The sequence below is a fragment of the Kitasatospora sp. NPDC059673 genome (genome assembly GCF_042734215.1).
Lineage (GTDB): Bacteria > Actinomycetota > Actinomycetes > Streptomycetales > Streptomycetaceae > Kitasatospora.
Genome location: NZ_JBHWEN010000028.1, coordinates 1 through 55,846 on the forward strand (window position 1 = coordinate 1; position 55,846 = coordinate 55,846).

General features: G+C 72.4%; 51 protein-coding genes (1 of these 51 cut by a window edge). 26 read left to right on the forward strand and 25 right to left on the reverse strand.

Annotation, left to right across the window (positions count from 1 at the left end; genetic code table 11):
• Positions 1-139: 139 nt before the first annotated feature.
• The 3 genes from ACFV18_RS27000 to ACFV18_RS27010 form a co-directional block, all read right to left on the reverse strand.
• Entirely contained in the window at positions 140-1,699 is a 1,560-nt protein-coding gene (locus tag ACFV18_RS27000; RefSeq protein WP_380487481.1) for an RICIN domain-containing protein, read from the reverse strand.
• A gap of 237 nt (positions 1,700-1,936) precedes the next feature.
• A complete protein-coding gene (locus tag ACFV18_RS27005; protein ID WP_380487484.1) occupies positions 1,937-2,059 on the reverse strand; it encodes a hypothetical protein in 123 nt (40 codons plus the stop codon).
• A gap of 55 nt (positions 2,060-2,114) precedes the next feature.
• Complete coding sequence (locus ACFV18_RS27010) at positions 2,115-2,699, reverse strand: TetR/AcrR family transcriptional regulator (RefSeq protein ID WP_380487487.1); 585 nt, start codon at positions 2,697-2,699, stop codon at positions 2,115-2,117.
• A gap of 104 nt (positions 2,700-2,803) precedes the next feature.
• On the opposite strand from ACFV18_RS27010, the gene ACFV18_RS27015 reads away from it, so the two are divergent.
• Positions 2,804-4,984, forward strand: a complete 2,181-nt coding sequence (locus tag ACFV18_RS27015) for an MMPL family transporter (protein ID WP_380487489.1) — start codon at positions 2,804-2,806, stop codon at positions 4,982-4,984.
• A gap of 63 nt (positions 4,985-5,047) precedes the next feature.
• On the opposite strand, the gene ACFV18_RS27020 is transcribed toward ACFV18_RS27015, so the two are convergent.
• The 3 genes from ACFV18_RS27020 to ACFV18_RS27030 form a co-directional block, all read right to left on the reverse strand.
• Positions 5,048-5,512, reverse strand: a complete 465-nt coding sequence (locus tag ACFV18_RS27020) for a hypothetical protein (protein ID WP_380487492.1) — start codon at positions 5,510-5,512, stop codon at positions 5,048-5,050.
• A gap of 314 nt (positions 5,513-5,826) precedes the next feature.
• The gene (locus ACFV18_RS27025) at positions 5,827-6,387 is read right to left on the reverse strand and encodes a dihydrofolate reductase family protein (RefSeq protein WP_380487493.1); all 561 of its coding nucleotides are present in this window, start codon (positions 6,385-6,387) and stop codon (positions 5,827-5,829) included.
• A 45-nt stretch (positions 6,388-6,432) separates the two neighbouring features.
• Positions 6,433-6,993, reverse strand: a complete 561-nt coding sequence (locus ACFV18_RS27030) for a dihydrofolate reductase family protein (RefSeq protein WP_380487494.1) — start codon at positions 6,991-6,993, stop codon at positions 6,433-6,435.
• A 170-nt stretch (positions 6,994-7,163) separates the two neighbouring features.
• Between ACFV18_RS27030 and ACFV18_RS27035 the strand changes: the two genes are divergently transcribed.
• Positions 7,164-7,451, forward strand: a complete 288-nt coding sequence (locus ACFV18_RS27035) for a hypothetical protein (protein WP_380487497.1) — start codon at positions 7,164-7,166, stop codon at positions 7,449-7,451.
• Positions 7,452-7,458: 7 nt separating this feature from the next.
• Here ACFV18_RS27035 and ACFV18_RS27040 read toward each other — a convergent pair whose 3' ends face one another.
• A complete protein-coding gene (locus tag ACFV18_RS27040; protein WP_380487671.1) occupies positions 7,459-8,439 on the reverse strand; it encodes a sigma-70 family RNA polymerase sigma factor in 981 nt (326 codons plus the stop codon).
• A 384-nt stretch (positions 8,440-8,823) separates the two neighbouring features.
• On the opposite strand from ACFV18_RS27040, the gene ACFV18_RS27045 reads away from it, so the two are divergent.
• Positions 8,824-9,369: a cytochrome P450 gene (locus tag ACFV18_RS27045; protein ID WP_380487499.1), complete on the forward strand. Its 546-nt coding sequence runs from the start codon at positions 8,824-8,826 to the stop codon at positions 9,367-9,369.
• Positions 9,370-9,987: 618 nt separating this feature from the next.
• On the opposite strand, the gene ACFV18_RS27050 is transcribed toward ACFV18_RS27045, so the two are convergent.
• Complete coding sequence (locus ACFV18_RS27050; protein WP_380487501.1) at positions 9,988-10,776, reverse strand: TetR/AcrR family transcriptional regulator C-terminal domain-containing protein; 789 nt, start codon at positions 10,774-10,776, stop codon at positions 9,988-9,990.
• Between the two features lie 56 nt (positions 10,777-10,832).
• Here ACFV18_RS27050 and ACFV18_RS27055 point away from each other — a divergent pair, with 56 nt between their 5' ends.
• Complete coding sequence (locus tag ACFV18_RS27055; RefSeq protein WP_380487503.1) at positions 10,833-12,074, forward strand: FAD-dependent oxidoreductase; 1,242 nt, start codon at positions 10,833-10,835, stop codon at positions 12,072-12,074.
• Between the two features lie 275 nt (positions 12,075-12,349).
• Complete coding sequence (locus ACFV18_RS27060) at positions 12,350-12,541, forward strand: DUF1737 domain-containing protein (protein WP_380487505.1); 192 nt, start codon at positions 12,350-12,352, stop codon at positions 12,539-12,541.
• A 7-nt stretch (positions 12,542-12,548) separates the two neighbouring features.
• On the opposite strand, the gene ACFV18_RS27065 is transcribed toward ACFV18_RS27060, so the two are convergent.
• Both ACFV18_RS27065 and ACFV18_RS27070 read right to left on the reverse strand, forming a co-directional pair.
• Positions 12,549-13,901, reverse strand: coding sequence for a serine hydrolase domain-containing protein (locus ACFV18_RS27065; RefSeq protein WP_380487507.1), 1,353 nt, complete (start codon positions 13,899-13,901; stop codon positions 12,549-12,551).
• Between the two features lie 232 nt (positions 13,902-14,133).
• On the reverse strand, positions 14,134-15,279 hold the full coding sequence (locus ACFV18_RS27070; RefSeq protein WP_380487510.1) for a PucR family transcriptional regulator: 1,146 nt from the start codon (positions 15,277-15,279) through the stop codon (positions 14,134-14,136).
• Positions 15,280-16,271: 992 nt separating this feature from the next.
• Between ACFV18_RS27070 and ACFV18_RS27075 the strand changes: the two genes are divergently transcribed.
• From ACFV18_RS27075 to ACFV18_RS27100, 6 genes are all read left to right on the forward strand, one after another.
• Positions 16,272-17,678 carry a family 2B encapsulin nanocompartment shell protein gene (locus tag ACFV18_RS27075; protein ID WP_380487512.1) on the forward strand — a complete coding sequence of 469 codons (1,407 nt, stop codon included), beginning with the start codon at positions 16,272-16,274 and terminating at the stop codon, positions 17,676-17,678.
• A gap of 1,077 nt (positions 17,679-18,755) precedes the next feature.
• Positions 18,756-19,022, forward strand: coding sequence for a hypothetical protein (locus ACFV18_RS27080; protein WP_380487514.1), 267 nt, complete (start codon positions 18,756-18,758; stop codon positions 19,020-19,022).
• Between the two features lie 64 nt (positions 19,023-19,086).
• Positions 19,087-19,851, forward strand: a complete 765-nt coding sequence (locus tag ACFV18_RS27085; RefSeq protein ID WP_380487516.1) for a hypothetical protein — start codon at positions 19,087-19,089, stop codon at positions 19,849-19,851.
• 359 nt (positions 19,852-20,210) lie between these two features.
• Positions 20,211-20,723, forward strand: a complete 513-nt coding sequence (locus tag ACFV18_RS27090; RefSeq protein ID WP_380487519.1) for a hypothetical protein — start codon at positions 20,211-20,213, stop codon at positions 20,721-20,723.
• Between the two features lie 123 nt (positions 20,724-20,846).
• Positions 20,847-22,298: an amidase gene (locus ACFV18_RS27095; protein WP_380487521.1), complete on the forward strand. Its 1,452-nt coding sequence runs from the start codon at positions 20,847-20,849 to the stop codon at positions 22,296-22,298.
• Between the two features lie 169 nt (positions 22,299-22,467).
• A complete protein-coding gene (locus tag ACFV18_RS27100) occupies positions 22,468-22,920 on the forward strand; it encodes a MarR family winged helix-turn-helix transcriptional regulator (protein WP_380487522.1) in 453 nt (150 codons plus the stop codon).
• A gap of 23 nt (positions 22,921-22,943) precedes the next feature.
• Here the strand turns inward: ACFV18_RS27100 and ACFV18_RS27105 are convergent, their stop codons facing one another.
• From ACFV18_RS27105 to ACFV18_RS27115, 3 genes are all read right to left on the reverse strand, one after another.
• Positions 22,944-24,338 carry a hypothetical protein gene (locus ACFV18_RS27105; RefSeq protein ID WP_380487525.1) on the reverse strand — a complete coding sequence of 465 codons (1,395 nt, stop codon included), beginning with the start codon at positions 24,336-24,338 and terminating at the stop codon, positions 22,944-22,946.
• 11 nt (positions 24,339-24,349) lie between these two features.
• Positions 24,350-25,717 carry a hypothetical protein gene (locus tag ACFV18_RS27110; protein ID WP_380487527.1) on the reverse strand — a complete coding sequence of 456 codons (1,368 nt, stop codon included), beginning with the start codon at positions 25,715-25,717 and terminating at the stop codon, positions 24,350-24,352.
• Positions 25,718-26,331: 614 nt separating this feature from the next.
• Entirely contained in the window at positions 26,332-27,561 is a 1,230-nt protein-coding gene (locus ACFV18_RS27115) for an MFS transporter (protein ID WP_380487530.1), read from the reverse strand.
• A 149-nt stretch (positions 27,562-27,710) separates the two neighbouring features.
• On the opposite strand from ACFV18_RS27115, the gene ACFV18_RS27120 reads away from it, so the two are divergent.
• The 5 genes from ACFV18_RS27120 to ACFV18_RS27140 all read left to right on the forward strand — a co-directional run bounded on the left by ACFV18_RS27120 (position 27,711) and on the right by ACFV18_RS27140 (position 32,101).
• Positions 27,711-28,250 (forward strand): GNAT family N-acetyltransferase, encoded by a 540-nt coding sequence (locus ACFV18_RS27120; protein WP_380487532.1) that lies wholly within the window; start codon positions 27,711-27,713, stop codon positions 28,248-28,250.
• 334 nt (positions 28,251-28,584) lie between these two features.
• On the forward strand, positions 28,585-29,862 hold the full coding sequence (locus ACFV18_RS27125) for a PP2C family protein-serine/threonine phosphatase (RefSeq protein ID WP_380487534.1): 1,278 nt from the start codon (positions 28,585-28,587) through the stop codon (positions 29,860-29,862).
• 108 nt (positions 29,863-29,970) lie between these two features.
• Positions 29,971-30,648, forward strand: a complete 678-nt coding sequence (locus tag ACFV18_RS27130) for a maleylpyruvate isomerase N-terminal domain-containing protein (RefSeq protein ID WP_380487537.1) — start codon at positions 29,971-29,973, stop codon at positions 30,646-30,648.
• 156 nt (positions 30,649-30,804) lie between these two features.
• Positions 30,805-31,125, forward strand: a complete 321-nt coding sequence (locus ACFV18_RS27135; protein ID WP_380487539.1) for a hypothetical protein — start codon at positions 30,805-30,807, stop codon at positions 31,123-31,125.
• 52 nt (positions 31,126-31,177) lie between these two features.
• Complete coding sequence (locus ACFV18_RS27140; RefSeq protein WP_380487540.1) at positions 31,178-32,101, forward strand: GNAT family N-acetyltransferase; 924 nt, start codon at positions 31,178-31,180, stop codon at positions 32,099-32,101.
• Here the strand turns inward: ACFV18_RS27140 and ACFV18_RS27145 are convergent.
• On the reverse strand, positions 32,098-32,670 hold the full coding sequence (locus tag ACFV18_RS27145; protein WP_380487672.1) for a phosphotransferase: 573 nt from the start codon (positions 32,668-32,670) through the stop codon (positions 32,098-32,100). The genes ACFV18_RS27140 and ACFV18_RS27145 overlap by 4 nt on opposite strands.
• A gap of 348 nt (positions 32,671-33,018) precedes the next feature.
• Between ACFV18_RS27145 and ACFV18_RS27150 the strand changes: the two genes are divergently transcribed.
• Entirely contained in the window at positions 33,019-33,465 is a 447-nt protein-coding gene (locus ACFV18_RS27150; protein ID WP_380487541.1) for a hypothetical protein, read from the forward strand.
• A gap of 81 nt (positions 33,466-33,546) precedes the next feature.
• On the opposite strand, the gene ACFV18_RS27155 is transcribed toward ACFV18_RS27150, so the two are convergent.
• Both ACFV18_RS27155 and ACFV18_RS27160 read right to left on the reverse strand, forming a co-directional pair.
• Positions 33,547-34,848: a 2-dehydropantoate 2-reductase N-terminal domain-containing protein gene (locus ACFV18_RS27155; RefSeq protein ID WP_380487543.1), complete on the reverse strand. Its 1,302-nt coding sequence runs from the start codon at positions 34,846-34,848 to the stop codon at positions 33,547-33,549.
• Positions 34,849-34,905: 57 nt separating this feature from the next.
• Positions 34,906-36,033: a PP2C family protein-serine/threonine phosphatase gene (locus ACFV18_RS27160; protein ID WP_380487545.1), complete on the reverse strand. Its 1,128-nt coding sequence runs from the start codon at positions 36,031-36,033 to the stop codon at positions 34,906-34,908.
• Positions 36,034-36,411: 378 nt separating this feature from the next.
• Between ACFV18_RS27160 and ACFV18_RS27165 the strand changes: the two genes are divergently transcribed.
• From ACFV18_RS27165 to ACFV18_RS27180, 4 genes are all read left to right on the forward strand, one after another.
• Positions 36,412-37,797, forward strand: coding sequence for a PHB depolymerase family esterase (locus ACFV18_RS27165; RefSeq protein WP_380487674.1), 1,386 nt, complete (start codon positions 36,412-36,414; stop codon positions 37,795-37,797).
• Between the two features lie 236 nt (positions 37,798-38,033).
• On the forward strand, positions 38,034-39,530 hold the full coding sequence (locus tag ACFV18_RS27170) for an APC family permease (protein ID WP_380487547.1): 1,497 nt from the start codon (positions 38,034-38,036) through the stop codon (positions 39,528-39,530).
• On the forward strand, positions 39,527-39,901 hold the full coding sequence (locus tag ACFV18_RS27175; protein ID WP_380487549.1) for a cupin domain-containing protein: 375 nt from the start codon (positions 39,527-39,529) through the stop codon (positions 39,899-39,901). The genes ACFV18_RS27170 and ACFV18_RS27175 overlap by 4 nt, the downstream gene beginning before the upstream one ends.
• A gap of 80 nt (positions 39,902-39,981) precedes the next feature.
• A complete protein-coding gene (locus tag ACFV18_RS27180; protein ID WP_380487551.1) occupies positions 39,982-41,373 on the forward strand; it encodes an NAD(P)/FAD-dependent oxidoreductase in 1,392 nt (463 codons plus the stop codon).
• Between the two features lie 55 nt (positions 41,374-41,428).
• Here the strand turns inward: ACFV18_RS27180 and ACFV18_RS27185 are convergent, their stop codons facing one another.
• On the reverse strand, positions 41,429-42,067 hold the full coding sequence (locus tag ACFV18_RS27185; RefSeq protein ID WP_380487553.1) for a DinB family protein: 639 nt from the start codon (positions 42,065-42,067) through the stop codon (positions 41,429-41,431).
• A gap of 67 nt (positions 42,068-42,134) precedes the next feature.
• Between ACFV18_RS27185 and ACFV18_RS27190 the strand changes: the two genes are divergently transcribed.
• Positions 42,135-42,566 (forward strand): cytidine deaminase, encoded by a 432-nt coding sequence (locus ACFV18_RS27190; protein ID WP_380487555.1) that lies wholly within the window; start codon positions 42,135-42,137, stop codon positions 42,564-42,566.
• Positions 42,567-42,601: 35 nt separating this feature from the next.
• Here the strand turns inward: ACFV18_RS27190 and ACFV18_RS27195 are convergent, their stop codons facing one another.
• The 3 genes from ACFV18_RS27195 to ACFV18_RS27205 form a co-directional block, all read right to left on the reverse strand.
• On the reverse strand, positions 42,602-42,871 hold the full coding sequence (locus ACFV18_RS27195; RefSeq protein ID WP_380487557.1) for an acylphosphatase: 270 nt from the start codon (positions 42,869-42,871) through the stop codon (positions 42,602-42,604).
• A gap of 95 nt (positions 42,872-42,966) precedes the next feature.
• Positions 42,967-44,223, reverse strand: coding sequence for an MFS transporter (locus tag ACFV18_RS27200; RefSeq protein ID WP_380487559.1), 1,257 nt, complete (start codon positions 44,221-44,223; stop codon positions 42,967-42,969).
• 94 nt (positions 44,224-44,317) lie between these two features.
• Positions 44,318-44,881 carry a DUF664 domain-containing protein gene (locus ACFV18_RS27205; RefSeq protein WP_380487561.1) on the reverse strand — a complete coding sequence of 188 codons (564 nt, stop codon included), beginning with the start codon at positions 44,879-44,881 and terminating at the stop codon, positions 44,318-44,320.
• 187 nt (positions 44,882-45,068) lie between these two features.
• Between ACFV18_RS27205 and ACFV18_RS27210 the strand changes: the two genes are divergently transcribed.
• Positions 45,069-46,268: an MFS transporter gene (locus ACFV18_RS27210; RefSeq protein WP_380487563.1), complete on the forward strand. Its 1,200-nt coding sequence runs from the start codon at positions 45,069-45,071 to the stop codon at positions 46,266-46,268.
• A gap of 93 nt (positions 46,269-46,361) precedes the next feature.
• Positions 46,362-47,330: an LLM class flavin-dependent oxidoreductase gene (locus ACFV18_RS27215; protein ID WP_380487565.1), complete on the forward strand. Its 969-nt coding sequence runs from the start codon at positions 46,362-46,364 to the stop codon at positions 47,328-47,330.
• A gap of 137 nt (positions 47,331-47,467) precedes the next feature.
• Here the strand turns inward: ACFV18_RS27215 and ACFV18_RS27220 are convergent, their stop codons facing one another.
• The 4 genes from ACFV18_RS27220 to ACFV18_RS27235 all read right to left on the reverse strand — a co-directional run bounded on the left by ACFV18_RS27220 (position 47,468) and on the right by ACFV18_RS27235 (position 52,977).
• Complete coding sequence (locus tag ACFV18_RS27220; protein WP_380487567.1) at positions 47,468-48,718, reverse strand: MFS transporter; 1,251 nt, start codon at positions 48,716-48,718, stop codon at positions 47,468-47,470.
• Entirely contained in the window at positions 48,715-50,421 is a 1,707-nt protein-coding gene (locus tag ACFV18_RS27225; protein WP_380487569.1) for a condensation domain-containing protein, read from the reverse strand. The genes ACFV18_RS27220 and ACFV18_RS27225 overlap by 4 nt, the downstream gene beginning before the upstream one ends.
• Before the next feature lie 229 nt (positions 50,422-50,650).
• A complete protein-coding gene (locus ACFV18_RS27230) occupies positions 50,651-51,928 on the reverse strand; it encodes a DUF6271 family protein (RefSeq protein WP_380487571.1) in 1,278 nt (425 codons plus the stop codon).
• The gene (locus ACFV18_RS27235; RefSeq protein WP_380487573.1) at positions 51,910-52,977 is read right to left on the reverse strand and encodes a phytanoyl-CoA dioxygenase family protein; all 1,068 of its coding nucleotides are present in this window, start codon (positions 52,975-52,977) and stop codon (positions 51,910-51,912) included. Before ACFV18_RS27235 ends, ACFV18_RS27230 begins: the two co-directional genes overlap by 19 nt.
• 468 nt (positions 52,978-53,445) lie before the next feature.
• Here ACFV18_RS27235 and ACFV18_RS27240 point away from each other — a divergent pair, with 468 nt between their 5' ends.
• Together ACFV18_RS27240 and ACFV18_RS27245 are read left to right on the forward strand one after the other, a co-directional pair.
• Positions 53,446-54,372: a hypothetical protein gene (locus ACFV18_RS27240; RefSeq protein ID WP_380487575.1), complete on the forward strand. Its 927-nt coding sequence runs from the start codon at positions 53,446-53,448 to the stop codon at positions 54,370-54,372.
• A gap of 24 nt (positions 54,373-54,396) precedes the next feature.
• Positions 54,397-54,627 carry an acyl carrier protein gene (locus ACFV18_RS27245; protein WP_380487577.1) on the forward strand — a complete coding sequence of 77 codons (231 nt, stop codon included), beginning with the start codon at positions 54,397-54,399 and terminating at the stop codon, positions 54,625-54,627.
• Here the strand turns inward: ACFV18_RS27245 and ACFV18_RS27250 are convergent.
• Positions 54,611-55,846: the 3' portion of an ATP-binding protein gene (locus tag ACFV18_RS27250; RefSeq protein ID WP_380487579.1), read on the reverse strand. Its footprint extends 1,068 nt past the window's final position; the window shows 1,236 of its 2,304 coding nt (coding positions 1,069-2,304); its start codon lies off the right edge, out of view; it ends in the stop codon at positions 54,611-54,613. The genes ACFV18_RS27245 and ACFV18_RS27250 overlap by 17 nt on opposite strands.

The following is a 55,846-nucleotide window of genomic DNA, read 5'->3' on the forward strand; positions in this document are numbered from 1 at the left end:
CCCACCCCGCCGGCTCGCCGCGAACCCCCGCCGCTGCGGTGTTGGGCCCGCCGGCCTGCGGGGGGCTCGCCCACCCGACCCCCCGGCCGGGTGCCCGCCTTTTCGGCGCCCCCCGGGCGGTTCGGCGTTGCGGTGGGTGTCAGTAGATGGAGAAGACGGACGCCCAGTTCTGGCCGGCCGAGTTGGCGTTGGCGGTGTTGGCGGTGACCGCCTGGCCGGCGGTGGCGTTGCCGTCCAGGACGAAGCCGGTGGCCGGGTTGGTCAGCGTGTAGGTGCCGACGGCGTTCTGGGTCACCGTCCAGCGCTGGTTGGCGCCGCCGAGGTTGATGGCCGTCAGGGAGATCTGGCCGCCGGCGGTGGTCGGCGCGGTCAGGTAGAGCGGGATCGAGCAGCTGTCGTAGATCCGGACGGTGCCGTCGCCGTTGGAGGCGAACTTCCAGCGCTGCGAGGCCATGGTGGTGTTCAGCGTGGCGAACACGGCCACCGACGGGATGCTGCTGGTGCAGGTGCCGCCTCGCTGGAGGGCGACGCCGCCGCCGTTGCTGAGCGCGTGGTAGCCGTTGTCACCGACCACCGTGGGGCCGTAGTTGATGGCGCTGGTGTCCAGCGCGGTCAGCGCGGCGCCGGTGGTGGACAGCGGCGGCGTGGCCGTCGGACGGACGTTCCTGAACCAGTCGGCGAAGGTCGCCGGGGTGTGCGAGGTCAGGGTGGCGATGGTGCGGTCCCAGCTGCCGTCCACCTGGTTCCACAGCTGGAGCAGCGCGCCGTCCACGTTGCCCTGCACCTGGTCGCCGGTCTGCCAGCCCGAGGCGGCGGTGAACGGGTAGGACGAGCCGTCCGGCCACACGTAGCGCTGGTCGCCCTCCAGGTAGGCGGCGACCGAGTCGGCGAAGCCCTCGGTCCAGGCGCAGGTGGCGGAGGACGTGTACTGGATGTAGTGCGGGTTGCAGTTGGTGACGGCCGGGAAGGTGCCGTTGTACAGCCGCTGCTGGAAGAAGTGCCCCGACTCGTGCAGCACGGTGTGCTCGGAGTCCGGGTCGCCGTCGGCCAGGTGCAGGGTGTTCGACAGGTCGTACCACGCGCCGTCGGTGGAGCCCGCGTACCACTGCTCCGTCAGCATGGTGCAGGTGGCGGCGTTCGTCTCGGTGGTCGTCCAGCACGGGGTGGTGGAGTTGGCCCGCCGCGACCAGAGCAGGTTGACGGTGTCGAAGGCGTGCCAGGCGCGCTGCGCGGTGGTCGGCTTGACGGTGCCGAGGGCGACGCTGGTCGATATGTTCGACTGGGTCGGCGTGTTGAAGGCGTAGACCGTGCCGGTGTTGTCGGCGGTCCGCCACACGTGGTTGTTCTGGGTGGCGAAGCGCACGTACAGGTGGTCCATCGCGGTCGTGGTGACCGGCGTGTAGCAGAGGTTGAACGAGCCGTCGGCGGCGCCGGTCAGCTGGGTGTCGGTGTTCAGCTTGTGGTCGGTGTCGGTCGGCCTCTCCCGGCCCCACAGCTCGACCGAGGCGTTGCGGGCGGCCTTGGTCAGGGTCGGCTTGGAGGCGCCCGCCTCGGCGGACTGGTAGTCGTACTGGAGGTTGCCGCTCATGCAGATCGGCGACGTGGCGGAGGCGACGCCCGCCGTCAGCGGGACTATGCCTCCCGCGGCGAGCAGCGCCGGCACCAGGAGGCGCAGCAGGGTGGTGGAGCGGTGCGACATCGACGTCCTTCCAGACGATTGCCCGGGCCGCGGCTGGGCGGGACCGGGGCGCGAAGGCCGGGCGAGGGACCCGGCTCCGGTCCGTGACGATTCGTCGGCGGGCCGTGAGTAATCGTCGTGTCCGCGCCATGGCGGGCACCAGGGGCGCGCGGAATCACATGTTCCGCTTGTGTGATTGGCCTGTGCGCCCGGCGCGGGATGGGGAGTTCGTGCGCCCCTCGGGGTGCTGACGGGACGTCAGGCAGTGGGCCAGGTGGCGAGGGTGAACTCGACGATGCGGTGCAGCTGTTCGGCCGGGGTGCCGTCGGTGGCGCGGACCGCGAGGCCGTGGGTGAGGACGGTCGGGTGGTCGGTGAGCACGGCCGGATCGGTGCCGGGTGCGAACTCGCCTGCCTCGGGGGCCAGTTCTAGACGGTCAGGGGAGTTGGCCGGGCGGGAGGGTGTTGATGCCGGCGGCCAGGAAGGCCATGGCGGCGTCCAGGTGGGCCTCGGTGGGGCGCAGGTAGAGCTCGCAGACGACGGCGGCGGCCGTGGCGGCGACCATTCGGGGGCCGAAGTCGTCGGGGGCGTCGCCGCGTTCGGCGGCGAAGATCCGGGCGCCCTCCTGGATCGCCTCGGTCAGGCGGCTGTTGGCGACGGCGCGCAGCTGGGGGTTGCGGTCGAGCATCGCCTCCCAGAGCGCGTCGAGCTCCTCGGCGCCGGGGTTCTCGGCGAGGTCGGTGCGCAGCCAGTGCTCCAGCGCCTCCAGCGTGGTGGTGCCGGGCTCGCGGTGGTTGAGGGCGTGGCCGAGACGGTCGGTGAACTCGGCGATGTGGGAGGTCGCCAGGTCGAGCTTGGTCGGGAAGTAGAGGGTGACGGTCCGTGCCGACACCTCGGCCCGGTCGGCGATGTCGGCGATCGTGGTCGCCTCGAAGCCGCGCTCCGCGAACAGCTGGTAGGCCGCTCGCAGGATCGCCTCCCGGCGGCGGGCCTTGCCGCGTGCCCTCGCTCCCTCGGTCATGGGGTCGATGCTAGCAGTTTTTACCAGTGGAGGTAATTTTGCAGTCCGCTGCAAAGTTACCTTAGAGTGCAAAAATCCACTGGTTCTGAGCACGAGGGGGCGCGATGGCGTCGGTCCTGTACGCATGGGGACGATGGGCGGTACGCCGCCGAGGCCGGGTGATCGGCCTGTGGCTGCTGCTGCTCGCGACGATCGGCGCCCTCGGCACCACCTTCGCCGGGCCCGTCAGCAACGAGTTCACCGTCCCCGGCATCGAGTCCCAGCAGGCCCAGGACCTGCTGGAACGTCAACTCCCGGAGTCCGCCGGCGGCACCGCCCGGCTGGTCGTCGCCGCGCCCGCCGGGCAGAGCCTGGACATGCCCGCGGCCAAGGCCGCCGTGGGGGAGAGCCTGCACCGGGCCGCCGGGATACCCGGGGTGGTGCATGTCGCCGACCCGTTCGAGAGCCGCACCGTCTCGCCGGACCTGCGGATCGCGTTCGCCGACGTGCAGTTCGCGCAGGCCGCGAGCGAGGTCCCGCAGAGCGCCAAGGACGCGCTGAACGACGCCGCCGCGCCGCTGCGGGAGGCCGGGCTGCAGGCCGAGTTCGGCGGCACCGTGATGGCGCCGCCCGTCGAGGTCGGCGGCCCCGCCGAGGCGATCGGCGTGGTGGTCGCGTTCGTGGTGCTCGCCGTCGCGCTCGGCTCGCTGGTCGCCGCCGGACTTCCGCTGCTGACCGCCCTGGTCGGCGTCGGCATCGGTGTGCTGGGAGCCCAACTGCTCGCCCACGTGGTCGAGATGACCAACACCGCGACCGTGCTCGCGCTGATGATCGGCCTCGCCGTCGGCATCGACTACGCGCTGTTCATCATCGCCCGGCACCGCGAGCAGCTCGCCGACCCCGACAGCGGGATCGAGGAATCGGCGGCCCGCGCCACCGCCACCGCCGGCAGCGCCGTGGTGTTCGCCGGCGCCACCGTGATCATCGCACTGGCCGCGCTCGCCGTCACCGGCATCCCGTTCCTGACCGTGATGGGCCTGGCCGCCGCCGCCACCGTGCTGCTCGCCGTACTGGTCGCCGTCACCCTGGTGCCCGCGCTGCTCGGCCTGCTCGGCGAACGGCTGCGGCCCCGGGCACGGGTGAAGGCCACCGCGAAGCCGGCCGGCACCTGGTCGGCGGCCTGGGCGCGCACCGTCACCCGCAAGCCGCTGCTGGTGCTGCTGGCCGGCGTGGTCGGGCTGCTCGCCCTCGCGCTGCCCGCCCGCGACCTGCGGCTCGGCCTGCCCGGCAACGCCTCGCAGCCCGCCTCCAGCACCCAGCACAAGAGCTACGACCTGCTCAGCGAGGGCTTCGGCCCCGGCTTCAACGCCACCCTTGCCGCCGTGGTCGACGCCACCGGCATCCCCGCCGAGCGCCGCGAGGCCGCGCTCGCCGACCTGCACGCCACGCTCTCCGCCGATCCGGGCGTCGCCGCCGTCGGCATGCCGGTGGCGAGCGCGGACGGCAGCACCGTCGCCGTGCCCGTCGTCCCCCGTACCGGGCCGGACGACAAGGCCACCAGCGACCTGGTGGAGCGGCTGCGCGGCCACAAGGCCGAGGTCGCCGCGAGCGGCGGCACGCTGTACATCGCCGGGGCGACCGCCGCCGCGATCGACGTGTCCGGCAAGCTCGCCGACGCGCTGCCGCTGTTCGTCGCCCTGATCGTGCTCCTCGCGCTCGCCCTGCTGACCGTCGCGTTCCGCTCGGTGCTGGTGCCGCTCAAGGCGGTGCTCGGGTTCCTGCTGTCGGTGGCCGCCGCGCTCGGCATCACCGTGTGGGTGTTCCAGGACGGGCACCTGAACGGCCTGCTCGACATCCCGTCCGCCGCGCCCGTGACGAGTTTTCTGCCGGTGCTGCTGATCGGCGTGCTGTTCGGGCTCGCGATGGACTACGAGGTGTTCCTGGTCAGCCGGATGCGTGAGCACCACCAGCACACCGGCGACGCCGCCGGGGCCGTCACGCAGGGCGTCGCCAGCAGCGGACGGGTGGTCACTGCTGCCGCGCTGATCATGGTCGCGGTGTTCGGCGGCTTCGTGTTCAACCACGACCCGATCATCAAGTCGATCGGATTCGCGCTCGCCGTCGGCGTGTTCATCGACGCCTTCGTGGTCCGGATGACCCTGGTGCCCGCCGCGATGGCCCTGCTCGGCCGCCGCGCCTGGCAGTTGCCGGGCCGGCTCGACCGGATCATTCCGGACGTCGATCTGGAGGGCGCGAGCCTGCCTGCCGCGTCGGAGCGTCCGGAGCGCGTGGCCGAACGGGTCTGACGGAGCAGAACGCGGGCCGGGCCCGGGAGTCGCGACTCCCGGGCCCGGTTCACGGGTGCTCGGTCAGCAGGGGACCACGGCGTTGACGGTGACCGGGGACGGGCCCCAGCCGAACTTGCTGACGCCGAAGGTGCCGCTGACGGTGGAACCGCACGCGACGGTGCCGGTCGGGCCGTTGACGGTGACCGTGCTCGCGAGGAAGTTCACGTTCTGCGCGATCGAGCCGAGCGAGGCGCCGCCGACGACCTGGCCGGAGAGCGTGGTGGAGAGCACCTGGGGCTGCGGCGGGTAGTCGGGGGTGGGCGGGCCGGCCAGGGCGACACGACCGAGGAACTGGACGCTGCTACCGGTGATCGCGGCGCAGACCTGGGTCATCAGCCCGGACTGGAGCGACCACGGGCTGCAGGTCTCCGTGGTGGTGGTCGTGGCAGTGGGGGTGGCGGCCTGCGCGGGGGCGGCTGTCAGGGCGCCGACGGTGGCCATGCCCGCGGCGAGCAGGGTCAGTCCCTTCATCGAACGGTGGTTCATCGCGCGTTCTCCTCCATGTGGTGGTGCCCAGCTGAGGCACGTGATAACGAGGTAGCACATGTGACATTTCACATCCGCCGCGACTGAACTTGCCATAAGTTCGAATGCTTGCGGAGGTGTTTGAGGAGGAAATGATGCACTCGGCCAGAAAATGACCATGGATGGCGAGATTGCGGCGTGATTGCCGACAGTTGAGGAAGTCTTGACAACACCGTCCCGGAACCTTCGGATCCCACTCCCTTCGGGCGCCCGGTCGGTCGTGCCGACCTCACGCGCGCCCGCAGAGAGTGGGAACCGATCGGGACCCCGCTCCGCTACCCGGCGGCCGGGCCGTACACCACGTGCAGGGTGCCGTTGCCGAACGCCTTGCTGGACAGCAGCGTCAACTCGATCGGCTCGGCGATCCCGTCGAACAGGCGCATGCCCTCGCCCTGGGCCACCGGGTGCACGAACAGGTGCAGTTCGTCGATCAGGCCCGCCGCCAGCAGCTGACGTACCACGGAGACCGAGCCGGACATGCCGATCGGGCCGCCCTCCTCCTGCTTCAGCGCCCGGACGCCCTCGACCAACTCACCCTTCAGCTGCTCGGAGTTGCGCCAGGTGAGGTCGAGGCCCTGATGCGAGACCACGACCTTGCGCATGTCGCCCAGCGACTTGGCGAAGCCCGCGTCCGCGCCGCCCGCGGCCTCCCGCTCCGGCCAGGCACCCGCGAAGATGTCGTACGTCGTGCGGCCCAGCAGCAGGGTCTCCGACACCCCCAGCTGCGCCCCCACCGCCGCGCCCACCTCGTCGTCGAAGTGCGGCAGGTGCCACTGCTCCGGGCTGCCCACCACGCCGTCGGCGGAGATGAACAGGCCTGCGGTGATCTTCCTCATGGTTCGGTTCTCCTTGCTCGGTGACGCCTGGTCGGAAACGGGTGACTACTCGGCAGCGGGCCCGTACACCAGGTGCACGGTGCCGCCGGCGAACGGCTCGCAGGACAGCAGCTTCAGCTCGATCGGGTCCGCGCCCTCGGCGAACAGGCGCATGCCCTTGCCCCGGGCCACCGGGTGCACGAACAGGTGCAGCTCGTCCAGCAGGCCCGCCGCCAGCAGCTGACGTACCACGGAGATCGAACCCGACATGCCGATCGGGCCGCCCTCCTCCTGCTTCAGCGCCGTGACGCCCTCGACCAGCTCGCCCTTCAGCTGCTCGGAGTTGCGCCAGGTGAAGGAGAGCTCCTGGTGCGAGACCACGATCTTGCGGGTGTCACCGATCGCCTTCGCCATCTCGGCCTCGTCGCCGCCCTCCGCCTCGACGGCCGGCCACGAACCCGCGAACACCTCGTAGGTGGTGCGGCCCATCAGCACGGTGTCCGACGCGCCCAGCAGCGCGCCGACCGCCGCGCCCAACTCGGCGTCGAAGTACTTGAAGTGCCACTGTTCCGGGCTCTCCACGACTCCGTCGGCGGAGATGAACAGACCGGCGGTGATCTTCCTCATGGGGTGGTGCTCCTTGCTGGCTCTCGGTGTGCGTCGCTCGCTGACAACCGGTCAGACGGAGCCCGCTCGGCGGACTCATCGGTCCCCGCGAAGAAAATCCGAAAAACTTTTTCGACCCGTGCTGCCCGCCCCACCGATGAGTCCACGAGCGTCGATCGGTCAGCACCGGCATGAGCCCTGAGGACACCGTCGAGTTCGACGTACCGCCGCACCATGCCGCTCATCCGGCACTGGAAGACCACTACACCGCACTACTGGACGCCCACCGCCGGCCCGTGCGGATCGCCCTGCTGGTCGGGAACGTGCTGAGGCCCGCCCCCGGCGACCTCCAACGCCTTTGCAGGTTCGGAGTACTCGCACGGCGGGCGGGCCATCAAGTGGTCCTGCGCGGCGTCGGCCCCCAACTGAGAACGGTGCTCGACCTCACCGGGCTGGCCGACACCCTCCACGAGGGCTGAGGGCATGTCAGCCCCGCGGATCCTCCGTCAACCGCATCGGCAGACCCCACAGCGGGAACAGCCGATCGACATCCATGTAATTGGTCATCATGGCGATCCGACCGTCCACGATCTCCAACACCATGATGCCCCACGGCGTCCAGCCATTGCCGTCCTCCGCCGCCCGGTACTGCGCGAACGCCGGCGAACCGTTCGCCTCCACCGGCAGCATCCGCGAGTTGACACACCCCCGGCCCGGACCCTTCCACCACACCTCGAGTTCCTCGATGCCCTGCAGCCACATCCGGAACGGCGGCATGTTCAGCACCGCGTCCTCGTGCAGCAGCCGCTTCAAGCCCTCGATGTCGAACGCCTCGAACGCCCGCACATAGCGGGCCAGCAACGAACGCTGCGCCTCGTCCAGCGGCTTGAAGGTGTCACCCGGCGACCCCGCGCCGTCCGCCAGCGTCGCCCGGGCACGCTGCAGCGCGCTGTTCACCGACGCCACCGACGTCTCCAGCAACTCCGCGGTCTCCGCCGCCGACCAGGCCAGCACCTCGCGCAGGATCAGCACCGCGCGCTGCCGGGCCGGCAGCTTCTGCAACGCCGAGACGAACGCCAGCCGGATCGACTCCCGGCCCAGCGCCACCTCCGCCGGATCACCCGCCAGCACCCGCCCGTCCGGCACCGGGCCCACCCAGATGCTCTCCTCCAACTGCGTCAGATCCGGCGCCCCCGCCGCACACGGCGAGGTCAGATCCATCGGACGCGCCCGCCGCTGCGCCGCCGGACCCATGTCCAGACACACGTTGGTGGCGATCCGGTACAACCACGTCCGCAGCGCCGCCCGCCCCTCGAACCCGTCGAACTTCGACCAGGCGCGGACCATCGTCTCCTGCACCGCGTCCTCGGCCTCGAAGGCCGACCCCAGCATGCGGTAGCAGTACGCCGTCAGCTCGCGCCGGAACGGCTCCAGCTGCTCCGCAACCCCATCACGATCCATGATCATTGGCACGCCCGACACCCTAGTGCGCACCTCTGACAACCGGTGCCGGTGATCGCCCCGCCGGGTGGCTGATCGCGGCTGATCGCGGCTGATCGCGGCTGATCACGGCCGAGCCGGGCGACCGGGTCCGGGGCCGGTTCCGGGCCTCTCCAAGGACGCCTACCAGCACTGGCCCGCCCACATGAACGGCGAGATGGCCGAGGACCGGCCGCTGCGCATGCGGACCGATGTCCGCAGCGCCCTCACGCCTACGGACCCGAACACGGCCGGCTGCGCCGCCTGATCAGCCCCGCGTTCACCGCGCGGCGGATCCGGGGGCTCGCCCCCGAGATCGAGCGGATCGCCGCCGAGCTCATCGACCGCATTGCCGCACAGCCGCAGGACAGCGTGGTCGACCTGCGGAACGAATTCACCTGGGTGCTGCCGCTGATGGTGGTCAACACGCTGCTCGGCGTCCCCGAAGACCTGCACGGCGCGTTCCGCGCCTGCATCGGCCACCTCTTCGACACCCACGCCACCCCCGAGGAAGCCGTCCGCAACGGCGAGGCCGGCTACGTCCAACTCGCCAACCTGGTCGAGGCCAAGCGCCGCACCCCCGGCGAGGACGTCACCACCGCGCTCATCCAGGCCCACGACGAGGAGACCGGCACCGGCCTCACCGAACGCGAACTCCTCGACAGCCTGCTGCTGTTGATCGGCGCCGGCCACGAAACCACCGTCAACCTGCTCGGCAGCGCGATCATCGCACTGACCACCCACCCCGAACAGCTCGACGCCCTCCGCAAGGACCCGTCCCGGTGGTCCGACGTGGTGGAGGAGACGCTGCGCCTGCGGCCGCCCGTCGCCAAAATCCTGCCGCGCTTCGCCGTCGAGGACCTGCACGACGAGGCGGGCGGCATCACCTTCGCACGCGGCCCTGCCTCCATCCGGTGAACGGCGGTGGCGGGGGCTGGGGGCGGGCAGCCCTCCAGAGGTGGTGGCCGCACGCCGTGCCCGCCCGACCGGTGGGGCCGGCGGGCGGGACGGCGGGGCAGCGGAATCCAGGGTTGCGGCGATGCGATTGTCCGGCAAGCCCGTTGGTGGTGAATGGCCGGGCGACGGTCGGCGCCGGCCGGGGATGTTCGGCCGTCTGCCCGAAATGACCTCAGGGGCAGGACAGTTGTGCGGTGACGGCCGTCCGGCGTGGACCGCTGGACCGCTGGACCGCTGGGCCGGTGAGGCCGATCGACAGCGGCGGGTTCGGTGTCGAGCGGTCGAACTGCGCGGCAGCCTGGATCTTGAGTTCTCATCTCTCCGGCGGCGCGGGGCCCGCTCGGGCGAGCCGTTCGTGGTCGCGTGTTGGCTGACGGTCGGCTGACGGTCGGCTCGGTGTCGAGGGCGGCGGCGGAGTGGGCGGCCGAGATCAAGGCCTGTCCGGTCCGCCTGCGGTTGACGCCGACGTGCGGTGAGCTCTCCGTCCGCAGGTCCATTCGGGTCTGCCTCGAACTCGGGGTGGGACGGCTGCCGCCCCGGCCGGGGGCAGTCGGTGGACTGCCGGGGACGGTCTCCGGATCAGGAGGTCTGTGCGGCGATGCCGGCCAGTACGATCTCCAGGCCCGCCTCGAACTCCGCGGCGGGGGTGGGGTGTTCGGCCCCCACGATCACCTCCGCGAGCAGCGGGTGGCGGCCTGCGTCCAGCACACGTCCCAGGTACGGGGACATCGCCTTCCGCCACTGCTCCTCGGAGCGGTTCTCGGACCGGTCCGCGTGACGTTGTGCCAGTTCGGTGCGCAGGGCGCCCACCAGGTAGGCGTGGAAGGCGGCGGCGGCCCGGCGGAGTTCGGTGGGGCGGCCGGTGAGGTTCGGGGCGGTGTTCAGGACGGACAGCCGGGCCTCCAGGGCGGCCAGTGCGTTCGGGCCCAAGTGCGGGCGGCCGCCGAGGAGTTCGGGGAACCATTCGTGGCGGAGTGCGGCCCGCCTGGTCAGGGTGGCGATCAGCCGCAGGCCGGACTGCCAGTCCTGTGACGGATGGCCGGGGGCCGGGGCGGGCGGGACGATCTCGGCGTAGACCGCGTCCGCGAGGAGGTCAAGCAGCTCGTCCTTGGTGTCCACGTACCCGTACAGCCGCATCGGGCCGACCTCAAGCGCTGCGGCCACCCGGCGGATCGAGACGCCCTCCAGGCCGTCCGCGTCGGCGAGTTCGAGGGCCGCGCCGACGATCAGTTCGCGGCTGAGCGGGTGCGGGGTCCGCCGGGCGGGCGGTTCGGGGCGGTCCCAGATCGGGGTGGGGGAGGTGGGGTCGATGGTGTGGTGGGGCGTCATGAAAATAGTCTCCGCGTAGATGATGTCGGGCGCGCTCACCCCTGGCGATACAGTGTATCGAGCGATACGGTGTATCAACCAGGAGGGGGACACGCATGTCCACGATGTCCACGCAGACAGCTACCGAGATCGGAATTGTCGGAGGCGGCCCGGGCGGCCTCACGCTGGCCAGGCTGCTCACCATGCGGGGCATCCCGGCCACGGTGTACGAACGCGACGCCGGGCCGGACGCCAGGCTCCAGGGCGGCACCCTCGACCTGCACCTGGACACCGGCCAACGTGCGCTGCGCGCAGCCAAGTTGGAGGAGGCGTTCGGTCGGCACGCCCGCCCCGAAGGGCAGGACATGCGCCTGCTCGACCACACCGGCACCCTGGTGTACCGCGAGGACACCCCCGACCCCGCGCCCGGGGACGCCCCGGCGCCCCGGCCCGAGATCGACCGGACCGACCTGCGCGAGCTGCTGCTCGGCTCGCTGCCGCCCGGCACCGTCCGGTGGGCGCACACCCTGCACGCCGCCAACCCCGCGCCGGGCGGCGGTTGGGAGTTGCACTTCGCCGACGGCAGCACGGCCGAACACCGTGTGCTGATCGGCGCGGACGGCGCCCGCTCCCGGCTGCGCCCGCTGCTCACCGACGCCGAGCCGCGCCACCTGGGCGTCAACGCCGTCGAGGGGACCATCCCCGCCATCGACCGCACCCACCCCGAGCTGGCCGCCGCCGTGGGGCGGGGCAGCTACTGGGTGATCGGCGAGGGCCAGTCGCTCGCCGCGCAGCGCTGCTCCGACGGGCGGGTCCTGGTCCACCTGTCCTTCCACGGCCCCGCCGACTGGCCGGCCAGCTGCGGCATCCCGTTCGACCGCCCCGCCGAGGCCCGGCCCGCGCTGCTGGAGCTGTTCGCCGACTGGACGCCCACCTGCCGCGCGCTGATCGCCGCCTGCGAGGGCGAGCTGACGTCCCGTCCGCTCACCGCTCTCCCCGTCGGCCTGCGCTGGCCGCACCGCCCCGGCCTCACCCTGCTCGGCGACGCCGCGCATCTGATGCCGCCCGTCGGCCTCGGGGCCAACACCGCGATGCGCGACGCCCTCGAACTCGCCGACGCCCTCACTGCCCACCCCGCCGACCCCGGGAGGGCGTTGCACGCCTACGAGTCCGAGATGTTCGTCCGCACCGCCGAGGCCGCCGCCGACTCCGACCGGGTGATGGCCCTCGTCCACTCGCCGGCCGGTGCCCGGGGCGTGGCCGCCTTCTTCAACGGTGACCTCGGCGGTGACCTCGGCGGTGACCTCGGCGGTGACCTCAGCGGCGACCTCAGCGGCCGGGGTGCGGCGGGCGCGTAGGGCGCTTCGTCCGAGGGGTGGTCGGGTGGGCCGGGTGCGCTGCCGTGCCGGAGCCGGCGACCGGGGAGACCAGCGCAGCCGCCGTACCGAGCGCGGCCGCGACACGCAGCTTCATGCTCTGACCCTCCGTGGGGGATGGGGCCTGGATCTGCCTCCAAACCAGCGGCGGGTCCCTGCCCTGCGGCAGCCGCGGGTGGGGTGCGGACGGAGTGTTCGGTGAGGGCGGAGCGCCCCTTCGGCGTGGGATGAGGAGGCGAGCCTGGGATCCTGTTGGTATGAGCACACTTTCGAGCACGCCGCCGGACGGACTGCCCCGCTACCGCGTCCTGACCGGGCCGGACGACGCCGCGTTCTGCCACCGGGTCAGCGAAGCGCTCGCCCTGGGCTACGAACTGCACGAGGGGCCCGCCGTCACGTTCGACGGCGAGCGCGTCATCGTGGCCCAGGCGGTGCTCTGGCCGAAGTAGCGGGATCTCAGGCGTTGGGGCGCAGGCGGCAGGGGTGGACCAGGTACGGGCCGAGCAGGCCTTCGCGGTCGCCGTTCTTGTAGGCGATGGCGCGGCCGGTCAGCCCGGTGCCGTCCGTGCGGAGCTCCAGTCCGAATGAGGGACTGTTCAACCGGGCGTCCCTGGTGGGGAGTTGGAGGTCGGCGGCGAGTTGAATGCTCCAGCTGCGGGAGGCGACCGCCGGGACGGTGACCGGGGGGAGGTCGGCGAGCCGGACCCGGACGTGACCGTCGGTCAAGAGGGAGAGGTCGAGCGGGATTTCGCCGTCGGCGGTCTCGATGTGGCCGGTCCAGCTGCCCGGGGTCAGGGTCAGGGCGGCGGCCGGGTCGGTGACGGGCTGCAGGTGGCCCGGATCGAACTCGGGGGCCAGGGCGTCCATCAGGTGCCGGACCACGGCGTTGCGGGCGGACTTGTCGGTGCTGTTGGTCAGGATGGCGAGCGAGAGTTCACGGTCGGGCAGGTCAATCATCATGGTGGCGACGCCGCCCATGCCGCCGCCGTGGCTGGAGATCACCGAACCGTTCGCGCGCTGGACGATCCGGCCGAGACCGTAACCGAGCCGGTCGGTGATGGGCGGGGCATCGAGAACGGCCGCAGCGGTTGCCGGCCGAAGCAGCCGCGCGCAACGGCGGGCGAACAGGGCGATGTCGCCGGCGGTGGCCCAGCCCGCCCCGGCGGAAGAGACACTGCTGCGGCAGCCGGGGTAGCTGCGGCCGTCCGGGGTGTAGCGCTGCGCGACAGACGCGTCGGCGGGCGGGAGGTCGGCCAGGTCGAAGGAGGACAGGCCGAGCGGGGCGGCGATCTGCTCGCGCAGGAAGGTGCGCAGGGGCTGGCCGGTGGCCTGCTCCAGGAGACGGCCGAGCTCCCGGTAGCCGAGGTTGGAGTACTCGAAGTCGCTGCCCGGCTCGCGGACTTGGCGACAGTAGGCGGCGGGGTCGATCGGTGACGGATCCTCGCTGTAGTGGAAGTCGTAGTACGCCGGGAACCCGCCCCGGTGCTGCATCAGCTGACGCGGCGTCGGCACCGTCGCCCACGGGTGGCGTCCGGGCAGCGGCGCGTCCAGGTCGAGCAGCCCGCGATCGGCGGCCAGGCACACGGCGATTGCCGTGAACGACTTGGTTATTGACGCCAGTCCGTAGACGGTCTCCGGAGTGGCGGCGCGGTTCGCCGCGACGTCCGCCAGTCCGTAGGCCCGCGCGAACACCAGCTCCTCGCCCTGCGCCACGGCCATGCTCGCCGACGGGCACCCGTGCGCCGTCAGCGCCTGCTCGCAGAACTCGTCCAGCCCGTCCAGCACACCCGACCCGTCCAGCACGCTCATGCCCTCCCCTTGATCGCTCCCCCTGGATCGTAACCGTCCACCCTCGAACGGCCGTGACCCGCCTGCCAGTTCGGCACCTGTGGAGGAGTGGGCGCGGCGTCAACTTCGCGCCGGGCCACGCCGAAGAGTCGGCTCTGCCTGAACACCTGCGAAGCAGGTCGCTGGGAGATCCTGCGACTGACCGCGCCCGCGAGGGCTTGCCCGGCTGCTGCTGCCGGGGGAGCCGCCGGAGCTAGGGGACGGGCGTGGCGCGGAGGGCGACCTCGAGTTCGAAGCGGGCGTCGGGGGAGGACAGGGACGGGCCGAAGAGGCGGTGGACGCGGTGGAGGCGCTGGCGGGCGGTCTGGGGGTGGATGCCGAGGCGGGCGGCGACCTGGGGGGCGGTGCCGCGGCCGGTCTGGAGCCAGGCCAGGAGGGTGGCGGCGAGGCGCTCGCGTTGCTTGGGGGTGAGGGGGGCGAGCGGGGCCAGGCGGCGTTCGGCGATCAGGCGGACCAGGGCCGGGTCGGTGAGCAGCAGCAGGTCCGCCAGGCGTTCGCGGCAGTCCACCGGCTGCTCCGGGGCCTGCGGGAGGGAGGCGCGGAGCAGCCGGGCCCAGCGCAGCGACTGCGCCGCCAGGGCAGGTGGCACCGGCGGGCCGATCACCGCGCCGCGCCCGTGCAGGGCGGCGGCGATTCGCGGGTCGGCCAGCGTCGTCGCCGGGTCGGGCAGCAGCAGGTGCGGTTGCGGGCCGTCCAGGTTGACCAGGACGTGCTCGGGCAACCGCCCGCCACCCGGCGGCCGGGAGCCGAACGCGGCGACGCGGGCCAGTGGTTGACGGGCGGTGGGAAGCGGTGCGGGGGAGCGCGGGTCGAGTGACACCCCGGCGAGCAGTGCGGGCAGCGGCCAGTCCGCGGACTGCGCGGCGGCAGTGAGTTCGGCGGGCCCGGCACCGGACAGCAGCAGGTCGAGCAGCCGGTGCCGGGCCCGGCCGAGTGCGCCCGCCCGGTCGGTGCGGGCGTCCATGTAACCCTGCACGCTGGTCGCCGCGACCTCGTCGATGTGCGCGAACACCGCCTCGGCCAGCGTGACCAGTTGCTCCGGGCCGAGACCGCGACGGCGGGCCACCCGGGCGTACCGGCGCCATGCGATCCGGGCGCCGAGCCGGAACGCCGCCTGGAGGGCGTCCAGGCTGCGGCCCTCGGCGAGTTCGCCCCGGCCGAGTGAGCGGTAGACCCGCACCTGCCGGGGGCCGGGGGCGGGCAGCCCCGCGACCCGGTCGACGAACTCGGCGAGCGCGGTCTCCACGCCCTGCTGGATTCCGGCGCCGAATTGGCCGGAGAGCGGGCGGGCGAATTCCGGGACGGCGGACCTGATCTCCCGGATGATCTCGGACGCCAAGGATTGCTGCTCCGCCCTGAGTTCGGCCGACAAATCGCGCGGAAGTCCCTCCCACGGCCCAGCCAATTCCGATCCTCCAGGTAGCGATAATCCGTTCCACCGGAGTCCCCGCGAACACCGGTGGCGGTCGGGGACAGGGGGAGTATGCGGCGGCGCAACCCGGCGGTCAATAGGCCCGGCGCAGGCATGCGGGCCCCGTCCGGGAGGCCGGACGGGCGGAAACGCTCACCGGCGTGACAGGTCGGGAGGAGGGGACGGCCAATTCCTGGCACCCATCGATGGCCTTTTCTCGGCCTTGGGGCGACATCTTGACGGTCCGTCAGGTAAAAGATTGCGGAATTCCGGGCCGGGCGACAGCGGGGCCGGACGACAGCGGGGGCGGACGAAAGCGGCGGCGGCAGTGGAATGCGGGGAAAGCGCGGAGCCGGCGGGTGTTTCCTGCCCGGCAGGGCGGTAACGGAAGGTTCAACGGCGGCAGGCCGGGTCGAGGGGCGGTGTGTCGCACCGGGCCGGAAGCGGGGTGGCGGCGAGGGGCGGGTGGCCGGCGGTGCGTCGCGCCGGGGCGGCAGCAGTGCGACGGCGAGGGGAGGGCGGTCGGTGCTCCACTGTCGCGGCGGCCTCGGAGAGCGCCCGGTCCGAGGCCGGTCGGCGGGGTGTCGATCCGGTCGAGTGGGGCGCTGTGGCGTGCGGGGCGGGTGGTTCGCGGTCAATCTGAGTTGCCGCGCTGTCATCCGGATGGCAAACCGGACGGAGTCAGTCCCAATCCTCCAGGGGGCAAGATTCACCTGATTGGGTGCACCCTCGGCCATGCGGGCGGCCCTGGGAGTGGCGAAGATCTACTGTTCGGGAGGCGGTGGGCGGCCCGGTGACCCGAAGTCCCGCCGAGACCCTCAGCCATTCCCCTTGATCTTGATCTTTGCCAAGAACCCCACCCACCCACGGATCTGACGCAGCGTCAGCTCTCGTGGCGAGACGAAGGAGAGCCCGGCCCGATGTCCGTGGACAGCAGCCCGGAGACTCAGCAGGCGCAGCGCCAGCAGACCAGCCTCACCACCGCCGCCGCACGCAACCTGGCGACCACCACCAAGTCCGCACCGCAGATGCAGGAGATCACCTCCCGCTGGCTGCTGCGGATGCTGCCCTGGGTGCAGACCTCCGGCGGTACCTACCGGGTCAACCGGCGTCTGACCTACACGGTCGGCGACGGCCGGATCGAGTTCATCCAGACCGGCGGCGACGTCCGGGTCATCCCCCGGGAGCTCGGTGAACTCGCCCTGCTGCGCGGCTTCGAGGACGACGACGTGCTGTCCGCGATCGCCGACCGCTGCGTGCAGCGCGACTTCCGGGCCGGGGAGACCCTGGCCGAGCGCGGCACCCCGTCCGACAAGATCCACCTGATCGCGCACGGCAAGATCAACCAGGTCTCCACCGGCAAGTACGGTGACGACGCGGTGGTCGGCGTCCTCGGCGACGGCGACCGGTTCGGCGAGAACGCCCTGCTGGACGGCGACGCCAGCTGGGACTACACCGCCACCGCCAAGACCTCCGGCACCCTGCTCACCCTCAGCCGGGCCGACTTCGAGTCGGTGCTCGCGCAGTCCGAGAGCCTCCAGGCCCACATCCGGGACTTCGCCAGCCTGCCGCTGCAGCGGCAGAACGAGCTCGGCGAGGCCGAGATCGCAATGTCCGCCGGCCACGCGGGCGAGTTCCAGCTGCCCACCGCGTTCGTGGACTACGAGCTCAAGCCGCGCGAGTACGAGCTGTCCATCGCGCAGACCGTGCTCCGGGTCCACTCCCGCGTCGCGGACCTCTACAACCAGCCGATGAACCAGATCGAGCAGCAGCTCAAGCTCACCGTCGAGGCGCTCCGCGAGCGCCAGGAGCACGAGCTGATCAACAACCGCGAGTTCGGCCTGCTCTCCAACTGCGCCTTCGACCAGCGGATCCAGACCCACGCCGGCCCGGCCACCCCCGACGACCTGGACGAACTGCTCAGCCGCCGCCGCGACTCCGAGTTCTTCCTCGCCCACCCCAAGACCATCGCCGCGCTCGGCCGCGAGTTCAACTCGCGCGGCCTGTACCCCGACACGGTCGACCTCCAGGGCCACAAGGTGCCCGCCTGGCGCGGCGTGCCGATCCTGCCCTGCAACAAGATCCCGATCACCCGGGAGAACACCAGCTCCATCCTGGTGCTGCGCACCGGCGAGAACAACCAGGGCGTCATCGGCCTGCACCAGACCGGCATCCCCGACGAGTACCAGCCCAGCCTGTCGGTCCGCTTCATGGGCATCGACGAGAAGGCTGTCATCAACTACCTGGTCACCGCGTACTACTCCGCGGCCATCCTGGTGCCGGACGCGGTCGGCGTGCTCGAGAACGTGGAGATCGCCGTCCGCTGAGGCAGGGGCCGAGAGCTGTTACGAGGAAGACCACGGTGGACCGTCGGAGGCCGTAACCAAACGGCGCTCCACCTAGGGCCTGTCCGGCCGATCTTGCCGGGCGCGCGACGCCGGATCATCCGCCCCCAGCCCTGGCGGGCCGGGAGGTGCCCCCACCCCCAGCCCTGGCGGGCTGGGAGGTGCCCCCACGGACGCACCGCCGAAACATCCAAGTACACCCAGTACGAGGACGTTCCGGCGGCACGCCCAGCCGGGCGCGAAATGGGGGTACCTCCCAGCCCCCAAGGGCTGGGGGAGCCGCGCGCTGATCCGACAAGATCGGCCGGACAGGCCCTAGTTGAGGGTACGTCGGATTGATCATGCTGTTTCGTTTCTGCGGCGGAACGGCACCGGTCCTCCGACGTGCCCTCGACTGCGCTCCGGCCGTCACGGGGCCGGCTCGATCGTCCACAGCCACAGGAAGGTTGGACCATGCCCATGCACACGCCCAGGCAGCGGAACGACCGGCCGCCCGCGAACAGCGGGGCAGCGGCGGAGACCTTACCTGCGCCCGTGCCGCAACGTGGAGTTCGGACGGCCGGGGTGCTTGTCGGCGTCGCCGTGGGGTGCGCGGTGCTCACCGGGGCCACCCAGACCACCACTCGGACCGACACGACGGTGGGCGGTCGGGGCGACGGGCGGTGGATGGAGATCTGCGTCCACGTGCACACCTCCGTCGACGTCGCCGGGTCGTACGTCGAGATGGACGTCGAGGGCGGGGCCGGCGTCCCGTTCCCGCTGAACCCGCAGCACGGGCCACAGGGGGCCAAGGGGGACAAGGGGGACGGGGGGAGACACGGGGACAAGGGGGGTCACGGCGGGCACGGCCATGGCCATGGCGGGGGAGACGACCAGGACGGGGACGGGGACGGACACGGGCACCACTGCCACCCGAAGCCGACGCCCAGTCCCACACCGACACCGGCACCAACTCCCAAGCCCAGTCCGTCGCCGACGCATTCGCCCGCGCCCTCGCCTTCGCCGGTACCCACCCCGACGCCGACACCGCCGAAGCCCGCGCCGCCGACACCCGCGCCGGTGCGGCCCACGCCCACTGGCAGCGCCGCCGCGCCGATCGCGCCCGCGCCGCCCACCCCCGTACCGGAGACGCCTGCCCCGAGCCCCGCGCCGACGTCGTCCGTCCGGCTGCCGCCGCCGCTGGTGCACGCCGCACCGCCCAAGCGTCACGGTGCCCCGACCACCACCCGGATGCTGGTGGTCACCGTTCCTGCGGTGATCGCCGCCGCGGCGCTGCGTCCGAGCGGGAAGTCCCGGGCTGCGGCCGGGCGGCGCGGGCGTTCCTGACGCTACGTCAAGTAGACGTCGTTTCAGTCAAGTTGTTGACGCAAGCTACAGGAGAGGACCTGTCATGTCCGAATGGGTGGCGCTCGCCCTCGCGATGGCCGGGGCGTGCCTGGTCGTCGTCGCGGTCATGCTGGTGAGGCACCGGAAGACCGACGGCCACGAGGACACCTCGGAGACGCCCGACGTCATCGAGTACATCACCATGATGATCGGCGTCGTGTACGCCATCGTGCTGGGCCTGGCGATCGCCGGCGTCTGGGAGACCCGGTCGTCCGCGCAGGACGAGGTGCAGCGAGAGGCGCAGTCGCTGCACGAGGTCGGCGTCCGGGCCGAGGTGTTCCCCGCCGACTACCGGGCGACGGTCGTCAAGGACATCGACGCCTATGTGTCGTTCGTGGTGAACAACGAGTGGCACCACATGCGTACCGAAGGGGAACTCTCCCCCGAGGGAACCGAGTTGCTCGCCAAGCTGCGTACCGACGTGGCCTCCCGGGCTCCGCAGAACGACATCGAGGCGCAGGCGTACCAGTCGATGATGGACAAGATCGCCATCGCCGACGAGACCCGTAACTCCCGTGGCGGCAACACCGGTCCGACCATGCCCGGTGTGGTCTGGTTCGGCCTGATCGTCGGTGCCCTGGTCACCATCGGCATGCTGTTCGCGCTCCAGATCCGGCGCTCCGGACGGGAGTTGGTGCTGGCGGGCACGTTCAGCGCGCTGATCGGCTTCTCGCTGTTCCTGATCTGGGACTTCGACGACCCGTTCGGGCGCGGCATGTCGGTCACCACGCAACCGTTCCTCGACCTGTTCCCCTCGCTCAACCAGTAGCCGGAGCGGCGGAGATGAGGAACATCCAGCCGCCCCGGGCCGGTTCGCACATTACGCTGGGGACGGCCGCCCCCGAGGGGACGCGGGGCCGGTCCGGGGAGGTCGCGCGGTGTGCCGCCACGAGCGGTGCGGGCGCGGCGGCACAACACGCAACGGGGAGACACGGCATGGGGGCGCAGGACGCGGAGGGGCGGCGCTGCGGCGATTCGCCGGCGGCGAGGACGGGAACGGGCCCGGTGAGGACGGGAGCGGGCCCGGTGAGGACGGGAGCGGGCCCGGCGAGGGCGGGTTCGGAGGCGGCAGGTTCGAAGGCAGCGGGGCACGGCCCGGCGGAGGCGGTCGGGAGCAGGTACGCGAGGGTGGAGCGGGAGCGGCGCTTCCTGCTCGCCCGGGTCCCGGCCCCTGGCGCCGTCACCTGCGCCCGGCTGATCACCGACCGGTACGTGGACGGTACCCGCCTGCGGCTGCGGCACGTCGAGCGGATCGACACCGGGGAGTGCGCCCACAAGCTCACCCAGAAGATCCCGGCGCCGCCGGGCACGACCGGCGCCGAGCAGGGCCTGATCACCAACCTGTACCTCTCGGAGGAGGAGTACGCCCTGCTGCTGGACTCGCTGCCCGGCCGGGAGTTGACCAAGACCCGGCTGAGCGTCCCCCCGTTGGGCATCGACGTCTTCGACGGTCGGCTGCTCGGACTGGTGCTGGCGGAGGCGGAGTTCGAGACCGCGGAGGACGCGGAAACGTTCGTGCCGCCGGCGGCCTGTCTGGCCGAGGTCACCGACGACCCGCGCTTCACCGGCGGCTCGCTGGCCCGCGCCGAGCGGTCCCAGGTGCGCGGCTGGCTGGCGGACTACGGGCTGGTGCTGTCCTGAGGTTCTCTTCCGGTCGGGTCGATTGCCTGCGCACGGACCGGAATTGACGGGTCTTCGGAGCGGCGATCTGTTGTGCGGAATGGTGTTTCGTGCCCTGTCCGGGAGGCGGGTACGGTCCGATTCATGGAGCGGAACTTCCGATCGGCCGAAGAACTCCTCGCTGCCCTGCGCGCAGGTGAGGTGACTTCGGCGGAACTGACCGAAGAGGCGATCGCCCGCATCGAGCGGGACGACAAGACGATCAACGCGATCTGCGTGCCGGACTTCGAACGAGCCCGGGCCGCCGCGCGCAGTGCCGACCAGGCCCGCGCCCGCGGCGAGGACCGGCCGCTGCTCGGCATCCCGGTGACGGTGAAGGAGTCCTACGACATCGCCGGCCTGCCCACGACCTGGGGCATGCCGCCGCACCGGGACTTCGTGCCGGCCGAGGACGCGCTGCAGGTGTCGCGGCTCAAGGCCGCGGGTGCGGTGGTGCTCGGCAAGACCAATGTGCCCCGGGGATTGCAGGACATACAGAGCTTCAACGAGATCTACGGCACCACCAACAACCCGTGGAACCACGCTCGAACCTCCGGCGGATCCTCCGGCGGATCGGCGGCGGCCCTGGCGTCCGGCTTCGGCGCGCTGTCCATCGGCTCCGACCTCGCCGGTTCGCTGCGCACCCCCGCACATTTCTGCGGCATCTACGCGCACAAGCCGACACTCGGGCTTCTGCCGAGCCGCGGCGCGGTTCCGCCGCCCGGGCCGGCCCTGCCGACCGAACAGGACCTCGTCGTCGTCGGCCCGATGGCGCGCACCGCCCGGGACCTCTCGCTGCTGCTCGACGTCATGGCCGGGCCGGACCCGCTGACGCACGGTGTGGCGTACCGGCTGGCGCTGCCGCCCGCGCGCCACGAGTGGCTCCGCGACTTCCGGGCCCTGATCGTCGAGGAGCACCCGTTCATCCCGACCGGGTCCGCCGTGCGGGCGGGCCTGACCCGGGTGGCCGACGCGCTCGCCGCCGGCGGCGCCCGCGTCGAACGGCACAGCCCGCTGCTGCCCGATCTCGCCGAAGCCGCGGTGATCTACAAGCAGTTCCTGTTCTCCGGCGCCACCGCACACTTCCCCGTCGAAGCCCGTGCACAACTCCAGGCCCGCGCCGCCGAATTGGCGGCTGACGACCAGAGCCTCGACGCGGCGCGGCTGCGCGGCATGGTGCTCAGCCACAGCGACTGGGTCGCGCTGAACATGCGCCGCGAGCTCCACCGCCACGGCTGGCGGCAGCTCTTCGCCGAGTACGACGCCGTGGTGTGCCCGATCACGCCCACGCCCGCGTTCCCGCACGACCACCACCAAAACCCGCTGGAGCGCCTGCTCGACATCGACGGCGTCGAGTACCCGTACTTCGACCAGCTCGTCTGGGCCGGCGTCGCCACCATGCCCGGCCTGCCCGCCACCGCCGTGCCGACGGGGCCGTCCCCCGAGGGCCTGCCGGTGGGTGTGCAGATCATCGGCCCGATGTACGAGGACCGCACTCCGCTGCGGCTGGCCGAACTGCTGGAGCGGGAGATCGGCGGTTTCGTGGCGCCGAAGTGAGCCTCCGGCGGGCGCCGGGTCCGGGCCTCCGGGCGCCGGGGCCGGGCTTCCGGGCGCCGGATCCGGGCCGGGCTTCCGGGCGGGGGCGGTTTCCGGGCGGGGCTTCCCGGCGGCCCGAATGTACAGTTCGCCGGTACATTCGGGCCGCCGGGAACCTAGGGTGGCCCCCATGAGTGAAGACCCGGAGGCCGCACCGTCCGCCGTGCAGGCCTCGCAGCAGGTGCGGTCGGTGATCGGCCGCCTGCGCCGACGCATCCGGGCCGCCGCCGGAACGGGCGACCTGACGCTCACCCAGGCCTCCGCCATGGGACGGCTGCTGGACAGCGACGGACAGGGCCTGACCACCAGCGACCTGGCCGTCGCCGAGGGCATGCGCCACCAGTCGATGGCCACCACCATCGCCGCCCTCACCGCACAGGGCCTGGTGGAACGGCGCCGCGACCCCGACGACGGCCGCCGAATGCTCATCGTGCTCACCCCCGAGGGCCGCCGCCGCGCCGAGGACGGCCGACGGGCCCGCAGCGAATGGCTCGCCGCCGAACTCCAGGCCAAGTGCACCGAAGCGGAACGGCAGACCGTGATCGCGGCCATGACCGTCCTGGGACGCCTCGTCCACGACTGATCGAACCGCCGGTACGGACGGCCTCACGGCGCCGTGTCGCCGATTCGCAGCGCCAGCTTGACTGTGGACCCCTTCGACACCACCGACCCGCCTGGCGGGTCCTGCGCCTTAACGAAGACTGCCCCACCGAACGGTGGTGGATGGATGTCGTCGGCGGCGAGGTCAGCGACATACGCGAGGTTTCCGAACTCGCCCGCGAGGACGATCGGCTCGCCGGTAAACGGGGCGGGGAAGCCCGCCGGGAACGGGGGTACGAGAAGATTGTGGTGATCGCCGAACGTGAAGCCCAGGGTGGCGATCGGGAATTGCTCCACCATATTCGGGACCGTGACCCGGGTGGAATCCCCGATCTTCGGGAGCAGGCGCGCGAAGTCCTCCGGAGCGGACTGGACGCGCATGCACGTGGTGGCATCGTTGGAGCACCTCGACATCTGCAACCGGATCGCATCCACTTGCTGCAAGCAGTCCTTACGCGCCTTGGCCAGCACCGCGTCATCGACGTTGCTGCCATCCGCGTTCTTGAACTGGTCGATGTTCTTGCGGACGAAGTCGATGTCGTTGATGACGGTGCTGAACCCGTCCAGCAGGCTCGCGTTGAAGGTCAGGACGTCCTGCTGGTTCTGCACGTCGATGAACGTGAGCTCGTCGCCGGGGAGCGCCAGTTCCCTGTAGTCGTGCACCAGCATCGAGTACGGCACGCCCTGGTCGACTCCGACCAGGGTCGGGAACACGCGAGCCTTCTGCATGATCGCGTCGAGGGTGGTCTCGGTCCCTTTATTGGAGCCACCAGCCTGGAAGACGTAGACGCTCACGTCGAGCTTGCCCTTGGAGGTGGCGATCTTCGAGGAGATGTCGGCGTCGAGCGAGCCGCCCGCGACACCGGGTGCGCCTGCGCGGGCATGAATCTCCCCAGCGATCGACGAGCGTTCCGTCGCGTCCAGGCTCTCCACCTTGTAGATCGCGAAGTACTCGCCCCCGGTTTTGACCCCGAGGACGAACCGGTCCCCGAACCGGTCGCGGAAACGGGCGGTCTTGTGTTCGCGCAGGAGGTCTGCAGCCTCCTTCGACAGCACCGGGTTGTCCAGCGTCCGGGTCGCGTTGAAGACCTGGACGCCCACCACCACGTAGAGCGAGAAGCTGTTCACCGCGATGTCGCTGGCGAACTTGAACTTCGCGCTGGCATCACCAAGCATGCTCCCCGCACTCACGTCCACGGAGATGCCCAGTGCCTGATGCAGGACGCTCGACTCCTGCACGATCTGCAGGGTCTTCGTCACGGTCTGCCCGCCGGCCTGCGCCGGCGCCGTCAGCGACGTGCCCATCACCGCCGGGCTCTTGGTCGCTACGCCGGTCAGCACGTCGTAGCCCAGGCCCACCTTCATTCCGTCCAGGAACGGGATCTCTGTCTGCGCCGCCATCGTCGCCTCGCTCAGACTTCCGGTCCGGGATTCGCCTGCAGTGGGGACACTCTGACGTGCAGTACGCTGCCGCTCGGAACAAACGTGCCGTTCGCGGGAGTCTGTCCGACGATGGTGCCCGCGTCGGGCAACGGGGGTGAGCCCAGCGCCCCGAAGTCCAGTACCTCGGGGTTGTCGATGATGAAGTAGAGCCCCTGCTCGCCCAGGAGGTCCACGACCATCCGGTTCTTCGTGAACTCAAAGATCCCGGAGGGCATTACGGCCTTCGTCCCGATCAGGTGCGGAACCCGCTGCAGACCCGGCCGGGGTTCGCGCAGGATCGGCAGCCGGCTTGTGAAGTCCTCGGGTGACTGGGTGAAGTGCACACAGGTGGAGGCATCCCGGGTGCAGTCGGAGATGGCCCTGGTCAACTGGTCGACGATGGCCAGGCACTGCTGACGGGCCTGCTGCAGGGCCGCGTCGTCCGGCGGTGACCCGTCCGGATTGTGGAATCGATCGAGATGCTTGCGGATAAAGTCGATATCGTTGACCAGCGTCGTGAAGTCGTTCAGCAGCCGGGAATTGAAGAGGAGGCACTCGGTCTGCTGCTCCTGATCGAAGAAATTCAGATTGTCACCCGGGAGTTTCAACCCACTGTACTCGTCGAGGAGGGCCTGGTAGGGAATAGCCTGGCCGCCCGAGACCAGGGTCGGGAACTTGTGTGCCTTCTCGATCATCTCTGACAGCGCCGTTTCCGTCTCACTGATCCCGCCGGCCGAGTACACGAAGACGTCCACGTTCAGCTCGTTGCGCGAGGTGGACTTCCTGCTCTCGACGGCAGTGTTCAGATTTGCCCGCAAGGCTGGGTTGTGGAAGCTCGCCGAGATTTGCGCCGCAATGTCAGTGCGCTCCTGCTCGTCGAAACTCTGCACACGGTATACCGCGTAGTACTCACCACCGGTTTTCAGGCCGGAGATGTATCGGTTGCCGAAGCGCTCACGAAAATGATCCGTCTTCCCGGTGGTCAGCAGGTCGGTCGCGTCCGGAACGAGAGCCGGCGCGTCCACCGTCACACAGGAGTTGATGACCTCCACCGCCAGCACCACGTACAGGCAGTACTGCGTTACCGCGCACTGGTTCGCGAACTGCATCTTCGCCGTCGCGGAGAAACCCGCGTAGCTGCCGGACACTGCGGCGGACAGTCCCAAGGCATCCTGGAGCGAGTCGGCCTCCTGCACCAGGCGGAAGGTCGTCGTGACGGTCTGCCCGCCGCCAGTCTGTGGCGGACTGGTCTGCGGGTTCTGGATTGCCGGGTCGCTCGATGGGCTGCCGGTCAGCAGATCGAAGCCCAGGCCAACCTTCATCCCGTTCACGAATGGAATCTTCAGCTGCTGTCCCATGTCTGTCCTCCAGCGAAGGCGCGAACGCTGATCCGGTGGCTGCACCGAGATCCTCGCAGGCCTGGCGCTCAAAAGACGATCGGCCAACCCTCTTGCTTGGCTTGCTCTGCGGTGTAAGAGACGCCATGGGTCTTGATGCCGGCGGGATCCAGAAGGGAAGGGTCATGACCAGGGTGGCGCCGGCGGCGAGGGGGCCGGGCACAGGCGGGACTTGCGACCGCGCCCAGGCGTCCACAGTCGAAGCGGCGGCCACCTCTACGAGCTGTCCAACCCTATTTCCAGGATGGCGCGGCTGCAACAATCCGCAACTGGTCGAGTACGGCCGCTCGATGCCCCGCCGTTGGGCTGGGGATATGAGTTACGGACCCGAAACTGCAGAAAGCATTGCACGTCAATCGTGCCGCCGCCATCCGTCACCCCAGGCATGTGCATCTTCGGTTGCAGGCGCAGAACGGCGGGCGGAGCATGGATAAACGCAACCCCTGACGACTTCAGCGCCGTATCCCCGGCAATGTGGTGCGGGCAGTGCCGTCCCACTCGCCGCACTGCCTGATGACCGAGCCCTCTGCCCCATGACCGGCGGCCGAACTCCGGCGCCGGGCATGGGGCGAATCTCAGCGGCGGTTGCCGTCCGGCCAGGTGAGGCCGCGGGCGGAGTGGGTCAGTGCGGCCAGAACCACGAGGACGGCCGTGATGCCGCCGAGGGCCATGACCGTGGACGGGGAGGTGCGGTCCACGATGCCTCCCCCGACCAGGGCGCCGAGCGAGATCGTTGCCTGAAAGGAGGAGGTGAACAGCACTGACGCCGCCTCGGGCGCGTCGGGGGCCGCCTTGACGAACCACGTCCGGGAGGCCACGGGTACCGCTCCGTAGGCGACACCCCACACGAACAACAGGCTCACCGCGCCGGTCTTCGAGCCGCCCAGCACCGGCAGCAGCAGAGTGGCTCCGCCGAGCAGCGCGGCCGCCGCGCCGAAACCGGTGCGGGGACGCCGGGCGACCAGGGAAGCGCCGAGGAAGTTGCCGGTGATGCCCGCGGCTCCGTAGGTCAGCAGGAAGACGGTGATCAGCTCCGGGCCCGCATGCGTGACCTGTTCGAGGAACGGCGTCAGATAGGTGTACGCCCCGAAATGGGCCAGCACGACGAGGAAGGTCAGCAGCAGGGCGAAGCGGATGTTCACGCGGCGGAACAGGCCGCCCAGCACACTCAGCCGGGTCGCCTCGGCCGGCGGCAGGGGCGGCGTGACCGCCAGCAGCAGGACGACCACGCCGACAGACAGCGCGCCCATGACGACGAACGCCGCACGCCAGCCCGCCACATCGCCGATGAACGTGCCGACCGGCACCCCGAGCACCGACCCCAGCGGGACGGCCGAGAAGATCACCGAGACGGCGCGGCCGACCTGGTCCGCGGGCACCAGCCGGTCCGCGACCCCGGCCGCGATCGACCAGAAGCCGCCGATGGTGACGCCCACCAGGACCCGCGACACCACCACCAGCCCGTAGCTCGGCGCGACCACCGCCAGGCCGTTCGCGAAGGCCAGCAGGACCATGAACGCCCCCAGCATCGTCCGGCGGTCGATGCGTGCGGTTGCGGCGGTGACCAGCGGCGCCGAGATCGCCGCGAGGAAGCCGGGCATGGTCATCATCAGCCCCGCCGTCCCGTCCGAGACGGCGAAGTCGGACCCGATCGACGTGAGCAGGCCGATCGGCAGGATCTCGGTCGTGACGATGGAGAAGATCCCCAGCATCACCGCCACCACGGACAGCCACCCGACCACGGGCGATCGGTGCGGTCGGCCCGTTGTCCGGGGGCGGGAAGCAGCGGAGGTCGTCGGGGTCATGAATTCCGTCCTGTGCCGGGCCGTTCGGTGTCCGGCCAGTTCAGCAGGCCACCCGGGCGGAGGCTGGCAGCTTTCCGACATCACCGTTGCGGGAGTCCGGCCCGGAGTGGATTGGCCGGCGGCGGGCCCGATGGGCGAGGATTGGTCGGGTGGACCTGCCCAGAGTGATGCCGGAGATCGCGGCGGAGAACGGATTCCGGCTGCGGCGCTGGGAGTTGACGGACCGGGCGCTGTTGCGGGAGGCCGCCACCGACCCGTACATCCCGCTGATCACCACCGTGCCCGCGCCGTACTCCGACGCGGAGGCCGACGCGTTCGTGCACCGGCAGTGGCGGCGGACCGCGATCGGCACCGGGTACCCGTTCGTGATCGAGGCCCCCGACGGACGGGCCGTCGGGAACGTCGGACTGTGGGTCGGCGAACTGCCGTTGCGGGGTTGCGCCACCGCCGGCTACTGGGTGTCCGGAAGCGGGCGGGGCCAGGGTGTCGCGGCCGCCGGGCTGACTGCCGTCACGGCCTGGGCATTCGGTGAACTCGGCATCCCGCGCGTCGAGTTGTACGTGGAGCCGTGGAACACCGGTTCGCTGCGCACCGCCGAACGGGCCGGCTATCGGCGCGAGACGCTGGTGCCCGCGCACCAGGAGGTCGGCGGCGAACTGCGCGACATGTGGCGCTTCGCGCTGCCGTAGCAGGGCGGGTGGGTAATCCGTGGTGGCGGCCGGTGAACTGCTTGGCGACCTGGCGGGCGGGAGGAGGGGCGGGCGGTGGTGGCGCAGGTGCTCGGCGCGGGCCGCTTGGAGCAGGTGGCCCGCGTCCCCGATGGCGGGGAGTGGCAAGGCAGTTGATCGATGAACGGGCGCCCGGACCTTGTGGACGACAGGACAACGTGCCGGTGGCCTGTGCGAGATGGTGCGTGCTGTGGCCGACCGGTGCCCTGCGGCCCCGGCAAAAAGGAGGGCGCGCGGGTCGTGCAGCGCGTGTTGCCCGGTGGGGACGGTGCTCTCGTGCGTACCGTTGGGGGCGATGAGCGAGCAGGCGGAGGACATCGCGGCGCAGTTGCGTGCGCTGGGCGAGGCGCGGGACAGGTTGCAGGGGCTGCTGTCGGCGGTGCTGGCCATCGGCGGGGACTTGGATCTGCCGGCGGTGCTGCACCGGATCGTCACCACGGCGATGGAGCTGGCCGGTGCGCGGTACGGTGCGCTCGGGATTCTCGCGCCGTCGGGGGACCGGCTGGAGCAGTTCGTGACGGCCGGGTTGTCGCCGCAGGAGCGGGCGGACCTGGCAGGGATCGATTTTCCGCGCGGGCGGGGCGTGTTGGGGCAACTCATCCGGCACCCCGAGCCGTTGCGGGTGGCGGACATTGCCGCGCATCCCGCGTCGGTGGGTTTTCCGCCGGGCCATCCGCCGATGCGGACGCTGCTGGGCGTGGCGATCACCGTCCGAGGGGCGATCTACGGCGACCTGTACCTGTCGGAGCGGCGGGACGGGCAACCGTTCGACCGGGCCGACGAGGAGGTGGTGCAGGCACTCGCGGGTGCGGCGGGCATCGCGATCGAGAACGCCCGCCTGTTCGGGTACCTGCGGGACAGCGCCGCGCAGTTCCAGCGGCTACTGCTGCCCACGCTGCCGGACCTGTCGCCGTTCACCGGGGCCGCCGCGTACCGCACCGCCGCCGATCCGGCCGGCGTCGGAGGGGACTGGTACGACGCCGTCATCCTGCCCGACCAGGCGTGCGCGGCCGTCATCGGCGACGTGGTCGGCCACGACCTGCACGCCGCCGCCGCCATGGCCCAGGCCCGCAACATGCTGCGCGCGCTGCTGTACGACCGCCGCAGTCCGCCCAGTTCGGTGCTGAGCCAGCTCGACCGCACCGTGGAGGCCATCACCGACCTGCCGGTCACCACCGCGTGCCTGGCGCGGATCGAGCCCGCCGCCGGGGACGGCTGGACCATGCACTGGAGCACCGCCGGGCACCCGCCGCCGCTCGTCCTCGGGCCGGACGGGCGCACCTGGTACCTGGAGGGCGAGCCCGGCATCCCGATCGGCGTCGACCCCGACCTGCACCGCCCCGACCACACCGACCCGCTCCCCAGCGGCGCCACCGTGGTGTTCTTCACCGACGGCCTGGTCGAACGCCCAGACCGCGACATCGACGAGGGCTTCCACGCCCTCGCCGGGCTCGCCGCCGCGCACGCCGATCGGCCACTCGAGGAGCTGGTGCGCCTCCTCGCCGACCGGCACCCCGGCGACGGCCACGACGACATGGCCGTCCTGGCGATCCGCACCCCGCCCCGGTCCTGAGCCCGGGCCGGTCGCGGCCGGACGCGCCGGCGTCGTCGCCCGGGTCCCGAGCCGCCGCAGGAGGCGCGCGTTCCGACCGCCCGCCGGGGGCGGGTAGCGTGAGCCGGTATGCGAACCGAACTGGTGGGGAAGGCGTTTCGGGCCGAGGCCGGGGCGCTCGGGGTGGCGATGGCCGGGCTGGGCGAAGCGGAGTGGGCGCGGGCCACACGGTGCGCGCCGTGGACGGTGGTGGAACTGCTGGCGCACGTCCGGGTCGCCGTCGGGCGGGTGGAGGCGATGGTGGCGGCGCCCGAGCCGGAGCGGGCCGAGGTGACGGCGGTGGGGTACTACCGTCCCGGCGAACGGTTCGACGCGGCCACCAACAGCGCGCGGATCGCGCTCGCCCGCGACACGGCGGGCGGCGGCACCGATCCGGTCGGCGAGTTCGAGCGGACGTGGCGGGGCGTGGCCGACCGGTTCGAGACGGAGGCCGAGGCGCGGGTGGTACGGACCCGGCACGGCGACCCGATGCTGCTCACCGATTTCATGGTCACCCGCGTGGTGGAACTGGCCGTCCACGGGCTCGACCTGGCCGACGCGCTCGGCCGCCCGGCCTGGCTGACGGACGAGGCCTCGGACGTACTGGAGGACCTGCTGCTGACGGATGCCGACGGCCCGACGGTCCGCTCGGCACTCGGCTGGGACCGGGCGACACTGCTGCGCAAGGCGACCGGCCGGGCCGAGCTGGACGCCGCCGAGCAGGCCGAGGTGGAGCGCGCCGGGATCACCTGGCTGACGCTGGGCTGAGGGTGCGGAGGTGAGCACGGCCTCCCGGGCGGTGGTGGCCCGGGAGGCCGCGTCGTCACGCCCCGAGGGCATCCGTGATCGACGCCACGCCCCGACGGCTAGTCAATTTCCGTTATTGAAACGGGCGTTCGGGCGGACGCGAAATATGCTGACCGGATGATCGACTCGAACAAACCTGTCGAACTGGTGATCTTCGACTGCGACGGCGTCCTGGCGGACAGCGAGCGGATCGCCGTGCGGGTCCAGCAGGAGGTCGGCGCGCAACTCGGCCGGCCGCTCACCGAGGCCGAAGTGGCACGGCACTTCACCGGACGCTCGCACGGCGCCGGCCGGCAGGTGGTCGCCGAGCGCCTCGGCGAGGACGTCGCCGCACACACCGGCGGCCCCACCGGCGCGGACACGCTCACCGGCCCCGGCACCGTACTCTTCTCCGACCTGCGGCAGCTGCCCGCACTGCTGCGCGCCACCACCGGCTGACACCCCGTCCGCAACCCGCCGACACCCCGTCCGCACCACCGAAGGAGCCCTCATGGCGCAGGCCGAACTGCCCCCCGGCCACACCGCACGGCCGATCGACCCGGTCACCGACCTCCCCGCCGTCCAGGCCCTCGTCAACACCTGCGAGCGCGCCCTCGACGGCACCGCCACCACTGACGCCGGCGCACTCGCCACCGTGCTCGCCCGCCCCGGACTCGACCCCGCCGCCGACACCCTGCTGGTGCACGACAGCGACGGCCGACTCGCCGGCTGGGCCTGGACGGACCGGCGCACCGACGCCGACGTGCACCCCGACCACCGCGGCCGCGGCATCGGCACCGCACTGCTGCGCTGGATCGAACAACGCGCCCGCGAACGCGGCACCGCCGAACTCGCCCAGGTCGTCCCCGACCGCGACACCGCCGCCACCGCACTGCTGCACGCCCACGGCTTCCGCCCCGCCGTCACCAGCTGGCTGCTCGCCATCGGCCTCGACGACCTGCCCGAGGACCTGCCGCCCGCACCCGAGGGCATCACCGTCCGCCCCTTCCGAGCAGGCGACCCGGCCGACGAGCACGCCGCGCACCGCCTCACCGAGGACGCCTTCGACGAATGGCAGCAACGCCGCAAGGACTTCGAGGAATGGGCCACCCACACCGTGCGCCGCCCCGCCTTCGCCGCCGACCGCTCCCCGCTCGCCTTCACCCCCGACGGCCACCTGGTCGGCGCCGCCCTCGCCCTCGACCGGCCCGACACCGACGAGGGCTACGTGGAGACCGTCGCCGTCCACGCCGACCACCGCCACCGCGGCATCGCCCGCCACCTGCTGCGCCACACCTTCCACGCCTGCCGAGCCGCCGGCCTGCGCAGCTGCACCCTGTGGACGCACTCCGCGACCGGCGCGCTCGACCTCTACCTGAAGGCCGGCATGACGGTCCGGCACAGCTCCACGGTGCTGAAGAAGACGCTGGCCTAAGGGACATCGAGCAGGGCCAGCAGGCGGGCGGCCTGCCGCTCGGCGGTGCCGGCCGGGTTGCGGGCCGCCGTCGCCGGGTCGGTGACCAGGAACACCAGCCACAGCAGGGCGAACAGACGCCGGCACTCCAACAGGCGGGCCTGCTCGACGGGGGAGAGCGCGAACCGGCCGAGGAACGCCGCCGCGTCCAGGTCGGTGTCCACCCACGCCGAGAGGTGCTCGACCAACTCGGCGAGCTCGTACGGGCGGTCGCTGCGCCCCGAGTCCTCGAAGTCGACCAGCCGCACCTCGGCGCCGTCCCAGAGGAAGTTGGCCAGGTTCCCGTCCGCCTGCCCGAGCACCGGCGCCGCCGCACACCCCGCCGACAACCTGGCCTCCGCGCCTGCCAACCAGCGCAGCCCGGCCGCCAGCGCGGCTGCCAGTCCGGCCGCCGGCGCGGGCGGCGAGGGCCGCATCGCGCGGTGGCGGATCGCGGCCACCGAGTCGCGGACGTACCAGCGCCGCTCCGGGAGCGCGGCTGCGGCTTCGGGCGGGACGGCGTGCAGCAGACGGTCGGTGGCGAGGGCCAGCGTCCAGCTGGGCGGGCGTCAACTCGGCGCCGCGCAGGGGAAGTCCGGGCAATCTGGTCATGGTGACGGTGCGTCCGGCCAGCGACAGCGGGCGGGGTGCCAGGCCCGGCGCGAACCGGTCGAGCAGGGTGAGCGCCCGCCACTCGCGATCCGGGTCGCCGTCCGCGTCCGGGCGGAAACGCTTGCGGACGGTGTCGGGGAGAAGAGTTCGACACCATGGGTGGTCCACGGGTGGGTCATGGCGGTACGCCTGCTCTCCGGTCCGGGAGGAAAAGCCGCCCACGGCGGTCGGTGCGCGTCACTAGGCTAGGGGCAGCAGCACGCGAACGACGAGGGGTGGCAGCAGACATGGTGGGGACCGAACTGGCCGAACTGGCGGCCTCAGGAGCGACGGCACTGGTCGGGGCAGTGGCCACCGACCTGTGGGGCCAGGTACGCGACCGGGTCGGCCGGTTGCTCACCCGCGGCCGCGAGAGCCGGGTGGAGGCCGCCCGGATGGAACTCGCCTACGCCGAGGTGCTGGACGCGGAGGAGAACGACCTGCCCGCAGTCCGCGAGAACGTCCGCCAGGACTGGGAGCAGCGCCTGCTCACCGTCCTGCGCGAGGACCCGACCGCCGTCGCCGAACTGCGCGCCCTGCTCGACGAGATCGCCCCGCAGGCCGGCGCGCCGCGGATCGAGGTGACCACCATCCACAACGAGATCAGCGCCGACGTGCACGGCATCGCCCTGCAGATCGGCCGGGTCGACACCAGCAACGTGACGATGCAGCAGCCGGGCGACCAGCGGGCCTGAGCGCGGAGCGTGGAGCGCGGCCAGGACGGCGGGGCCGGGGCGGGCCCTGCCCCCCCCCGGCCGGCTCCGGCGGTGGGTTGGTCAGCGGGCCGGAGCGTCGAGGGTGGCCAGCAGTTCGGGCCCCGACCAGGACGGCGGGGTCGGTGCGGACTCGGCCTCCCGGACCAGCTCCAGCAGCCGACGGTTCGCGGGCGCGGCCAGCCCGTGCCGGGCGGCGAGGGCCAGCACCTCGCCCTGGAGTTCGTCGACCTCGGTGCGGCGGCCACGCTGCAGGTCCTCCCACATCGAGGACCGGGCCTGCGCGTCCACCCGCAAACTCGCTGCCGCGAGCCGCCGGAAGAGTGAGTCCGGCAGCGCCAGCACGGCGGGCATCCACCGCGCCGGCACCGGCCCGAGCCGGGCGGGCGTCAGCCCCGCCGCCCGCAACGCGGCCAGGCCCTCACGCTGACACCGCGCCAGCACCAGGCGGTACGGCCGACCGCCGAGCTGCTCACGGAGCGGCAGGCCGGACAGCGCGTTCACCGCGTTGTTCAGGTTGATCAGCAACTTCGCCGCCTGCACCTGCGGCATGTCGTCACGCAACTCCGCCGGCAGGCCGGCGGCAAGGGCCGTGGCGGCGAACTGCTGAGCGGCGTCGGTGTGTTCGGCGGGCGTGGGGGAGTGTCCTGCGGGCGGCTGGTCGGTGGAGGGGGAGGGTGCGGGGGCCGGGGGCTGCTCTGTGACGGCGAACTGCTCGGCGGGCGTGGGGGAGTGTCCTGCGGGCGGCTGCGTTGCGGGGACGGCCGAGGCCTCGTCTGTGGGTTCGGCCTGCTCGGGGGCGGGTGTGTGGCTGGCCGCCGGGGGTCGGTTCGTGGCGGCGAACCGTTCGGCGGTCGGGGGCGGCGTCGTGCCGGGTCGTGCGGTGGTGGGGGTGCGGGCGAGCGTCAGGCGGCCGTCGGTGCCCTGGTGGAACGCGTTCGGGCCGGTGCGGACCACGTTGTACGGGACCATGCCGGCCAGGACCCGGTGGCCGGGGAGGGCTTCGGCGAGCAGGCGGGCGTTGTGCAGGCCGTTCTGGAAGCTGATCACGGTGGTGTGCTCGTCCAGGTGCGGGGCGAGTTGGCGGGCGGCCTCGGCGGTGTCCGCGGACTTGACGGTGACCAGGACGTAGTCGGCTCCGGCGGCGGCCGAGGCGTTCACGGCGGTGTGTGGCCGGGCGTGCAGGCGGCGGGTGCCCGGGCCGGTCAACGTCAGGCCGGCGCGGTCGAGTTCGGCCATCGCGGCGGGACGTCCGATCAGCGTCACCTCGGCGACGGTCGAGAGCGCCCCGCCGAGGCGGCAGCCGATGCTGCCCGCCCCGAACACGGCGATCCGCAGCGGGGAGGCGGAACGGTCCTCGGACACCCGGGCTCCTTCGTGGACGGCAACGGCCCCGAGGTTACCGCCCGGTCACCTTCCCCGTCAGTGCTCCGGCGGCCTGGCGGGTTCGGTGTGGCGGGCCGCGAGGAGGGCGGCCACGTCGTCGTCGGGCGGGCCGCCGGCGTAGTGGCGGAGGTCGCGGCGGAGGTTGTGGAGGAGGGTGGCGGAGGGGTCGGCGGTCCAGCGGGCGAGGCGGTCGGGGAGGGGGTAGAACTCGCCCTGGCGGTCGCGGGTTTCGGAGACGCCGTCGGTGTAGAGCAGGACCCGGTCGCCGGGGCCGAAGGGGATGGTCACGGAGCGGTAGTCGGAGGCGACCAGGCCGGACAGGTTGAGTGGCGGGAGCGGCACCTCGGGTTCGAGGAGGCGCACGCCACCGGGCTGGATCAGGACGGGCGGCGGGTGGCCGCAGTTGAGCAGGCGGGCCTCGGGGCGGTCGTCGGGGATCTCCAAGAGGACGGCGGTGGCGAAGCGTTCGGCGGCGTCCGGCGAGGAGGCCCGCTCGGCGTACCGGCTCAGGCCGGTCTCCAGGCGGCTGGCCAGCGCGGGCAGGTCCGTGGAGTCGTAGGCGGCCTCGCGGAACGAGCCGAGCAGTGCTGCCGCCAGCTCGACCGCCGGCAGACCCTTGCCCTGGACGTCGCCGAGGATGATCCGCACCCCGAACGGGGTCCGCACCGCCTCGTAGAAGTCGCCGCCGATCTGGGCCTGTTCGGCGGCGGCCTTGTAGTAGAGGGCGAGATCGACGGTGTTGATCCGGTCCGGCAGCGGGCGCAGCACCACCTCCTGGGCGGTCTGCGCGACCGACCGGACCATCGCCAGGTCGCGTTCGCGGTGCACCCGTTGCGCGGCGGTGTACGCGGCGGCCAGGGTGACGGTGACGGTCGCGGCGATCACCGAGGCGCCGGCCGCGCCGACACTGTGGTCCCGGATCAGCGCCAGCACGATTTCGGTCAGTACCGCGAGGCCGCCGATGGCCAGCGTCCCGGCGGGGCCCCAACTGGCGGCGGCGAGTGCGGGGGCGGCCACCACGAAACGGTCGTAGCGCTGGCCGGCCGGGGTCTCGCTGTCCGCGGCGGCGGCCGCGGCGATCAGCAGGAACGGCGACAGGCGGGTGAAGGCGGTCAGGACCGGACGGGGCCGCGAAGGATCCGGTTTGTCGGTAATCGTGGGCATGACCCGGTGAACGGTACCCGGGTGGCGCGTTCAGGTGTGGGAGGCGCGGGCGGGTGACACCGGCCAAATGATCAACGTGGCAGGGGGATCGGCGCTGCGCGGGGCCGATGGTGGCTCAATGGCCGCCGCCACCATGCCGTTCGGGCCCCCGGTGGTGCGCCGGGCCATGGGCGGCCGCCCGGAGCGCGCCGATGATGCACGCCACACGTGCTCGGCCAACCCCCCATGTCCAGAGGCAGATGAGCACACTCGCGAGAGCGGAGCCCCCACATGACAGGACACTTCGGCACAGGACGGATCGGGCGCTGGGCGAAAGCGCTGATGACGAAAGCGCCGGCGGCGAAAGCGCTGGTGGCGGGAGCGGTGCTGGCCGGCGGCATGCTGACCGGCGTGCCGCAGGCCTCGGCGGCCGGACTCGGGCAGGTCACCGGCTTCGGCAGCAACCCGGGCAACCTGGCGATGTACAGCTACACACCGAGCGGGCTGGCCACCGGCAGGCCGCTGGTGGTGGCGCTGCACGGCTGCACCCAGACCGCCAACGACTACTACGGCAACTCCGGTTGGGCACAGCTCGCCGACCGCTGGGGCTTCGCGGTGGTGTTCCCGCAGACCAACTCGACCAACAACCCGCTGTCCTGCTTCTCCTGGTTCGACAGTGCCAAGGACACCCGGGGCAAGGGCGAGGCGCTGTCGGTCAAGCAGATGGTCGACAAGGCGGTGGCGCTGTACGGCAGTGACCCGTCGCGGGTGTACGTGACGGGGCTTTCGGCGGGTGCGGGCATGGCCGCCGATCTGCTGGCGGACTATCCGGAGGTGTTCGCGGGCGGCTCGATCGCCGCCGGTCTGCCCGCGCAGTGCGCGAGCACGCAGTCCGCCGCGTCCGGCTGCCAGAACTCCGGCCAGAACCTGACGCCCGCCCAGTGGGGCGACAAGGTGCGGGCGTCCAACCCGGGTTGGACCGGGCCCTGGCCGCGGGTGGCGATCTGGCACGGCAGTTCGGACACCACCGTCGCCCCGGTCAACGCCACCGAGCTGCGCGACCAGTGGACCAATGTGTGGGGCATCCCGCAGACCGCCTCCGCCACCCAGTCGCTGCCGGGCGGCACCACGCTGAGCGTGTACAACGACAGCACCGGCAGGCCGGCCGTCCAGCTGTACAGCGTCTCCGGGATGGGCCACGGCCTGCCGGTCAGCCCGGGCAGCGGCACCGCCGACTGCGGCCGAAGTGGCGCCTACTTCCTGAACACCATCTGCTCGTCGTACTGGACGGGCCTGTTCTGGGGGCTGGACGGCAGCACCGGCGGCGGTACCCGGCTGCCCGCGCCGGGCGGGCTGACCGTCACCGGCACCACCGACACCACCGCCTCGCTGAGCTGGAACGCGGTGGCGGGGGCGGCGTCCTACACCGTGTACCGGGGCGGCGCCCAGGTCGGCACCGGCACCGGCATCACGTACACCGACACCGGCCTGAGCGCGGGCACCGGGTACGCGTGGACGGTCGCGGCGGTGGACGCCAACGGCGCGGTGGGGACGGCGAGTTCGGCCGTGACGGCGACCACCACCGGGAGTGTGTTCACGCCCAGGTGCTACACCGACACCAACTACCAGCAGGTCTCGGCGGGCCGGGCCCATCAGAGCGGCGGGTACGCGTACGCCAACGGCTCGAACCAGAACATGGGGCTGTGGAACCTGTTCGTGACGCACACCTTGCAGGAGACCTCGGCCGGGTACTTCGTGCTCGCGGACTCCGGCTGCCCCGCCTGAACGCACGTTGACGGCCTCTGAGCAGCGATGATGTGGGCCTCGTCGGCGGTGCCGGCGGGGCCCGCCAGAGTGTCAGGGCGGCAACAAGACGTCTGACAGATTGAATGATTGTCCTATGTCAACGGGGCCGTCAGACTCGTGCACCTCAACATCCGAGCCGACACCCGATTGCCAAGGTGAAAATGACCGCCATCCCCGTGGCCCCGCCGGAGACCCGGTGGGCAACGCCCAAGCGCGTGAGCCTGGTTCCCCTGGTTGCCCTGATCTTCTTCAGCGTCTCCGGCGGCGCCTACGGCATCGAGCCGCTGTTCTCGACCTCCGGGCCCGGCATGGGCATCCTGCTGATCCTGATCGCTCCGCTGATCTACAGCGTGCCGCACGCCCTGGTGTGCGCCGAACTCGGCACCGCCATCCCCGTCGAGGGCGGCTACTACCACTGGGTCAAGCGCGGCCTCGGCCGGTTCTGGGCCTTCCAGCAGGGCGTGCTGGCCTGGGTGTGCAGCTTCGTCGACATGGCGCTCTACCCGGTCATGTTCACCTCGTACCTGTCCAGCCTGATCGGCGCCGTCGCCCCCGGCAAGCACGTGTTCTTCGACCTGAGCCTGCGCTGGTTCACCATCGAGGTCGACCTGAACTGGGTGATCTGCGCCGGCGTCATCGTGCTCTTCACGCTGCTGAACCTGATGGGCGCGGGCTGGGTCGGCGACTCCTCGGTGCTGTTCGCGATCATCTGCCTCACCCCGATGCTGGTCCTCACCGCGATCGGCGGCTACCACCTGCTGACCGAGGGCATCAACCCGGTCACCCCGCTGACCGCCGAACAGGGCCAGTCCACCTGGAACGCCTTCGGCGCCGGCCTGTTCATCGTGATGTGGAACTACTCCGGCTGGGACTCGGTCTCCACCGTGGCCGGCGAGATGGAGAACCCGAAGAAGCACCTGCCCAAGGCGCTGTTCTGGTCCGTCCTGCTGATCATCGTCGGCTACCTGCTGCCCTCGCTCGCCGCGCTCGCGGTCGGCGCGGACGGTGACAACGGGTGGAAGAGCTGGGAGGAGGGCGCGCTCCCCGACATCGCCGGTGAACTGGCCGGCCCCTGGCTCCAGTACGCCGTCACCGTCGGCGGCCTGTTCGCCTCGGTCGCGATGTTCTCCGCGCTGCTCGCCTCCTACTCGCGGCTGCCGTCCTCGCTGTCGCGCGACGGCTACCTGCCTCCGTGGGTCTCCAAGGAGAGCAAGCGCTACCGGATGCCGATGGCGTCGATCATCGGATCGTCCGTCATCTACGCGCTGTTCTGCTTCTCCAGCTTCAGCGACCTGGTGGTCTTCGACGTCTTCCTCACCAACATCGGCATCCTGCTGGAGGTCGCCGCGCTGATCGCACTGCGCATCCGCGAGCCCGAACTGGAGCGCCCCTACAAGATCCCCGGCGGCTGGTGGAGCATCGGCCTGATCACCGCCTGCCTGACCGCGGTCAGCGCCTGGGCCGCCATCGAGCAGTACAACGAGGAGGGCGGCAAGGCCGTCAAGTACTGCCTGATCGTGGTCGGCGCCGCGCTGCTGCTCTACCCGCTGCTGTCGCTGCGCCGGGCCGCCCGGCAGTCGGCCGCGCTGGACCGGGCCGTCGCGAACGGGACGGTGCCCGGCGAGGTCTACGGGCTGTCAGGGTCGCAGCGGGACTCGGCACACAGTGACAAGGCCGCCGCGGGCGGCGGAACGGATAGCGTCGAGGCATGATCAACAGCTTCGCCCTGCACGTCCCGGACGCCGAGCTGGAGGCCGAACCGCTCGACCCCGAGCAGATCGTCTCCGGCACCCCCGAGGTCACCGGCAAGGTGGTCTGGGAGTCCGCCGACGGCCGCCAGATCCGCGGGATCTGGCAGATCACCCCCGGCGTGGTGACCGACACCGAGGCCGACGAGATGTTCGTCGTCCTCAGCGGCCGGGCCACCATCGCCTTCCAGGACGGACCCGTCCTGGAGGTCGGCCCCGGCGACCTCGCGGTGCTGCGCGAAGGCGACCGCACCACCTGGACCGTCCACGAGACGCTCCGCAAGGTCTACAGCATCAACCTCGGCCCCGAGGCGGCCGGGGACGAGGACCGATAACCGCCGGCAACGGCACAGCAGCCGGCCCGGCCGCCGCCACGGCCGGGCCGGCGACCCTCCCAAGGCAAGGAACCGAGAACATGGACCCCGTACACGCCCTGCGGGACGCCAAGCCCACCCCGTTCTGGCTGGAGGACCCCGGTCGTCCGCAGGCCAACTCGGCGCTCACCGGAGACGTCCGCTGCGACCTGCTGGTCGTCGGCGGCGGCTACAGCGGCCTGTGGACCGCGCTGATCGCCAAGGAACGCGACCCCGGCTGCGACGTGGTCCTGATCGAGGGCCAGGAGATCGCCTGGGCCGCCTCCGGCCGCAACGGCGGCTTCTGCGCCGCCAGCCTCACCCACGGCCTGGGCAACGGCTTCGAGCGCTGGCCGGACGAACTCGCCGCGCTCGAACAGCTCGGCGCCCGCAACCTGCAGTCCATCGAGGACGCCGTCCGCACCTACGACATGGACTGCGACTGGGAGCGCACCGGCGAACTCGACGTCGCCACCGAGCCGCACCAGGTCGAGGAACTCGCCGAACTGTACGAACTCGCCCAGCAGTACGGCGACTACGAGCTGCTGGACGCCGACGCCGTCCGCGCCCAGGTCAACTCGCCGACCTACCTCGGCGCGCTGTGGGACAAGGACGGCGTGGGCATGGTCCACCCCGCCAAGCTCGCCTGGGGCCTGAAGAAGGCCTGCGAGGGCCTCGGCGTGCGGATCTTCGAGCACACCATGGCGACCGACATCGCCGAGTCCGGCTCCGGCATGGCCGTGCGCACCCCCTACGGCCGGGTGTTCGCCCGCCAGGTCGCGCTCGGCACCAACGTGTTCCCCTCGCTGGTCAAGCGGATCCGCCCCTACACCGTGCCGGTGTACGACTACGCGATGATGACCGAGCCGCTGAACGCCGAGCAGCTGGCCTCGATCGGCTGGCAGGGCCGGCAGGGCATCGGCGACAGCGCCAACCAGTTCCACTACTACCGGCTGTCCGCCGACAACCGGATCCTGTGGGGCGGCTACGACGCCATCTACCACTACGGGGCCAAGGTCCGCACCGAGTACGACCACCGGCCGCAGACCTACCGGACCCTCGCCCGGCACTTCTTCGAGACCTTCCCGCAGCTCGAAGGCCTGCGGTTCACCAACGCCTGGGGCGGCGCGATCGACACCTGCACCCGGTTCTCCGCGTTCTTCGACACCGCCTACCGCGGCAAGGTCGCGCTCGCGGCGGGCTTCACCGGCCTCGGCGTCGGCGCGACCCGGTTCGGCGCCGAGGTGATGCTCGACCTGCTGTCCCGCAAGAACACCGAGCTCACCACGCTGGAGATGGTCCGCCGCAAGCCGCTGCCGTTCCCGCCCGAGCCCGTGCGCTGGGCCGGCATCGGCATCACCAAGTGGTCGCTGGACCGCGCCGACCGCAACGGCGGCCGCCGCAACCTGTGGCTGAAGACCATGGACACCCTGGGCCTCGGCTTCGACAGCTGACGCCACCTCGCCCCCCACCGGCCGCCCCTCGCGAGGGGCGGCCGGCGCTCTGCCGTCAGCCGGGAACGCTCTCGCCCGCCGCGCGGGCAGCGTCACGCGCGGCCCGCTCGACCCGGGCGTGGTGGGCGGGCCACCAGTCGGGGGAGACCTCGGGCAGGACGGCGTCGCCCGGGCGCAACCCCGTCGAGCCGTCGAGGAGTTCACGCACCACGTCGGCCTGGCCGGTGTGACGCTGGGTCTCGGCGACCATGTGCAGCAGGATCCGGCCCAGGGTGAGACGGTGGCGCGGGGGCCACGGGACTCGGCCGAGGGCGTCCAGCGGCAGGGCGTCGATGGTGGCGTCCGTGTGCGCCCAGACCCGGCGGTAGTCGGCGATCAGGGCCTCGCGGCTCTCGTCCGGGCGGGCCCACAGATCGTCGTTGGCCTCGGCGGCGCCCGCCACCCACAGGCCCGGCCCGCCGTCGAAGGGGCGGCCGAAACTCTCGCCGAAGTAGACCGCCTCCGCGCCCGTCAGGTGCTTCACCACGCCGAGCAGGTTCGTCCCCGACGGCGTCACCGGGCGGCGCACGTCGTACTCGGACAGGCCCTCCAGCTTCCACAGCAGCGCGTCCCGGGCGTCCTGCAGATAGAGCTTCAGATCCCGCTTGACGGTGTCGAGTTGATCGGGGGTGTTGGATTCGCCGGTGGTCGTCATGGCCGGAGTGTGGTCACGATCCGAACGGGCCCGCAAAGGGTTTTCACCCTCCGGTAACGTTCCCGGCATGGCCATCGATCAAGAACTCGTGGACGCCGCGATCGAGTTGACGCGCCGGCGGTTCCCCGGGCAGGAGTGGGCCGGCGCCGCCGCGCTGCGGCTGGACGACGGCACCGTGCTGACCAGCACCGCGCCCGAGCCGCCGAACAACGCGGTGCGGCTGTGCCACGAGACCGGGGCGATCTGCGAGGCGTACAAGCGCGACCGCAAGGTGGTGGCCTCGGTGTGCGTCACCGCCGCCGACGACGGCAGCGGGTTCTGGGTGCTCGCCCCCTGCGGCGTCTGCCAGGAGCGGCTGTTCGCGTACGGGCCTGACGTGGAGGTGGGCGTCCCCCTCCCCGAGGACCCGACCCGCTGGCGCACCCTGCGGCTGCGCGAGGTCCAACCCCACTGGTTCGCCCGGGTGTTCCCCGACGAGGTGTGGCCCTACCAGGAGTAGCCGTCGATCGGTGATGGCGTCAGTCGGGGATGGCGTCAGTCGGTGATGGCGAAGACGAGCAGGCCCTCCAGCTCCTCCTCGATCACCTCGACGTGCTCGACCACCGCCCGGGACGGGCCGTGCCGCATCCACCCCACCATCGCCTCGACCGGCGCCTCGTCGCCCTCGAACACGGCCTCCACCCGCCCGTCCGGCAGGTTGCGCACCCAGCCGACCACGCCCGACTGGGACGCCGCCCGCCGGCAGGAATCGCGGAAGAACACGCCCTGCACCGTGCCCGAGACCAGCACCCGCCGCCGGATCACCCGCACCCACCTCGCCCCGCTCGCCGCCGCCACTGCCCGCAGGTATACCGCAGCCGGGGCGGAGCGCGGCGGCAGGCAGGGCCGGACGGGTGCCGTCAGCCGGTCGCCGTCACGGGCCGCGGCGCCGCCGGGGCGGGCTCCCGGTCGTCGATGCTGCGGCTGAACGGGCGCCAGGCGAACAGCGTCAGCGCCGCCATCACCACCGCCGAGAACCAGAACGGCCCGGTCAGGCCGAAGGCGCGGGCGAGCGGGCCGCCGATCAGCGCGCCCAGCGCGGAACCGCCCACCGCCAGCGCCATGAAGACACTCATCACCCGGCCGCGCAGCACGTCCGGCACCGAGCGCTGCACCAGCGTCCGGTCGACGTTCATCCAGACCGCGCCGTGCACGCCGAACATCCACAGCACCGCGCCCGCCACCCACGCCGAACCCGCCAGCGCCAGGCCCACATGCGTCAGCGTCTCCAGCACCAGGCCCACCCGCAGCAGCACCGAGGACGAGAACCGGGCCTGCAGGCGCGGCGCCACCGCCGCCCCCAGCAGGCCACCCACCGCGCCGGACGCCATCAGCAGGCCGTAACCGAACGGGGACAGCCCCAGATGCTCACGCGCGTACAGCACCATGATCGAGAACCCGGCGATCAGCGTCACGTTCATCAGGCACAGCGCCAGCGTCAGCGTCCGCACCGCCGGATTCGCCCACAGCCAGCGCACCGCCTCGCCGAACTGGCGGCGCACCGGCGCCGGGGCGGCGGCCGGCGCCGACGACTGCGCGCGCCGCGCCGCCGGCAGCATCGCGATCAGCACGGCCGCGCCCGCGAAACTCAGCGCGTCGACCGTCATCGGCACGCCCGCCGCCACCCCGAACAGGGCCGCGCCCAGCGGCGGGCCGCACAGCTTGTTGAGCACCGAATAGGCCCCGAAAATCCGGGAGTTGGCACGCGGCAGCTGCTCGGACGGGACGAGCGCGGGCAGCAGCGCGGAGGACGCGTTGTCGCCCAGCGCCGCGCAGCAGCCCAGCAGCAGACCCACCGCGTAGATCAGCGGCAGCGAGACCACCCCCGCGAACACCGCGCCCGCCAGCACCGCCGTCAGCGCGGCCCGCGCCGCGTTCATCGCCACCGTCAGCCGCCGGCGGTCCACCCGGTCCACCAGCACGCCGCTGACCGGGGCCAGCAGCAGCCACGGCAACTGCTGGACGAACACCGAGAGGCCGACCAGGACCGGATCCCTGGTCAGCGACGTCACCAGCAGCGGGGCCGCCGCCGCGACGATCCCGTCCCCGAGGGTCGACACCGCCGAGGCCGACCACAGCAGCCCGAACGCCCGACCCAGCCCACCGGCCTGCTTCATCCCGCTTCACCCCATGCCGCGCCCGACTTCCGGAAACGTCCGACGCTAACCGCCGGGGCCGGGCCCGCGCATGTGGTTTTTCCGGCCCGGCGCGCTACTGACCGGTGCGGCCGTCGACGCGCTCGCGCAGCAGGTCGGCATGCCCGCAGTGACGGGCGTACTCCTCGATGCGGTGCACCCACAGGGCGCGGACCGCGTCGTGGTCGCGGCCGATCCGGGCGCCCATCTCCGGGAACCTCGCGAACGCGGCGTCGGTGGCCGTCTGTTCGCGCGCCAGGTCGGCGAACGCGCCGTCCACCACCGACTGTTGGGGCAGCGCGCCCTCGAAGTCGCCGTCCGGGTCGCCGTACAGCTTGGGCGCCGGCTCGCCCTCGGTGATCCAGTTGCGCCAGTCGCGCTCCACCTCGGCGAGATGACGCAGCAGCCCCAGCAGCGACAGCGTGGACGGCGGGACGGAACGGGCGGCGAGCTGCTCGGGCGACAGGCCGTCGCACTTCATCCGCAGCGTCAGCCGGTAGTTCGTCAAGTAGTCCTGGAACGTGGCCAGTTCACCGTCCGGTGTCGGACCGTCCGTGTTGCGGGGATCGTCGTCCGGGTCCACCCACATGTCGGGGAAGACGCCCGCCTTCGTCCAGCGCTCGGGAAGCTGTTCGCTCATCGTCCGGATCATTCCGGCCCACCCGGCCGGCGGCAAACAGTTTTCGCGCACGCGCGCGGACGGGCCGGGCTCCGGGCGAGGCGGAGGGTGGGGTGCCGTACGGCCCGGGCCGGTAGGATCGGTTGGCGCTGACAACGTTGACATGACGTCGGCGCACCCGCCGACCCCCTCGTTGTGGAGCACCCCCATGCCCTTGGCGCTCGTCGCCCTCGCCATCACCGCGTTCGCCATCGGCACCACCGAGTTCGCCGCCATGGGGCTGCTCCCGCAGATCGCGGACAGCCTCCAGGTCTCCATCCCGGACGCCGGGTGGCTGATCTCGATGTACGCGATCGGCGTGGTGATCGGCGCCCCGCTGCTCACCGCCGGCGCCGCCCGACTGCCCCGCAAGGCCGTGCTGGTGGGTCTGGCCGGGCTGTTCGCGGCGGGCAACCTGCTGTGCGCCCTCGCCCCGAACTTCGTCCTCCTCGCCGCCGCCCGGCTGATCACCGGACTGCCGCACGGCGCCTTCTTCGGCGCGGGCGCCGTCGCCGCCGCCGAACTGGTCGCCCCCCACCTGCGGGCCCGCGCCGTCTCGGTGATGTTCTCCGGCCTGACCGTGGCCAACATCGTCGGCGTCCCCGCCGTCACCCTGCTCGGCCAGCACCTCGGCTGGCGCTCCGCCATGCTCGTCGTCGTCGCCGTCGGCCTGCTCGGCACCGCCGCCATCGCCCGCCTCGTCCCGCAGCTGCCCGCCCACCCCGGCGCCGGGCTGCGCAGCGAACTCGCCACCTTCCGCAGCGGACAGCTCTGGCTCGCCCTCGCCACCGTGGTGTTCGGCTGCGCCGGACTGTTCGCCTGCTACAGCTACATCACCCCCACCCTCACCGAGGTGTCCGGCTTCGCCGAATCCTCCGTCACCCTGGTCCTCGCCCTGTTCGGCGTCGGCATGACCCTCGGCAACGTCATCGGCGGCTACGCGGCCGACCGCGCCCTGCGACCCGCCCTGTGCGGCGCGCTGCTCGCGATGTCCGGCGCGCTCGCGCTGTTCGCCGTCACCGCGCACGCCCGCTGGTCGGCCGCCGTGACGGTGGTGCTGATCGGCATGGCCGGGTTCGCGATCGTCCCGACCGTGCAGACCCTGGTGATCGACAAGGCCCGCGAGGCGCCCACGCTGGCCTCCGCGACCGTCCAGGGCGCGTTCAACCTGGCCAACGCGCAGGGCGCGTACTTCGGCGGGCTCGCGCTGTCGGCGGGCCTCGGCTGGACCTCGCCCACCCTGGTCGGCGCGGGACTGGCGATGATCGGCTTCCTGATCGCCGCCGGGTCCTGGGCAGCGGACCGGAAGGCGCCCGTCGTGGTGGCCGATCAGCCGGTGGCGGCCGAGCAGGTGGCTGCGACGCTCTGACGGGGCGTCGGGGCGGTGGGTATGATCACCGGATTTCCGCGTCGGCGGTCCGGTCGCGCGGATGTCCCCCGTGCCGTTGGTGAGGAGCCCCCGATGTCCAGCACAGCCAGTGTCCGAGGCCGGATCGGCGTCATGCTGCCGCGCGACCTGCCCGCCCGCGAACTGATCCCGTACGCCCGCCGAGCGGAGGAGCTGGGCTTCGACGAACTGTGGGTGGTCGAGGACCTCGGCTGGCGGGGCGGCATCGCCCAGGCCGCCACCGCGCTCGCGGTGACCGACCGGATCACCGTCGGCATCGGCATCATGCCCGCCGGCGCCCGCAACGTCTGCTTCGCCGCGATGGAACTCGCCACCCTCGCCCAGCTCCACCCCGGCCGGATCGTCGCCGGCATCGGCCACGGCATGCCCGGCTGGATGCGCGAGGCCGGCGCCTGGCCCGCCAGCCCCGTCACCCTGCTCAAGGAGTACACCACCGCGCTGCGCACCCTGCTGCGCGGCGAACCCGGCCCGGCCGACGGACGCTACGTGCGGTGCGCGGGCGTGCAGTTGACGGAGGTCCCGGAGGTGGCGCCGCCGGTGATCCTCGGCGTGCGCGGCCCCAAGTCGCAGGCCGCGGCGGGCGAGGTCGCCGACGGACTGCTGCTCGCCGAACCCGCCGCCCCCGCGTACATCGAGAGCTCGCGCCGCCACCTCGGCCCCGAGGCCACCGTCGTCACCTATGACGCCGCCGCAGTGGACGAGGACGAGGACGTCGCGCTCGACCGGGTCCGCCCCGGCCTGAGCGCGATCGGCGAACCCGACTGGGCCGCCCACCTCGACCCCCTCCCGTTCGCCGCCGACCTGCGCGCCCACCGCGCGGCAGCCGCCGACGGCGCGGAGTTCGCTCGCACCCTCCCCGCCGAGTGGGTCCGCGCCCTCGCCATCGCCGGCACCCCCGCCCAGGCCCGCGCCGCCATCGCCGCCCGCCACGCGGCCGGCGCCACCACCGTCGTCCTCGCGCCGGTCGGGCCGGACGCGCCGGCGTCCCTCGGGTCGCTGGCCGGCGCGCTGCCGAGGCCGTAGGTCGGCGCCGGCCGGCGCTGCGGCCGGAGCTCGGCGGCGGGCCCGGCTAACCAGTGGGCCTTGGCCTTGGGGTTGTTCAGGCCGCGAACACCGCGGCGGGCAGGGCGGGGCAGAGGCGTTCGGGGGCGCAGCAGAGGTCAGGGGGCGGTGCGGGGCAGGGCGCGGACCGCGGGGAGGGCCAGCATCAGGGCGAGCAGGACGAGGCCGGCCAGGGCCGAGAAGAGCAGGACGTGGTCGGTGCCGAAGGCGGCGGCGACCGGGCCGGAGAGGGCGCGGCCGACCGGGATGACCATGATGGAGCCGGCCACGTCGTACGCGGAGACCCGGCTGAGGACACCCAGCGGGATGTGGGTCTGCACGCTGGTCGACCACATGACGCCCCAGAAGGCGAAGCCGCAGCCCGCGACCAGGCCGGTGGCGGCCGTCAGCGCGAACGGCCAGTGCAGCGCCGGGGCCAGCGGGTTGAGCGAGAAGAACAGCATCGCGCAGGCCCCGGCGACCAGCGGGCGGGCCGGGCGCACCCGCATGCCGAGCAGGCCGCCGACGACGGTGCCCGCGCCGTCCGCCGAGGCGATCCAGCCGTAGCCCGCGCTGCCGTGCTGATCCGTCAGTGCGACGGCGCCCAGCGGCAGCGCCGGGCCGAACACCAGCAGCCCGTACACCGACCAGAGCGCGATCACGCCCCACAGCCACGGCCGGGAGCCGAACTCCCGCCAGCCGACGGCCAGTCGGCGCCAGATCGGGGCCTGCGGGTCCTCGGACTCCGCGGCGGCGGCCCGCAGGCCGCGCAGCGGCAGCAGCCCCAGCGCGCTGAGCGCGAACGCCGCCGCGATGACGGTGAACGAACCGGCCGCGCTCCAGTAACCGACCACCAGGCCGGCCGCGCCCGGGCCGAGCAGCGTGCAGACGGCCTCGGAGATGCGCAGCAGAGCGTTCGCTCGCTGGATGTCCTCGGCGACCTGCGGGACGATGCCCGCGAGACCCGGCTGGAACATCGCGGTGGCCGCGCCGGACAGCGCCATCAGCGCCATGATCTGCCACAGCGCCACCTGCGTGGTGGCCAGCAGCAGGCCGAGCGCCAGCATGGCGAGCATCCGGACGGCGTCCGCGCCGACCATCATCAGCTGCGGGGTGAACCGGTCGGCCAGCACACCGCCGAACAGCACCAGCAGCACGATCGGCGCCATCCAGGCGGCCAGCGCGTAGCCGACGCCGCTCCCGCCGTGGCCGGTGCGCAGGACGGCCGCGGTCAGCGACACCATCAGCATGCCGTCCGCGAACAGCGAGGAACTGCGGGCCAGGAACAGCAGACGGAAGCGGTGCGAGCGCCATGGGCTGGGCGGGAGCGCGGCGGGTCGCGCGGCGTCGGCGAGGGAGTCGGTGGTCATCGCGGGTCGGCCGCCGGGCGGCCGTCTCCTTCCAGGAGGGGCGGTTGCGCCAGCCAGGCCTCGGCCCGGCCGGGCTCGGCCGGGGCGTTCGGCACGATCAGGTAGCGGCGCGGGGCGAGCACGCCCGGCCGGTCGGGGAGCAGGCGCATCAGCGACGCGTGGGCCTGCTCGGGGGTGGCCCCGGCCAGGTGGGCGGTCAGGTCGGCGCCGACGTGCACCGGGCGGCCGCCCAGCGCGTCCGAGAGGGCGGCCGCGACGGCGGTGAGGGAGACCCAACAGCCGTCCACCAGTTGCCAGTTGTGGTCGCGTTCGGGTGGGCGGACCCCGGTGACGGCAGTCAGTTCGGCGAGCGGCACGTCGTGGTCGGCGGCGGCCTCCAGCAACTGCACCAGGCCGGTCAGGAAGCCCGCCGCCTCCGCCCGGTCGAACAGCTGCGGGTTCGGCCACAGCGCCAGGTGCAGCACCGGCTCCGTGCGGTACACGAACGCCAACAGGCCGGTGGGAAGCGACTGTTCGGGACCCCAGGTGAGTTCCAGCTCGGGATCGGCGCCGGCCGTCGCGGCGGCCGGGCGCAACGCACCGGGCAGGCCGGAGACGTCGTTGTACACCACGTCCCGCCCGAACCGGCTGCCACGCTGCACCGTGGTGCGCTCGATCATCTCCCACAGCCGCAGCGCGTCGAAGCGGCTGTGCCGGTACGCGTTCAGCGCCGCCGCCCAGGCCGTGCCGAGCAGCGCGTCGAAACCGGGCGCGGTGACGTCGAGCCGCAGCAGCGCGTCCTGCGACAACGGGGTGACAGCGCGGGCCAGTTCGGCCTTGTAGCGGTTGGCGGTGGGGGCAGCGCCGACGTACACGCACTGCCCGGCGCGATGCGCGACCAGCGCGCACCAGGCGGTCAGCAGGACGGTGGACGCGGGCACGCCGAGCCGCGCCGCCGCCCGGGCCAGCGCACTGCCGCCCCGGGCGGAGCGCAGCGTCAACCGCGCCGCCGGGCCGCCGGCGGTGACGGCGCGCGGCTCGGCGAACATCGCCTGCGGGGCAGTGGCGAGGATCCGCTCCCAATAACGCAGCGAGGCCGCCGCCTTGCGTCGACCGGCCGGGCCGGCCTCCTCCTCGGCGAGCTGGAGTGGCGTCAGGGAGTCCGGCTCCGGCAGCCGCTCACCGGCCAGCAGCGCCGTCCACTCCTCGCGCAGCACGGCCAGCGCACTGCCGTCGGCGGCGGCGTGCCCCGCGACCAGGGCCAGCTGGACGGGCACTCCGCGGGAGGTCAGCACCGTCGCCCGCAGTGGGTGGTCCCGGCCGAGGTCGAACGGCGCGAGACGGGTCCGCCGGGCCAGCGCGTCGGCGAAGCCCGCCGGGTCGGCGGGGAGCGGGTCGGCCTCGTGCACGGTGACAGCGAACTCGCCTGCGGCCGCGACGAGTTGCTCGCTCGGAAGCTCGCCTTCGGGGTGCGGGAAGACGGTCCGCAGCGCCTCGTGCCGAACGGTCAGCGCCCGCAGCGCCTCGATCACCGCCCCGGTGCGGACTCCCGGCGGGACGGGCCACACGTCGTGGATGTCGACGTCGGCCGCGCCGTCCCGCAGGATGCAGCGGATCATGTTGGTCTGGCCGAGCGTCAGCGGGCCACGGCGCGGCTCGCCGCCCGCCCAACGGACGGTGACGGTACGGGAGATGGAGATGGAGGGAGAGGGAGAGGGAGGCAAGGGAGGTCGCTCGCTGTTCCTGCTCGGGAACGGATCGGTCGGATCGGTCGGATCGGTCGGATCGGTCGGATCGGTCGGATCGGTCGGGGTGCTCGGGGTGCTCGGGGTGGTCGGGCCGCTGGGGCACGGACGGTGGCCGCCGTCGCCGGTGCGGGTGCGGGTGGGTGTGAAGCCGGGCGGGCTCGGGCGGGCCGGTGCTGCGGGTCGCGGTCGGGTCGAGGGCTGCCCGCTACTCCGCGCGGACGGCCGCCGTCAACGGCCCCCAGGCGTCGATCAGTTCGGCGAAGTCGTGCAGGTCGGTGCGGGCCCGTGCCAGCAGCTCAAGGCGGCGTTCGGCGATCGTGTCGGCGACGGCCGTCCAGTCCTCGCCGAGGCGCCGGTAGCAGCGCTCGACGGTGTCCAGTCGTTCGGCGTCCAGCTCGCGGCCGCTCTCGCCGGCGACCTCGCGGGCCGTTGCCGCGACCGTGGCGGGGTCGAGGCGGCCGATGGTGTCGGGCAGGCGGGTGCAGAGCTCGCCGAGGCGGCGGGAGAGCAGCAGGAACTTGGCCAGGCGCAGGTGGTAGGCGACCTTGCCGGGGCCGGAACGCCGCTCTCCGGTATGGAAGTTGATGATGTGCCGGTTGTGCAGGACGCCGGGCAGGGCCGCGTGCCGGACCAGGTGGAGCAGGAGGTAGTCGCTGCCGATGGTGTCCACCGCCGGCGGCAGCGGGATACGGCCGTACACCTCGCGGTCCAGGGCGATGTTGCACATGTCGATCCGGTTCGGGGCGACGGGGCCGAGGACGGCCCGGTCGGTGGTGAACGGTTCGGTGCCCGCGCCGCGGAAGGCCTCGCGGACGGCCTGCTCGCGCCAGAGCGGCGGGGTGGTCGGCGGCAGTGAGAGGCCGACCAGTTCGGCGTGCACCTGCGGGTCGAGGGCCAGGATCTCCGCCACGTCCACCGACAGTTCGCCGATGAAGGAGGCCCCGACCAGCGCCACCGGCAGCGCCTCGGCGTGCGGGCCGAGCCGTCGCAGACGCCCGCCGCCGAGGCTCCGGGCGACCTCGCGCGCCGGTGCGCCGAGCGCGGCCAGCTCCTGGTGGATGGGGAACACCGGTGCGCCGTCGAGGAGTTGGTAGCGGCTGTCGGAGTCGCGGCGGTGCACCGAGGCGCAGCCGAGCGCCTCGGCGTACAGGAACGCCCGGTCGGTGCAGGCCCCGTAGGAGACGGCGTCGGGCAGCAGCAGGCCGAGCAGGTGGGGCGGGAGCCCCGCACGGGCCAGCGCCCGGGCGAGGAAGGCGCGTTGGGCGTCCTCGTCGAGGTGGTGGACCGTCACCCCGGGCGCGGGCGGCAGGGCAGCCAGCACCGCGGCGTGCTCGGCGCGTACCGGGGCGGGGGAGGAGTCCAGCACCAGCAGCTCCACCCGGGCGCCGAACTCCCGTGCCCCGTACGCCGCTTCATCGGCCAGCGCGCGCAGGGCGGGGGCGCAGGCCCGGTTGGTGGGCAGGGTCAGGCAGACGCGGCGCACTGGTCCACCCCAACGGCGGCCGAGGCCGACTCGTGCCAGGAAGCGAGGCCGAGCAACTTGCGTCCGAGCTCGGTGAGTCGAGCGGTCGGGTAGCGCTTGGACTCGTGCAGGACCGGGTCGCCCACCAGGGTGCGGTTCCAGCGCGGGGTGCGCAGGTGCCGCCAGGAGTCGACGCGGGACTTGCGCAGCCGCTCGTGCTCCTCCAGCGCGGGCATCATCGACAGGTACTGCACCGCCCGCACGCCCTGCTCGGACAGGTTGCGGGCGACGCCGTGCGCCAGCAGGCCGTTCCAGATCAGCAGGTCGCCGGGGTGCAGCTCGGGTCGGACGACCGGCAGTTCGGCGCGGTCGATGACGGGCCGGACGGGGTCGCGGTCGGCGGGCTGGGTGAGCTTCCACGGCTCGAACCGCCGGAACAGCTCCGGGTTGCACTGGAAGCCGCCGGTCTCCGGCGAGGTGTCGTTGAGGGCGATGATGCCCTGTACGCGCTGCGGCGGGACGCCGAGGGTGGTGTCGATGTCCCAGTGCAGCTCGATGTCGAAGCCTCGGTCGGTGGGGTCGATCAGCGCCCGGTCGCGGTTGCCCCGGTTGGGCGGGTTCAGGTTGAGCCGGTCCAGGGTGACCCACAGCTCCTCGCAGTCCCAGACGTCCACGAACGCGTCGTAGACCCGCTGGTTCTGCCGGCTGTCCCAGAGCAGTTGGTGGTGGTACGCCTCGACGAAGCCGTAGATGTGCAACTGCTGGTCGAGCGCCGAGCGGAACGGCCGGTCCGCGAACCAGCTGTCCGGGTCCTCGGGGTCCAAGCCCTGGAACTGCCAGGCGAATTCGAGCATCCGGCGGGCGTGCCCGGCCGGCACCGCCTCGCGGACGATCACGTAGCCGTAGGTCTGCCAGTGCGCGAAATCCTCCTCGGAGAGCACGCGCAGCGGCCGGGACTTGGTCAGTTCGCGCAGGGTGTGCTGGGCGAGGTACGACTCGCCGTCGTTGCTGAAGTACGGGCGGTCGCTCGCGGCCCGGTACAGGTGGGCGCGGCGGGATGGCACGGACATGGAAGAGCCCCTCCAGGGAGCAGGCGTGAGGTGGTCGAACGAGAGGGCCCCGCACGGGGGACGGGGTGCGCCGGCGGCCCTCGCAGCGGGCCGGGCGGAGAGAAAGGACGCGGCCGGGAAGGGCGGCGCCGGGAAGGCGCCGCGGCCGCTTTCGATCGCCAGATTGGTCCAGACCACAAGTCTTGTCAAGTTCCGGTCCGGTAACCGGAGCCGGCCACGGGTCAAGCTCGGTGCGGTTGCGAGTTGGTCTGGACAATTGGCGCGGGACTGTCCTAATGTCCCCCTCGGCTCCGATCCCTGACGGAGCGTCGGCCCGCGCCGCGCCGGTTCCACCGCGCCGCCGCCGACGACGGCCCGCATCCGCGCCGTCCCGTTCGACCGGCCGCCCGCACGAGGAGACCACCGCGTCCACCCGTGCACCGCCGCCGTACCCCGACCGCCCGCTCCCGCCGAGAGGGAACCTCCGCCATGCGCACCACCGGCACCAGCACCGTGCCCGGCGTCCGACTCGCCAACCCCGGACCCGGACTGGTCACCCTCGACCCCGTCCACACCGCCCTGCTGCGCGGCCTCGACGAGCTGCTCACCGGCCTCGCCGCCCAGCTCGCCGCCCCCGAAGTCCTCGGACCGCCACTGCTCGCCGTCGACGGACTCGCCAAGCTCGACTACTTCCGCAACTTCCCGCACCTCGGCGTCAGCGCCGCCCGGTTCACCACCGACGCGCACGCCGGCCTCGCAGCGGGCGACACCCCCGGCGCGCAGGCCGTCGAGCCCACCGGCCACCTGCTGCCGTCCGCCACCTGCTACGGCCTGCTGCTCTCACTGGAGGGCCAGGACGTCGGCGAGGGCGTCCGGCTGTCCGCCGCCGGCCGCTGCTTCCGCAACGAGACCCACTACGACGGACTGCGCCGCCTGTGGGGCTTCCACATGCGCGAAGTGCTCTACCTGGGCACCCACCAGGGCGCCACCACCCACCTCGAACACGGCGCCGCGTTCATCACCGCCACCGCCGAACACCTCGGCCTCGACCTCACCCGCGCCGCCGCCGACGACCCGTTCTACGACAAGGGCGGCTCCCGGGCGAAGCTGATGAGACTCGACCCCGTCAAGCACGAGTTCAGCGCCCCCGACGGCACCGCCATCGCCTCCGTCAACCGGCACCGCAACTTCTTCGGCGAACGCCTCGGCATCCGGGCCGGCCAGAACGGCGCCGCCCACAGCGCCTGCGTCGCCTTCGGCCTGGAGCGCTGGGTGCACGCCATGATCCTCGCCCACGGCAGCGCCGAAGCCGCACTCGACCGCCTCGACACCGTCCGCGCCGAAGCCGCACTCGACCGCCTCGACACCGTCCGCGCCGAAGCCGCACTCGGCCACCTCGACACCGTCCGCGCCTGAACCGCCCTCACCCGAAGGAGAACCATGGACCGCATCGCCACCTGGCTGCACGAGAAGAACCCCGACCTCGACGGCCCGATCGGCCCCGAGGAGGACCTGATCGAGGCCCGGCTGATCGACTCGATGGACTTCCTGGAGTTCATCGACCTCCTGGAGGACCTCACCGGCGACACCATCGACCTGCAGGAGGTCACCATCGACGACTTCCGCACCCTGGCCCGCGTCAACGAGCGCTTCCTCACCCCCGCCGGGTAGCCCCCCGGCCCGGCGCCCGGCCGACAGCGGCCGGGCGCAGCAGGGCGTCCAGACCCGTCCGGCGCGGATCGCCGGTCTCCGCCATCACCTCCCGCGCCTGCTGCCACAGCGCCGCCGCGTCCGCCCCGCGCTCCAGCGCCGCGAACGCGTGCCCCAACTGCTCCAGGGTGCGGCCCTGCGCCCAGCGGTTGCCCGCCGCCCGGTGCAGCTCCAGCGAACGCCGCAGACAGCCCACCGCCTGCGGCAGCCGGCCCAGCGCCCGGTGCACCGTCCCCAGGTGCAGCAGCGCCAGCCCCTCCGTCCGGCCGTCCGCACTGCCCGCCCGCAGCGACAGCGCCTCCAGCAGCAGCCGTTCGGCCTCCGCCAGCCGGCCCACCCGCAGCGAGGCCTCACCCAGATTGGTCAGCGTCACCCGCTCCACCCAGCGGTACCCGATCGCCCGGCCCAGCGCCAGCGCCGGATCCAGCAGCTCCAGCGCCTCCGCCGAACGCCCCTGGCGCAGCATCAGCTCCGCCAGACTGTTGCGGGCCGCGCACTCGCTCTCCGGATCCGCCGCACCGCCCGCGCACCGCTCCAGCGCCCGCCGCAGGTGGATCTCCGCCTCCGTCTGCCGCCCTGCGTGCAACTGCGCCGTCCCCAGCAGCACCAGCGACACCGTCAGCGCCCGCGGATCCGCGCTGTCCGCCGCCGCCGCGACCGCGATCCGCGCCGCGTTCAGCCACTGCGCCCGGTGGTGCCGCAGATGGAAGAACGACCACAGCGCGAACGGCAGTTGCCAGGCCGCCGGGGGACGGCCCGCCAGCGCCGCGTACCGGATCACCGACAGCAGGTCCGCCAGATGCGCCTCGCACCACGCCACCGCCTCCTCGACCGAGGCGAACACCGGCGGCCGCACCCCCGGCAGGGACGCCCCCGCCACCGGACGGCCGCCCGGCTCCAGCAGCCGGCCCGCCGCGTCCGCTCCCTGCCGGTACCAGTCGAACAGCCGGTCCAGTGCCGCCGCCCGGTCCCGCGGCGAATCCTGGGTCTCCGCCAGCTCCCGCGCGTACACCTGGAGCAACGAATGGAAGCGGAAACGTTCCGGCGCCTCGACCTCCAACAGGTGGACGTCCGCCAGCAGATCCAGCAGCTCCCGCGCGTTGCCCGCCGTGGTACCCAGCAGCGCCGCCGCCGTCGCACCCGTCAGCGCCGCCCCCGGATGCAGCGCCAGCAGCCGAAA

What these genes read in the sequence shown, in the direction of transcription:
- ACFV18_RS27000 (WP_380487481.1), bottom strand. Translation starts at nt 1,699, where the DNA reads ATGTCGCACCGCTCCACCACCCTGCTGCGCCTCCTGGTGCCGGCGCTG.
- ACFV18_RS27010 (WP_380487487.1), bottom strand. Translation starts at nt 2,699, where the DNA reads ATGACCGAGGGAGCGAGGGCACGCGGCAAGGCCCGCCGCCGGGAGGCG.
- ACFV18_RS27015 (WP_380487489.1), top strand. Translation starts at nt 2,804, where the DNA reads ATGGCGTCGGTCCTGTACGCATGGGGACGATGGGCGGTACGCCGCCGA.
- ACFV18_RS27020 (WP_380487492.1), bottom strand. Translation starts at nt 5,512, where the DNA reads ATGAACCACCGTTCGATGAAGGGACTGACCCTGCTCGCCGCGGGCATG.
- ACFV18_RS27025 (WP_380487493.1), bottom strand. Translation starts at nt 6,387, where the DNA reads ATGAGGAAGATCACCGCAGGCCTGTTCATCTCCGCCGACGGCGTGGTG.
- ACFV18_RS27030 (WP_380487494.1), bottom strand. Translation starts at nt 6,993, where the DNA reads ATGAGGAAGATCACCGCCGGTCTGTTCATCTCCGCCGACGGAGTCGTG.
- ACFV18_RS27035 (WP_380487497.1), top strand. Translation starts at nt 7,164, where the DNA reads ATGAGCCCTGAGGACACCGTCGAGTTCGACGTACCGCCGCACCATGCC.
- ACFV18_RS27040 (WP_380487671.1), bottom strand. Translation starts at nt 8,439, where the DNA reads ATGATCATGGATCGTGATGGGGTTGCGGAGCAGCTGGAGCCGTTCCGG.
- ACFV18_RS27055 (WP_380487503.1), top strand. Translation starts at nt 10,833, where the DNA reads ATGTCCACGATGTCCACGCAGACAGCTACCGAGATCGGAATTGTCGGA.
- ACFV18_RS27060 (WP_380487505.1), top strand. Translation starts at nt 12,350, where the DNA reads ATGAGCACACTTTCGAGCACGCCGCCGGACGGACTGCCCCGCTACCGC.
- ACFV18_RS27065 (WP_380487507.1), bottom strand. Translation starts at nt 13,901, where the DNA reads ATGAGCGTGCTGGACGGGTCGGGTGTGCTGGACGGGCTGGACGAGTTC.
- ACFV18_RS27075 (WP_380487512.1), top strand. Translation starts at nt 16,272, where the DNA reads ATGTCCGTGGACAGCAGCCCGGAGACTCAGCAGGCGCAGCGCCAGCAG.
- ACFV18_RS27085 (WP_380487516.1), top strand. Translation starts at nt 19,087, where the DNA reads ATGTCCGAATGGGTGGCGCTCGCCCTCGCGATGGCCGGGGCGTGCCTG.
- ACFV18_RS27095 (WP_380487521.1), top strand. Translation starts at nt 20,847, where the DNA reads ATGGAGCGGAACTTCCGATCGGCCGAAGAACTCCTCGCTGCCCTGCGC.
- ACFV18_RS27100 (WP_380487522.1), top strand. Translation starts at nt 22,468, where the DNA reads ATGAGTGAAGACCCGGAGGCCGCACCGTCCGCCGTGCAGGCCTCGCAG.
- ACFV18_RS27105 (WP_380487525.1), bottom strand. Translation starts at nt 24,338, where the DNA reads ATGGCGGCGCAGACAGAGATCCCGTTCCTGGACGGAATGAAGGTGGGC.
- ACFV18_RS27110 (WP_380487527.1), bottom strand. Translation starts at nt 25,717, where the DNA reads ATGGGACAGCAGCTGAAGATTCCATTCGTGAACGGGATGAAGGTTGGC.
- ACFV18_RS27115 (WP_380487530.1), bottom strand. Translation starts at nt 27,561, where the DNA reads ATGACCCCGACGACCTCCGCTGCTTCCCGCCCCCGGACAACGGGCCGA.
- ACFV18_RS27125 (WP_380487534.1), top strand. Translation starts at nt 28,585, where the DNA reads ATGAGCGAGCAGGCGGAGGACATCGCGGCGCAGTTGCGTGCGCTGGGC.
- ACFV18_RS27130 (WP_380487537.1), top strand. Translation starts at nt 29,971, where the DNA reads ATGCGAACCGAACTGGTGGGGAAGGCGTTTCGGGCCGAGGCCGGGGCG.
- ACFV18_RS27135 (WP_380487539.1), top strand. Translation starts at nt 30,805, where the DNA reads ATGATCGACTCGAACAAACCTGTCGAACTGGTGATCTTCGACTGCGAC.
- ACFV18_RS27140 (WP_380487540.1), top strand. Translation starts at nt 31,178, where the DNA reads ATGGCGCAGGCCGAACTGCCCCCCGGCCACACCGCACGGCCGATCGAC.
- ACFV18_RS27150 (WP_380487541.1), top strand. Translation starts at nt 33,019, where the DNA reads ATGGTGGGGACCGAACTGGCCGAACTGGCGGCCTCAGGAGCGACGGCA.
- ACFV18_RS27160 (WP_380487545.1), bottom strand. Translation starts at nt 36,033, where the DNA reads ATGCCCACGATTACCGACAAACCGGATCCTTCGCGGCCCCGTCCGGTC.
- ACFV18_RS27165 (WP_380487674.1), top strand. Translation starts at nt 36,412, where the DNA reads ATGCTGACCGGCGTGCCGCAGGCCTCGGCGGCCGGACTCGGGCAGGTC.
- ACFV18_RS27175 (WP_380487549.1), top strand. Translation starts at nt 39,527, where the DNA reads ATGATCAACAGCTTCGCCCTGCACGTCCCGGACGCCGAGCTGGAGGCC.
- ACFV18_RS27180 (WP_380487551.1), top strand. Translation starts at nt 39,982, where the DNA reads ATGGACCCCGTACACGCCCTGCGGGACGCCAAGCCCACCCCGTTCTGG.
- ACFV18_RS27185 (WP_380487553.1), bottom strand. Translation starts at nt 42,067, where the DNA reads ATGACGACCACCGGCGAATCCAACACCCCCGATCAACTCGACACCGTC.
- ACFV18_RS27190 (WP_380487555.1), top strand. Translation starts at nt 42,135, where the DNA reads ATGGCCATCGATCAAGAACTCGTGGACGCCGCGATCGAGTTGACGCGC.
- ACFV18_RS27200 (WP_380487559.1), bottom strand. Translation starts at nt 44,223, where the DNA reads ATGAAGCAGGCCGGTGGGCTGGGTCGGGCGTTCGGGCTGCTGTGGTCG.
- ACFV18_RS27205 (WP_380487561.1), bottom strand. Translation starts at nt 44,881, where the DNA reads ATGAGCGAACAGCTTCCCGAGCGCTGGACGAAGGCGGGCGTCTTCCCC.
- ACFV18_RS27210 (WP_380487563.1), top strand. Translation starts at nt 45,069, where the DNA reads ATGCCCTTGGCGCTCGTCGCCCTCGCCATCACCGCGTTCGCCATCGGC.
- ACFV18_RS27215 (WP_380487565.1), top strand. Translation starts at nt 46,362, where the DNA reads ATGTCCAGCACAGCCAGTGTCCGAGGCCGGATCGGCGTCATGCTGCCG.
- ACFV18_RS27220 (WP_380487567.1), bottom strand. Translation starts at nt 48,718, where the DNA reads ATGACCACCGACTCCCTCGCCGACGCCGCGCGACCCGCCGCGCTCCCG.
- ACFV18_RS27235 (WP_380487573.1), bottom strand. Translation starts at nt 52,977, where the DNA reads ATGTCCGTGCCATCCCGCCGCGCCCACCTGTACCGGGCCGCGAGCGAC.
- ACFV18_RS27240 (WP_380487575.1), top strand. Translation starts at nt 53,446, where the DNA reads ATGCGCACCACCGGCACCAGCACCGTGCCCGGCGTCCGACTCGCCAAC.
- ACFV18_RS27245 (WP_380487577.1), top strand. Translation starts at nt 54,397, where the DNA reads ATGGACCGCATCGCCACCTGGCTGCACGAGAAGAACCCCGACCTCGAC.